The organism is Rhizobium aethiopicum, assembly GCF_014197535.1.
Taxonomy (GTDB): Bacteria; Pseudomonadota; Alphaproteobacteria; order Rhizobiales; family Rhizobiaceae; genus Rhizobium; species Rhizobium aethiopicum_A.
The window spans coordinates 111,272-151,931 of sequence record NZ_JACIFV010000014.1 but is presented as its reverse complement, the minus strand read 5'-3'; the positions used below and the strand labels follow the sequence as shown (position 1 = coordinate 151,931).

Sequence of the window (40,660 nt, the reverse complement as noted above, 5' to 3'; positions counted from 1 at the left end):
TCCACAAATGGCATCGGAAGCCCTCCCTCCGACACACTATGACTTGTCGACCATCAACCCGGTTCATTCTGTCAGGCATCAGCCCGGGCTGTACCGGGGTACAGCCCGGACACGCAGACCCAGTCGCCGGCGAACTCCCCGCCCATCGCCTTACCAATCCGTAAGTTGCCGCCGGGCCGCCCACTCGGCTAGATCTGGCCACTCCAGGCATGCCGGGAGCGGCCGATGCGAATCCTGCTGATCGAGGACGATACCAAGACGTCCGATTATATCGCCAAGGGCTTCGCCGAGGCGGGGCACGTCTGTGACGTCATCGCCGACGGCCGCGACGGGCTGTTTCAGGCGCAGCGCGAGGCCTATGACGTCATCGTCGTCGATCGCATGCTGCCGGGCCTCGACGGCCTGGCGATCGTGCGTTCACTCAGGGCTGCCAAGGTCGGCACGCCGGCGCTGTTCCTGACCTCGATCGGCGGCGTCGACGACCGGGTCGAGGGGCTGGAGGCCGGCGGCGACGATTATCTCACCAAACCTTTCGCCTTCTCCGAGCTTCTGGCGCGCGTCAATGCGCTCGGCCGGCGCCCGCCGGTGCAGGAGCAGCGCACGGTCTTGAAGGTTGCCGATCTCGAGCTCGATCTGATCCGGCGCGAGGCCCGCCGTGCCGGCCAGGTGATCGAGCTGCAGCCGCGCGAGTTCACCCTGCTCGAGGTGCTGATGCGCGGCGAAGGCCGGGTGATCACCAAGACGATGCTGCTGGAGCGGGTCTGGGATTTCCACTTCGATCCGAAGACCAGCGTCGTCGAGACTCATATCAGCCGCCTCAGGGCCAAGGTCGACAAGCCGTTCCAGGCCCAGCTTCTGCACACGATCCGCAGCACCGGATACAGCCTGCATGCGCCTCGAACAGGATGATTTCAGGCCCATCGGCGTGAAAATCTCAAATCCTGTTCGCAATTCAAAGAGTAAGAGCATGATGTCGTCCGAAAACCGCGCACACTTTTCGGCATCATGCTCTAGCCTGCGCAGGAGCACGCCGTTCCGCCTCGCCGTCACCTTCGGCGTGCTCTTCGTCGTCGCCTTTGTCTTCAGCGGCGCGATCATCTATCACATGCTACGCCTCGGCCTCGGCCGCGATGTCGACCAGTCGCTGAGCGAGATGAATTCACTGATTGTCTCGACCTATCAGCCCGGCGACACCGAAGATCTGATCAACACGCTGAACAATTATGCAAGCTTCCAGTCGACCTCCGACGGGCTCTATTCGCTGACCGAGCTTGCCGGCAATTTCGCAGCCCCTCGCATCCCGAACGGCGTCTATACCGTCACCTCGCGCGATGTCGGGCTGAAGGGGCATGAACGCTACCGGATGCAGGTGTCGACGATCGGCCCCTACAGCCTTGTCGTCGCCGAGAACTTCAACGATGCCGACGAGATGCTGCGGATCGTGCTGGTCAGCTTCGAGTGGGCAGCGGCCATCGTCGTGGCGACGGCGATCGGCGGCGGCGTCTTTCTCGCCGTTCGCGCCCAGGCGCGATTGGATCGGGTCGCCAACACCATGAACGACGTCTCCCACGGCGCGCTCGACGCCCGCATTCCGATCAGCGGCAACGGCGACGACCTCGATACGGTGGCGATCCAGATCAATGCGGCGCTGGAGCGGCTGCAGAGACTGGTCGAGAGCATGCGGCAGGTGAGCGCCGATATCGCCCACGATCTGAAAACGCCGCTCAACCGGCTGCGCCTGACACTGGATGCCGCCGTGGCCGGAAACGAGCAGCAGGCGGATGTTTCGGCTCTGCTTGATGAAGCGCGAAACGAAAGCGACCGGATCAACGCCACCTTCGAGGCGCTGCTGCGCATTTCCCAGATCGAGGCCGGCGCCCGCAAGGAGCGCTTCCAGGCAATTGATATCGACGCCGTGCTGAGCGTCATCTCCGAGGTCTATATCGATGTCGCCGAAGATGCCGGGCAGTCGTTCCGGATTGCCGCGCGTGCGCCCGCCGTCATCTGGGGCGACCGCGATCTCTTGACGCAGATGATCGCCAACCTGGTGGAGAACGCGATCAACCACTGCCCGGCCGGAACCCGCATCACACTGTCGCTCCGCCGCCAGGAAGATCGCGCCATTCTCTCGGTCACCGATACCGGCCCCGGCATTCCCGCTGAGGAAAGGGACAAGGTCTTCCGGCGCCTCTACCGGATCGACAAGAGCCGCACGACGCCGGGCAGCGGCCTCGGCCTCAGCCTCGTCAAGGCGATCGCCGAGCTGCATTCGGCCGAGATTGCGCTGGCGGACAATCGTCCCGGCCTTCGCGTTTCGATCGCCTTCCCACTGATGCCCGAGAAATCCTGAGCCGCCATGCCGCGAGCCTGATGAAGCGGGTGACAAAACGGCGGATTTCGGCCGCAGCGCGAAATGGCAGCACGCTCCACGGCCGGCGACGGCCGAGCCGGTAGGCCGAAAGCCCCGCCTGGATCTGCGAGCAGGGATCGGCCCTTTGGCTCACCGGCAGCGGATCGACGAAGCAGGCGCGCAGACCGTCATCGAACTCCAGGTCGAAGGCGAGATCATAAGGCAGCCGCATCGGCAGAAGCACCCCGGCAATCCAGCCGGCCGCCTTGCGGTTGATCAGATAGGCGCCGGAGCCCTTCTCGCGGGTCAGTGCGATGGCGAGCGAGCGGGCGCCCGTCAGCGGCTCGACCCGGTATTTTCGCCCGGAATTGACCGTCGACAGCCGCAGAATATCCCACTCTGCCTGATGGCGAAGGGCGGCATCGAGCACTTCGGCGAAATCATCGTCGAAGTCGAGATCGTCTTCGAGAATGAGGGCAAATTCGCCATTGCTGCCGAGGAAGCGCCTGGCGCATTGGACATGGCTGAGATAGCAGCCGATCTCGAAAGGGTTTGGCCGACGGCCGTGCCGACTTACATAGGATGCCTCGTCGAAGTCGGGATGCGGCAGGCTCAGCCCAGCCCCGTCGATCGCCGCCACCCGCTCATAGGCAAGGCCGAAGCCTGCCAGCAGCCGTTCCATTCGAAACCGGCGCAACGGCGCGCGGTCGAGATTGATGAGGTAGGTATTCACCTGCAGGCTGACCGGATGAATGGCCGGCATAAGGGCGGCGGGTGCGGCACGCATGTTCATGAGAGCTGGCCTCGACTTGGCAATGACGGCGCCAAGCCTGCGCTGCCAACCTCACCGGGACTTCGCCTGAACCATACATTTTCGTAAGCTGCGCCATCGCAAGCCGAGGGATGCATCCTTACGGATCGGTATTGTCCCGGCAAAGAGCCCGTAAGAATGCCGCGCTACAGCTCGTCTGCTGCACGCAATGGGTCACTTCCCTTCCCGCGATCATGACGACATCAATCACGCCTTCGATGACGACGGCGACCCATTGCGTGCCGCGCCGGATCGTCATCGCCCCCACAGGACGCAGCAGCTGCACTTGGCATGAAAGGCCGGCTCCTTCCATGTTGAAACCGTTGCCGCTGGCCGTCGTTCAAATCGTTCTGACGCGCCTCGCATCCAAAATACACCGTCGGCTCGGGAACAACGGGCTTCGCCGATCGTAAGTATCGTGGGCCGTGCGGAGGTGCTTATAACACAGCCATGCACTTCGATACTCTGTGCGGCCCACTCCGATCAAAGCTAGGGCGCGTCCACGTATGTGGGAGCGCCCGCATTCTTGCCCACTTCTGATTGGAGCGGCAGCCCATAGGCGCCCTGGATAAACTGATTGTCGTTGGCGCTGTACCGTGCAGCCCCCTCATCCGACCCTTCGGGCCACCTTCTCCCCGAGGGGAGAAGAGGGAGCAAGGTGCGCTTGCCGTACCCAGTTGAACCGCCTGTTCGAAGGCACTCCATCTGATAGAGTCGAGGGAGAAACGGCATTCTCCCCTTCTCCCCAGCGGGGAGAAGGTGGCCCGAAGGGTCGGATGAGGGGGCCGCACGGCACGCCGCTGCTATAGCGATCTGGGTGTAATGTTTGGGAGCGCCAACACGCTCGCCTCCTCCCTCACCCCTTCGCCCTGCGCAGCGCAATCAACCCCCGCCGCAGCCACAGCAATTGCTGCGGCGGCATCTGGCGCAGGTGTTCGTAATCCATTACCGCCACGTTATAGACGGTGCTGCGCACCTGCGGCCCGTCCTCGCAGCGCAGAAGGACGGCCTGCAGTTCCATCATGCGGTTGCTGGCCTTGCGGGCGCGGTCGGCGAGGCTTTCGGTCACCTCGCCTTCGTGGCCCTTGACGGCAAAGAGCGACTGGGCCCTCGGGCTCGGGGCCGGAATGCCCGTCGTCTTGTGGTAGCGGGCCATGACCTCGGCATAGTCGTCGCCGGCCTGGCGCTGCTCGTCGGTGATCAGCCCGTCGAGGAACATGCGGCCGAGGGTATAACCGGCATAGGGGCTTCTGACGGTCTCGTCGGCCACCGTCCTGCCGAAGCCGTGGATGCGCCGGCGCGCCGCCATCGCCACGCTGATATTCTCCTTCTCGGTTTCGAAGGGCTTGATCTTGCCGCAAGGGAAACGCTCGACATTGGCCTTGCGCGGCCGGCCGGCGCCCTTGTTTGCCCGCTGTATCTTCACCTTGGTGGCCTTGCCGCCCATGCTGATATCCTTCCTATTGAATGATGCCGTTTCGAAGTGCGGCGGCGACCAGGGCGGTCTCCTTGAACACGCCGAGTTTCGCCTTGGCGTTGGCAATGTGGGTGTTGACGGTGATCGGCGAGATGCCGAGGATGGTGCCGATCTCGGCGGCGGTCTTGCCTTGCGCCATCCAGCCGATGATTTCTCGCTCGCGCGGGGTGACGGCACTCACGACGCCGGCCCGTCGATGGTCGGCACGCGCGGCATCGTCACCTCGGCGCCCGACAGCGTCACCCGCCTGACACGGTCGGGATGGCGGATCGGCGCGGGCGCCTGGCCGGCGACCGTAAGCTGCTTGCGGGCATCCTGCCTCGGCGGGAACCTGTCGCGGTTGCGGTGCGCCATGTTGATGACGGTGTTCTTCTTCGAGCCGAAGAGTTCGGCGATTTGACGCGCCGAAAACCCCTCCTGCCAGAGCTTCTGCGCCTTGACGATCTTGTCTTCCGTCCAGAACAGATCTCTCATCCCACTGCCTCCTGTGCGTCTCGTGCGGCCCTTGCGATGACCGGGTTGTCGGGAAACATCTCAGCCAGCGCCCGTTTGGCGCTGCGGCTGCCGTTTGCCGCCTGTCTCAGCAGCCGCATCTTGTAGGCGGCGACCTTCGGCTGCGGCTGTTCGGGCGGCGATTCGACGCGCGGGCGGCTTTGCGCCGTCATCGCCGCCTGCTGCTGGCGGGCGATTTCGGCGAAGCTCGCCGCGCTCGGGGCGAAGGCGCGGTTATGGTCCCTGACCTTGCCGGACAGGAACAGCTTGGCGGCGCGCCAGAGCGCTTCTGCCGGAATGCCGTCGATGGCGACGAGATAGGCGCGGATCTGCATGTCGGGATCAATGCCGGCGGAGGCCGGAAAGCCCGAAAGCATCCCCGCTATGATCTTTACCGGAGAGGAAATCTCTTGCGGCATCGACCGTTGTCCTTCTGCCCACGCTTGCATTGATCGACCCGGCTTCCCTCGCCTTCTCATTGAAATACCAATCGGATTTGATCGCCCGCCAGCCACGCAGGATCTGCATCTCGGCGGCCTCGACCGGGTTGCCGGTCTTCAGATATTCCTTGAGCTGGATCCTCGCCGCATAGGCCGTCAGCGGCTTCTTCAGCGTGCGGCTGCGATGCTCGATGATCGCCGCCGCCAGCTCCTGCCCCAGCACCGGGCTCAGGATCTCCATGATGTTCTTGTTCATCTCTTCCTTTTCCATGCGATTGCCTTCCTGCTCGAGGCGTGTCTGCGCCCTCAAACCCGCAGCCTCGGCCGCCCGCCGGCGAAATTGACCGGGGCGCCCGGCCTGGCGGCGCGGCCGGCAAAGCGCCTGAGCTGCCGGCCGGCATGGTCGTGCTGGGCGGTGTCGCCCTTCTCGGCGCTGCGAAGCCGGTGGATCTCGCTTTCCACCGAAGGCACCGACACCCCGAGGATGGCTGAGATTTCGATATAGTCCCGGCCGGAGCGGAAGAGCTCGAGGGCGTTCATGTCAGTGCCTCGATGCGCAGGAGCGATGCTCATCGCTTGATCCTCTTTCTCATTTCGATCCGCAGCCGGCCCTCCCCGCCGAGCGGGCGCCGGCCAGATCGTTCATTGTCAAACTTGTGGAAGAGGCTGGCGTCGCCGAGGGAGCGCGACGACGCCAGCTGCCGATAGCCTTCAGGGAGGAGTGAGGCTGTCGGATTTGGTGAGCGGCTCAGAACCGGGAAAGACCGGCGTCTGCCGCATCTCTTCCGGTTCGGTCTGCCGGCCGCAATTTTCGCAATGACGCTCGATCACCTCGGCGATCGACAGCGCCCTGCCGCAGTGCGGGCAGCCGATGTAGTGGGCACAGGCAAGGCCCGAAAGCCGGGGTCTGTTGTTGATGATGGCGGTGCTTGTCATGGCCATAAGGGTACGTAAAATACCTCGCACGTCAAGCGATTTAGGGCATTACATGTACCTTTTTTTAGGGTATAATTTATATCATGTTGAAAGATCAGGAACAATTTGAGCGCGAAGAACGCGCAAAGCGTCTGGTCATGGCCAGGAAGAACGCAGGCTTTGCGGGGCCGAAGGCGATCGTCGATCGTTTCGGCTGGAACGCCAATGTCTACAAGGCGCACGAGTCGGGCCGGAACGGCTTCGGCATCGCCGACGCGAAGAAATATGCCAAGGCGTTCAGGGTCAATCTCAACTGGCTGCAGTTCGGAACCGGCGATGCGCTCGATCCGGAGGAGCGGCCGGTTTCCGTCGCCGACGTGCCGAAGATCTCCTGGGTCAGCGCCGGCCAGCTGACCGAGCAGGCGCCGATCACCGACTTCTCCGAATTCCCGACCGTCGCCGCGCTCGATCTCCCCGACGGCGACTGGATCGCGCTCGAGGTCGAGGGCAATTCGATGAACAAGATCTCGCCGCCAGGCTCGATCATTTTCGTCAACCGCCGCGACAAGCGCCTGGCGCCGAACGCGCTCTATGTCGTCGCCGACGAGACCGGGGCTGCGACCTACAAGCGCTATCGCCCGAACGACAATCCGCCCTTCCAGCCCGCCTCCTACGAGGACGTGCCGCCGCCGGAATTCCACGGCGCCGTCACCATCGTCGGCCGCGTCCGGCGGTCGGTGATCGAGATGTGAGAGTCCACACTCTTCCAAAAACCTCAACCAATTCCGCGATGTAACGCTTACCGCTCCAGCAAAATTCCAACCACTTCGCAAAAAGATTCAAGATGATCCGCCCGTCCTCATGAGCCGGCGGAATCTGGTTCCATTTCGTGACGCTTGCCGTGCTGATCATCGCTTTCTCAGCGGGGGCGATCCTGTTTTGAGGTGAACCTCTCGCGTGGCCGAAACCGGCTCTACCCGGCGCTCCAATCGCCGCGGTCAAACTGCCTGCAACGACCTCGCGGACCGACGCGCCTGCAAACAACGCTTCGAGCGCAGCTGTAAAATCTGAAAGCCGCGCCGCAAAGCAGAGCGGATCATCGCCGCCGCCCGCCCGCCTGTGCTATCCTGATCTCTCTCACTCCCTCTCTTCCATCTCTTTCCAGTTCCTGAAGGCTGGTGAGGGAGGGTTCCGGCCAAAGCTTCCCCCTACCCCATGAGCAAAACCCATGAAGCCGGGAGAGCATTGGCCATGTCCTGAAGGCCGGAGCCGGGATGGGACACGTGCCAGAGGGGCCATTCGCTTCGCCCTCGTCCTGATTTTCTGACAGCGCACTTAAGGACTTTCGCTTCCCGCGCCGCTGGGCTTCGTCAGCTCGGGAGTTGCACCCGGTCGCCCAATCACTTGGCTGAGACATACGCCTACGATTCGTACCCCGTCAACCATTCAGGTATTTTTTATACCTTTTGCGATTGACGATCTAGGGTATGTTATATACCTTTCTCGATAGGCCGACCAGCCGGCACGAGAGGGCAGAGCAATGCAGCATATCCGCAAGATCGAGACCGAGCAGAGCCGGCGGGACACCCGCTGGAATGCGGTGCGCGGGCTCGATGACTGCGATGCCTATATGGCCAACGAGGCCCAGCGCATGGGCGCCCTCGGCTTTGCCTATCTCGGCCGCCCCGAACATTCGGTCCGCGGCCCGTCATGGCTGCGCGGCGCCACCGCCAGCGTCGAGGCGCATTACCGCTACGCCCGCGAGATCATGGGCATCACCGATGGCGATCAGCTTTACGCCTGAGGGAGAAACTAAAATGTCCGCCGATTGCGTCATCAAAGCCTTTTCCGGCTGCACCTGCCGGCCCGGCCAATGCGCCGAGAAGCCCATCATTCCGACGCCCGTCACCTTCGTCTCCTGGCGGATTCAAGCAGTCACCTGCATCGCCTTCGGTTTCCTGGCCGCGATCCTCTCGGCCGCGTGGATGGAGCCGCAACTCAAGAATCGCGATCTCGACAATCAGGAGCAGGTGTCATGGAAGTGAGCGGATGCTTTTCCAAGCGCCGCAGGTCAGGAGCTGAACTTGATGTCGCTCGCCTTTGCCGCGGTAATGAACGCCCGCCGCACCTGCTCGGGCTCGGCAACATCGTTGAAGACATCAAGCACCAGCAGCTCGGCAGCCTTGACCGCCGGCGTCTGCTCCGGCCAATCGTTGAGCAAGGTATTGCCTGCCTGGACGACGTTATAAACGGTCCTGGTCTTGCCATTGATGGTGATCTTCACCGGCTTGAAGCTTCGTCGCCTGCTCATGATGCAGCCCCCTCACGCGGAACACGCGACTCAACGAGCGACGTCGGGACTCGTTCCGGTTGAGTGACTATCTCACATGTTATTGTCGCTGGGCGAATCAACTTGCCGGCAGCCAGACGTGCGAGAGCCAGAAAACGTGGCGACCAGTTTCTAGGTCGACCCCCTAACGCGCGGGAGACAGGAGGGTAGCAAATCTCGCCTGAGGGCCCACCGAATACATATCAGTCTTGAGTTGTAGATAATTTGCCACTTGGAGAATAACTACAATCTTGCGGCTATCCATGTATATATAGCCGCCAGAATAGCATTCACGATCGTATTAATCATTGCAATAAATATTGATTTGTGTAAAGTAATTGTACAGCGCCTAGACGCGCAACGCCAAGGAAACACCCCCTTTCTTAATCCCCGCTTTTCGCGGGGCTTTCTTTATCAAGTTGAATCTCGGAGACGGGTGGACCTTTTCCCGTTTTTATCCTTGGAGCTTGAGTGCTGTTACCGCGGCAGCTCCGCCTTTCCATCGCGCACGGCCCCGCCAAATTGCGGGGTTTTTCCGTTCCGTGCGGCTGCTAGGGGCTGGCCCCCATCTGGCGCTGCGTTCGATTTACGCTGGCCAGGCAAGCATATCTCGCAGAGATCAACGAAGCGACCCACCGGGGGGAGAACAGCGCTTCCGCACATTCGTCTGGGACGACACATTCAGGGCGAATACATACTCGACACTCGTCCATGATGAGAGTGACGAGATCGCCTTGTCCAAAGGCGCGCATCCGCAGCCTGGAAACAGCGCCTTCAGAAAGCCTGTTCAGAACACAAGAGGGAATGCATCAGTCCCGATGCCGGTCCGGACGAGGACGTCAGCGTCAGAAAGATCGGCGCAGCGGATCGGCTCACTTAACGCCACCCTTATAGCTGACTTTATAAATCACCCCGTTTGTGTCCTCCGAGATCAGCAGCGAGCCCTCCGGCGTTATCGCCAGTCCCGCGATCCGCCCGTATTCGGACTGGTGATCGTCGCTCAAGAAGCCCGTGAGGAAATCTTCCTTGCCCGTTGGTTCGCCTTTGTCGAACATGACCCGTACGACCTTGTATCCGGCGGGATCGGAGCGGTTTTGTGGCCGGCGATCGGCCGCTCAGGCGGGCTTCGGCTGATGGAAGCGGCACCAGCCATTAGGGCTGATTTCGCCTGCGACGATCTCACATGCGTTCGGCTCCATGAAATGGGTGCATCCGCCGCAGCGGCGGCCACGATTCGGCGAGTCCTGATATCGTGCCTCGCGCTTGGGCGTTGTTCCCACGCGCGCCGCCGGCGATGACGGACTTGTCATGCAGGACGCCAGCACTCCGGTGCTGGCGGCGACAGCGCCGGCGAGCGAGACTTTCAGAAGTTTTCGGCGAGATAGCTTTTGGTTCGGGGCCGATCCGCGATGTCCCCCGTTACGACGCTGGTTCATGATCTATCCTCCCTAAAGGAGCGCACGGATAGGTACACTTAGATCGACTTCAAATACTCGATGAGATCGTCCTTTTCCTGAGCGCTCAGATCCAACTTCAAATGATCGTTGTAGTGCTCGACGACGTCCTCGAGGGTGGCAAACCGGCCGTCGTGGTAGAAGCCGCCCTTGTGGACCTTGTCCATGTTCCACAGGGCCCGCAACGGCGCTGTCCTGTAGCGACCATCCGGGGATCGCTTCGCCTGGAAATCGTCTATGCCGATCTCGTCCGCCGTATGAAGGTTCCAACCGGGCTCTGTGAAGAGCGGCGGCACATGGCAAGCGGCGCACTTGGACTTGTCGTTGAAGAGGGCCTTTCCCTTCTCCGCCGCCGCACTGTCGAATGTGCCATCTGGCGGCTGCGGGGTGGGCAGGGATAGCTGATAGAAATGCAGCGCCGGAAGTTTGGCGGTGATCCGGTCTTCCCCGTCCTGCTTGTGACCCTGCTTTGTCCTGGCTGCAACCGGATACTTCTCGGCGTCGTCCAGCCGCGGATCGTAGAACACGCCTTTTCCGTGCATCTCGAGATTGCCGACATAGGCGTTCCAGTAGCTGACGTTCCCCCAGGCCCCGGTCCAGGTATGGTTATTCACGCCCGCCAATCCGAATGCGGGGGGATTGAGCGTTGCGGCCGTCTTGCCGTCCGGGCGGAATGCCTTTCCGTCCAGGTTGAGCTCGGCGTCGAACTTGCCAGGCCCCCAGGCGGCCACCGCCTTCCTCACGTCGGCTTCGGAGATTTGCAGCATCTCGGTGAATGCCGTGAGGTCAGGCGCCAACCCGACGATCGCACCGATGTTCAGGTCGCGGTTGGGCCAGCCATCCAGCCTACGGCCGATGCCGGGAGCGTAGGCGTCGTCGACTGTCGAATGGCACACCGCGCACTGGATGCCAACCGACGTCAGCGTCTTGCCGTCGTCGCCGAAAAATCCGGTTACCCCGACAACGGCATTGGCCTTCAGCAGCAGAAGCGTGCTCGCCGGATCGTCAAGATCGACCTTGGCCTTATTGAGCGCTGCGGCGACGTCCTTAGGGACGGCGTTGAGATCGACCTTCAGACCGAGCTCCAGAGCCTCTTTGGGGCTGAGTCCCGGCCCCTTGCCACCCAGCTTCTCACCCGCGATGGCCTCGTGAAGCTTGAGTTTGCCTCCCCAGAAGTCCTCACTGCCGAACGTGTCGAAGCGGAATGTCTCGCGGCCCTCCTCCAGGAATCGTCTGGCTTGGGCGGCTGCCGCCGCATCAAAATCCTTGCCGCCGACAGAGGCTTTTTTGGCCGTCTGGGCGGCCGCCGGGATCATCGTTGAACAGAGGAGAAGAAGGAAAAAAGCTGCTGTACCATGAGAGCGTAGAGACATAAAAATCCCTCCACGCAGCCGACGTTGTCGGCTTGCGCACCTGGTTTTACGGCAATGAAACAACTCCCATCCACAATATTACAACATGCTAAATTAGCAATGGAAATCCTTTGTTCTTGCCCAGTCTGAGGCTCACAGCCGATTGACTTTCTTGGTATGATTTTCATCGCCCTTGGATTTGCGGGGATTCACCTCGGCCAGCATTGAACGTGATGTGATGGGTCAAGGGCCTTCGCGGCCGATAGGGTCTGAGCGTTCGCAGTGCCGCCCGAAGTGCCGCCGAAGGACATCGCGCCGGAATGGGGCTCTGCCCCGATGAACCAGACGCACCAGATGAGCATGAGACGCCCAGTGAATTGCACCTCAATGCGCAACGGGGTGATGGTTAATACCACCTGTTATTGAGCTTACGGTTCACTGTTGCTTCCATCGTCGTTTTCTCCTATTTTGGCGGCGAATGACCGCCCCCAATTTCACCTTTCTTACAGTCACAGCCGCAACCGTTGTAACGGCTGTGTGGGGCATTGGCGGCTGGTACTTCTTCAAAAGAGACCAAGCCGAAGGCCGCGCGCCACATGATGAGAGCTTTCAGCATATATGTTGGGTGGCAACCATCCCCATGTCGCTCTTGGCTTATTTCCTCTTCCTCGGAGGTGATCTTGAAGCTCAGACTGGCATGGACCTATTCGCCACCGTGGTTCTCGGTGAAGTGCTTGGTTTCGGCATAATCGCGATGTTCCACGAGGCTGTCTGGGGGCATCGGTTCAACCGCCTTGAACGCCCTTTGGGGGTGACGATGGCTGTAGGCGTGTTTTTATATTGCATCGCCGTAACATTTCATCCTTAGTTCGGCGCTTCCTCAGCGTTAGCAGCTCCCCTTTGGCCGGATCGTGATTTCCAGGGCCTCTTAAACAGTCGGTGTGGTGACCTCGGTCAACTTGTTCGCAGCCTGCCGCAGAGCGGTCGGAGACCCGGCGAAGAGCTTCGCGTTGGTCTGTGCGATTTTCTGCTCATCCTTCAACGCCTGGACAAGCTTCTGCGTCTCCCCCTTCCCGAGAAGGGTTTCGAGGCGCGCGACATTAAAATCGACATCGACGAACGCCTCACCCTTGGCGGCAGCATTTCGAACACTGCCGATGGCTTGGCCGGCGGCAAGGTTCCGCCTCGCCTTCTCCGGTTCCTGCGATATTGGCACAAGGCCAATACCGCGATCGACACTGCAGGAAGACAGGTAACGCTCCGCTATGTCATGACATATGCCGGGAAGAAGATCATCAAGCCGCATAAAGCCTTCATGACGATTCGGGATGCCGCCAGCTTCAGTGACGATGTGACGCCGCACGTCCTGCGGCATACGCGCGCTACGTGGCTTGCGCAAGCGGGTATATCGAGCAGCGGCAGCATCTCTGGGTATGACGTCGGAAGAATTTGAGCGGACTTATTTGCACGCAAGTCCAGACTTCCAACAGGCGGCAACGAACGCATTCTAATCCGTACGCTGCGCAATGGGGCCGCAATCGGTCCGATAGATGAAAATGAAGCTTTGTAGACTTTCGGGAAAGTGGTAAATTACGTGAGTTAAATCAGTAATTTACAACTGGTCGGAGTGGAGTGATTCGAACACTCGACCCCCACGTCCCGAACGTGGTGCGCTACCAGACTGCGCTACACTCCGTGACCAGCGGCGCTTCTATAGAACAGCCTATCTGGTTGCACAAGCACCAAATTTCAAAAAACCGAGGGAATTTTTGACGGGTTGATGACAGCGGCCGGAATGGGCCGCTGCAGCAAAAAGACACACTCGGAGCAAATCGCACGGAAGTGCAAAAGGGGCAATTTTCTTTTGCCGGGTTCCGCGCTAAAGGGCTCGGCGGGACAGGCGAAACCGCCGCGACGGCGGCTTCGCAGCCATTGCGCTAGAGATCAGGGACGACACGATGAAACTCCGCACCATTACCGCGGCCGGGCTTACAATTGCGCTTGCCGGATGCACGACCATACCTTCCGCCGGCAATCCGATCGAGGCCCGCTGGGTCGGCAAATCGGCCGGCATCTTCTTTGCCGCCTATGGACCGCCGATCAGTGACAGCGAGCAAGGCGCCACCACCGTCTATACCTGGCGCGGCGGCTACAAGACCGTGCGCATTCCGGCAAAATACGCCGAAGGCGCCGACGGCAAGCGCGGCAAGCAGATCGCCGCCGCCCGCACCGCCTATCTGCGCTGCCAGGCCGAAATCACCACCAATTCCGACTACACGATCCGCGACATCCGCACCGTCGCCGACATTCCCGGCGTCAACGGCCCGTCCTATTGCGCCGAATTCCTGGCGCCCGAACAGAAGTAACGGACGGTTCGTCCGGCATATGGAGACAGGCGGCCAGGGTGCCGCCTGTTTTCGTTTGGGGCTATGCGCAGCCCGAACAACGGGACACTGTATGAGCCTAAGACCCCTCCCCAACCCCTCCCCACAAGGGGGAGGGGCTAAGGCGCGGCTTCGGCGGCGACTACGGAGAGGTCTTGCTGGCCGTTACTGTTCTGCGGAATGCTACGGTACGGCTTATCTGAAGTGGTGCGGCATCCTAGCCCCTCCCCCTTGTGGGGAGGGGTTGGGGAGGGGTTTTGGCTTGGTCGCAACCGGACGGACGCAAGCGAAGCGCCGGCCGCTAAGTTCACCCCTCCGCCGGCCCGTAAAGGCCGAGCTCATCGAGAAGCGCCCGCTGCCGGTCGGCGTTTTCGACCAAAAGGGCGGTGTAACGCTCGACGATCCGCGCGCGGTGAGCCGGGTCGGAGACGGCGGACAGCGCGCCTGATATGGCGGCGATCTTTTCCGAGGTCCGGCGCAGTTCCTCCAGCAGCTCGGCCTTGCCGCCGGCCTCGGCGACCACCTGCTTCGTCACCTTGCCGATGCCGGCCGGCGTGCGGCTGCCGGCGGAGACGTAACCCTCCGGCAGGTCACCCTTGAGATTGACGACCGACTTGAAGCGGATGACGTCGAAGATCTGGTCGACCGCCTGCTTGGCGCCGGTCACCCGCGAGGGGTGGTCGGTATCGGCGGCGGCATGCGGCAAGAGCTCGAGCTTGCCCTTGTGGCGCTCATCAAGCGGCAGGTAGGGCAGCATCGGGCCGCTGAGCGTGCCGGTCGCCGCATCCCTGAACAGGTCGGCGTCGATTGCCGCATGCCCGATCTTGCCCGACGACAGCGCCGCATCGAGCGCATCGGTATCGACGACCTCGCCGCGATCGTAATTGACCAGCACGGCGCCGTCCTTCATGGCGGAAAGCACCTTGGCATCGACGGTGCCGGCATTGGAATAGACGCCGGTCGACGCATCCAGGCGGCCGAGGCCGATATGGACAGAGAGCACGTCGGCGCCGCTAGCTGCTTCGACCGGGCTTGCGGCATAGTCGAAGCCTTCCGCCTCGATCCAGCGCTTGTGATGCTCGCGGGCATAGATCGCCACCTTCATGCCGAAAGCCTTGGCGAGCTTGGCGACTTCACGGCCGATATTGCCGTAGCCGAGCACGGCGAGCTTGCGGCCCTCGAGCTTTGCCGTCGGAAAATCCTTCAGCTGGCGGCCGGTGTCGAAATCGCCGCTGGCGACCATCCGGTGCAACCGGTCGACCGGCAGGTCGGGAACGACCTTCAGGATCGCCTTGAGAGCCATCTGGGCGGTCGCGCGGCTGTTGATGCCGGGTGTGTTCATCAGGGGCGCAGTGCCGCCCTCGCCGTTGCCGCCGCCCCAGGAGGCCGAGCCCATATTGCCGGTGCCGGCGCCGATGCGTACGCCGCCGAGCGGGAAGACCGCAGCCTTCGGGATGAACGTCGCCGCCGCAATCAGCGCGTCGTACTGACCCTTGTCGGTCTGTGGCAGGATCTCCGCCTCGGTGCTGAGGTTCGGCTGGTAGAAGAAATGGATCCGGCCTTTTTCGAGGCCGGCGCGATCACCGAGCGGACCGAGATGGAAGACGCCGCCCCTCTCCTCGATATAGGCCTTGACCTCGCTGTAATCAGGCTCACCGTCGGCGCCGAAACGCAAGCCGACAAGATCGGCAATCAGCACCGTATAGGCGCGGTTCGGATCGTCCTTGCGCACGGCGCCATCGGCCTTGACAGGCGCCTCGAAGGTCACACCGTTCTTTGCCAGCTCCTCTTCGAGAACGACGATCTTGGCCCTGAGATAGGCGTATTGCAGATTTTCCAGCAGTGCCACGACATCATCGGGCTCGCGGATGCCGCCGACCCAGGCGCGGTAATCGCCTGGCGTGCCCGGAAAGGCATTGACGTAGCGGGCCGCGTCGAGGCCGGGCTCATATTCGCCGTTCGGATGGGTGATGCCCTCATAACCGAGCAGCTGCTTGGAGCGGGCGATGATGCGGGCATGGATCGCGGCATCGGTGATATCGGCGTCCTCGACCTTCAGCAGCGTCACCGCCGCACCACGCCGTTCGGCATCGGTGACGGTCAAAGACAGCAGCGGATGCGACTTGACCCATTCGTCGATCACGGCGCGGTTGGCGGCGGAGCGGCGGTTGAGCTCGACGACGGAGCCGACCCGGGCTTCGGACTGCAGCAGGCCGAAGGTGGTCTCGGCGAAGGCGAGCGCGCTGTAGGTGTTGATGACGCCGCCGAGCATGCGGTCTTCGGCGGCATCGTAGAACGGGCCGGCATCGACGGAGCGCTTGGCCGAAAATGGCTGGCGCGGATCGATCGGCGGCGCGATCTTCAGCTGCCGCGGGATCGCCCAGGCGGGATCCTGCAGATTCTTCTCGATCAGCGCCAGCGCATGCGGGGTGAAGGAGGCGACGAAATAGCCGGATATGCCGCCGATCGCCTTCTGGAACGGCATGAACAGGCAGCATTTCGCCATCACGGCGCTGACCAGTTCCGGCTCCCAGGGCATGGCGCCGAGCATCGAGGTGGCGTCGAACACCGCATGGCGGTTGGCCGGATCGCCGTCGAGCCAGTTCAACAATTCGTGGATTTCGCCGCTGGTATAGGCGTTCGCCCCGGTCGTTTCGTGGCCGACGCCGACGAAGATCGAAACGCCGAGCGCCGTCAGTTCGGCCGCCGTCGGGATCACGCCCTCGGAGGCGGCGAAATGGATGCGGCTCTCGCAGCCCTTTTCGGCAAAGCGCTGCATCTCGATCAACTGCGTCGCCCAGGACTGGCGGAAGAAGCCGGCGGTCTTGGACGGATCGCTCTCCGGCCGAGGGGTATCGACATAGACGCGCTGGGAAGCGTCGTTGGCATTCATCAGATGCTGGATGCAGACGGTGAAGCCGCTATGGCCGCCGCCGAGCCCGACCGCCATGCGGTTGGTTTTGGGAAAGCCGAAATAGCGGTGGATCGCCCGCATCATATCGGTCAGGATCTTGTCGGCCGGATAGCCGCGATGCATGCTGCGGGAAATCTCGGCGGTGGTGAAGCCGCCGATATCGTTGCCCCGGTCGTCGAACTTGCGATAGGTCTTTTCGATCCAGGCGTCGAAGGCGATGCGCCGCAGGCGGCTATCGGCTTCGTCGGTCGTCGCGTCGGTGATCGGCCCGACGCCGAAGAACGGGTTGGACGCCAGTTTCGGCGCACCCGACGCGGTCTGTCGAAGGGCGATCAATCGCTGTTCCTGCATCTGCGCGATATCTGTCATTGCCTGCCTGTCTGTTTCCGGAGCTGAAGTTGCCGTTAATGGTGAAGCGACTGTTCCGGCAAGACAACCTCATATGCGCCGAACGACAGGCGAAACGCGTCATTGCTATGGCTGCGGGGATGTTCGCGCGTTTGGCAGGCGGGACGCTCCCATGCCCGCCCCTTCATCCGGCTGTGAAAGACCCCTCCCCAACCCCTCCCCACAAGGGGGAGGGACTAACCCGGAGTGCCCGCCTCGTTCCACTCGAAACGTCGCAAATATCGAAAATGGGTGCGGCAGGTTAAGTCCCTCCCCCTTGTGGGGAGGGGTTGGGGAGGGGTCTTGGTCGGGTTCGAAGCTTTTGCCCGTCGACATCGCAGCCACAGTCGCTCACCCTCTCAAAACAGACTTGCCGCACGCAACCATTCGGCGTATGTCTTTGCCCGTCGCGAAAAGCGACTGCCTCCCTTGATCCGCTCAGTGGCGGAGTAAATAGGTGGACGAATGGGTCGTCCAGGCGGTCGAGTACACGCCGGCCATGCGCTTCAGCCATGGTTCGGCCAGCACCTCCCTGAAACCAGCGCCTGACCAGATCAGGCCTCATCGTGAGCCATCGGCCCGCTCTGTGGGCGCGTGCGCTCGCGTCGACCCGGAACGCACCCATGACCAGATCCCTTGTCGTCATCTTCACCGCCATTGTCCTCGATGCCATCGGCATCGGCCTCATCTTTCCGATCCTGCCGTCGCTGCTGCAGGACATCACCCATAGCGACGACGTCGCCCCCTATATCGGCACGTTGACCGCCCTTTATGCGGTGATGCAATTCATCTTCGCGCCAGTGCTCGGGGCGCTGAGCGATCGGCTCGGCCGGCGGCCAGTGCTGCTGATTTCGCTGGCGGGTGCCGCCATCAACTACCTGTTTCTCGCCTTGGCGCCTAACCTGCTGCTGCTCTTCCTGGGCCGGGCGATTGCCGGGCTGACCAGCGCCAACGTCTCGGTGGCCACAGCCTATATCACCGACATCTCGCCGGAGGAGAAACGCGCCCGCCGCTTCGGCCTGTTCAACGCCATGTTCGGCCTCGGCTTCATCATCGGCCCGGTGCTCGGCGGCGTGCTCGGCGATTACTGGCTGCGGCTGCCCTTCATCGCGGCGGCCGCACTCAACGGCGCCAACCTGCTGCTCGCCTTCTTCGTCCTGCCGGAATCGCGGCCGGGCAGCCGCGAGACGATCGACCTTGAAGCGCTCAATCCGCTGAAGCCGCTGCGCGCCGTGCTCGAGATCAAAAGCCTGCTGCCCGTCATCTTCCTCTTCTTCCTCTTCAGCGCCACCGGCGAGGCCTACGGCACCTGCTGGGCGCTGTGGGGCAGCGACGCCTTTCACTGGAACGGGCTTGCGATCGGCCTGTCGCTCGGCGCCTTCGGCATATGCCAGACGCTGGCCCAGGCCTTCCTGCCGGGACCGGCCGTCAGGCTGCTCGGCGAGCGCGGGGCGATCCTGACCGGTATTGCCGGCGTCTCGATCGCCCTTACCGTCATGGCCTTTGCCGACCGGAGCTGGATGATCTTTGCGATCATGCCGGTCTTCACGCTCGGCGGCATTGGCGTGCCGGCGCTGCAGTCGCTGGCAACCCGGCAGGTCGACGAAAACAGCCAGGGCCAGTTCCAGGGCGTGCTGGCCTCGGCCGTCAGCCTCGCCTCGATTGTCGCGCCGCTTGGCTTCTCCAGCATCTATTTCCTCGTCCGAGGGGAATGGCCGGGCGCCATCTGGCTCTCGGTCGTCGCCGTCTACGCGCTCACCCTGCCGCTTGTTTTGGGTCTCGGGCAGAAGAAGCCGGCGCCGGCAGGCTGACGCATCTGGGGAAAGCGGCGGTCGAGACGGTTGCTGGCGTGATACCGACCGGCCGCATGCTTTGGCATGAACGCATCGCTATCTGGCAGTTCCGCCCCTGGCAACGCCTGCTGCAGCCATGCGAATTTCTCCCGCCAACAACAGCTATGGAAACACGATGCGCCGCGATACCGAACTGCTGGATGCGATCCAGACCTATTTCGATGCCCTCTATGCCTGCGATCTCGCCTTGTTCGACCAGGTCTTTCACCCCGCCTGCACCCTGTTTGACGCAGATGAGGGAAGGATCACGGTCGATCCGATCGCCGATTACCGCCAGGTGATCGCCAAGCGGGTGTCTCCGGCGAGCCGGGCGCAGGATCGCGAGGACGAAATCATCCTGATCGACTGGCTGTCGCCGAAGGCGGCCACGGTGAAGGTCCGGTTGCGCATCCATGCCAATGTCTTCATCGACCACCTCTGCTTCGCAAGGGGCGCCGAGGGCTGGCGGATCGTCGCCAAGGTCTGGCATCTCGAAAGCGTCAAAGCCTGAACCTCAGGCCAGCGCCGCGGTGCCGCTGTCGAAGAGGGAATGGTCGTTCGCCGTCACCACCCGCTGCGACGGCTGCATCGCCGTGCACGCCAAGAAGGTCGTCGAACTCGGCGCGTCCGAGGGCGAAATCGCCGAGGCGCTCGCGTGGCGATCGCTCTCAACGCCGGCGCCGCGCTCACCTATACCGCCCGCGTGTTCGACGCGGTCGCGGCGCTGCCGGGGCGGCGAGGGCAGCCCCTCATCCGCCTGCCGGCACCTTCTCCCCGTAAACGGGGCGAAGGGACAAGCCGCGACCTTTCGGTCTCTCACCGAAGTCTCGTAGGGCACGTCCCCTCTCCCCGTCAGAACGGGGAGAGGGTTAGGGTGAGGGGCAGCTATTGGCACCTCGCAGGCGCGATAGAGCTCCGTCAAAAGCCGCATCTGCTTCGCGATCACGGCCCGCTCTTCCATGTCAGTCCGAACACACGCAGCCAGTTGTCGAAAGCGAATTTCGACAGGCTCTCTCTGTCGAACCCGCATTTGCGCATCGCGTCGAACAGATGCGGCAGGCCGCTCGCATCCTTGATCCCGCGAGGCATCACCGCGCCGTCGAAATCCGATCCGAGGGCGACCCGGTCTTCGCCGACGCGGTCGATCAGATACTCGATATGGCGAACGATGTGGTCGAGCGGGGTATCGTCGTTCAGATGACCGTCGGCGCGAATGTCGTTGACCGAGAGGTTGAAGCCGATCACGCCGTCTGTATCGCGGATGGCGTCGAGCTGCCGATCGGTGAGATTGCGGGTCGAGGGGCAGATGGTGTGGGCGCAGGCATGGGTGACGACGAGCGGGGCGTCGCTCAAGGCCGCCACGTCCCAGAAACCGCGTTCGTTCAGATGCGCCAGATCGATCATGATGCCGAGCCGATTGCAGGTCCTCACCAGGTCCTTGCCGATCCCGGTCAGTCCGGGGCCGGTATCCGGCGACTTGGGATAGGCGAAGGGAACACCGAAGCCGAAGATGTTCGGGCGGCTCCAGACCGGCCCGAGCGCGCGCAGGCCCGCCGCATAGAGCCGGTGGAGATAGTCGAACTCGCTATCCAGCGCTTCGGCCCCTTCCATGTGAAGCACGACGGCAAAGGCGCCCTCGGCTCTGGCGGCGGCGATCTCATCGACATCGACCGCCAGGCGCATCCGACCGTCGGAGCGGCGGATCAATCTCTCCAGCGCCAGACGCTGGGCCTCGATTTGCCGGCGGGCACAAAGCGGATCGAGGCTCTCGGCATAGATGACCTCGTAGCCGTTCTCAGTGATGATCAGGTCATTTTCCGGCGGATGCTCCGGAGCCGCATGCAGCGCGAACAAGCCGCCGGCCAGGCCGCCCTCGCGGGCTCTGGGCAGATCGAGATGCCCGGTTTCAGACCGCATCAGAAAGTCGCGCCCGGAGGAGGTGTATTCCGCGATGAATTGAACCGCGTCATTGTGCCCGTCGAAGATTTCGGTGTCGGCCATGTCGGTTTGCTCCTGGAATTTCCACCGGCGCCCGTCTCAAGACCCCTCCCCAACCCCTCCCCACAAGGGGGAGGGGCTTAACTTGCCGCACCCGCATTCCAAATCTTTGGCGTTTCGGAAGGAGCGAGACGGTGCCCCAGGTTAGCCCCTCCCCCCTTGTGGGGAGGGGTTGGGGAGGGGTCTACCCACGCGCAAAAGTTCTCCGGTTGCGCCTGCCAAAACCCCGCGCTACGCCGCCTCTTCGTTCTCAGCCGCCCCCTCCGCCAGCTTCCGCGCGGCGACGAAATCGACCTTGCCCGAGCCCAGCACCGGCACCTTGCCGATGGTGATCTCGGCCGGGACCATCATGTCCATCGCGCCCTTGGATTTGGCGAAGGCGAGGAATTCGGTGCGGGTGGCGGTTTCGGCTTCGGTCAGCAGCACCAGGCGCTCGCCCTTCTTCGGGTCGGGGAGCGACGAGACGACCGAGAGCGCGCCGGGCCAGAGTTCGGCGGCGAGCGCCTCGATTGCCGCCAGCGACACCATTTCGCCGCCGATCTTGGCGAAGCGTTTGGCCCGGCCGCGGATCTTGACGAAGCCGTCCTCGTCGATGGTGACGATGTCGCCGGTGTCGTGCCAGCCATCGGCGAGCGGCTCGAGCACACCGGGCTTTTCGGCGCGGAGGTAGCCGGCCATGACATTGGCGCCGCGCACATGCAGGCGGCCGCCCTCGTCGATGCCGGGCACCGGCTCGAGCTTCCATTCCATGCCCGGCAGGATTTTGCCGACCGTGCCGGAGCGGTTGTACATCGGCGTGTTGATGGAGATAACAGGCGCCGTCTCGGTGACGCCGTAGCCTTCGAGAATGCGCAGGCCGAATTTCTCCATATAGGTGTGGCGGGTGGCCGCCTTCACCGGCTCGGCGCCGGCGAAGATGTAGCGGATCGAGCGGAAATCGTACGGGTGCGCCGTCCTGGCATAACCGTTGAGGAAGGTATCGGTGCCGAAGATGATCGTGGCGTTGGAGACATAGATCAGCTCCGGCACGATGCGGTAATGCAGCGGCGACGGATAGAAATAGACCGGCACGCCCGAGATCAGCGGCAGCACCGTGCCGGCCGTCAGCCCGAAGGAATGGAAGACCGGCAGGATGTTGAACACCTTGTCGCCGCTGTGGAAATCGATGCGGGCGGCGGCCTGGGCGGCGTTCGACAGGATGTTGCGGTGGGTCAGCACCACTCCCTTCGGCGTGCCTTCCGAACCCGAGGTGAAGAGGATGACGGCCGGATCGTCGGCCCGGCGCTTCACCAGCGGCCGCGCCTTGCGCAGAAGCCCGACGAGCTTGTCCTTGAATGAGATTTCGGCTCTGAGCTCATCGAGCCAGACGATGGTCAGCTGCTTTTCCAGCTCCTCGATGACAGGGCCGAGCTTGGCCTGGGTGACGAAGGCGCGCGAGGTCAGCACGTGTTTCACCTCGGCCGCCTTGCAGGCGGAGAGGATATTGGCGGCACCGGCGGTGAAGTTCAGCATGGCCGGCACCTTGCCGGCGCTCATGACGCCGAGAAGGGTGGCGGCGGCGCCATTGGCATTCGGCAGCATGACGCCGAGGTTCTGTTCCGGGAAACGGGCGCGGAACTTGGCGCCGAGCACGGTCGCCCCGGTCAAGAGCTTGCCATAGGTCAGCCGGCCGGTGACCGGATCTTCGACGGCAAGCTTGCCCATGCCGAATTCGTGGCCGGCCCGGATGACGCGCTCGAGCACGGTCGAGGAAGTATCGGCGGTGCGGAACAACAGGTTCGACATCACCTGGTAAAGTGCTGCACCCGCCGCCGTGCGGCGTTTGCGGCCTTTCAGCTCCGGCGGCACCTCCAGCTTCACCGGCTCGAGAATGGTGACCTTGACCTTGGGGAACAGCCGGCGGCGGATCTTGCCGTCGTCGAGATAGGAAAAATAGGTCTTCTCCAGCCCGTCGATCTTGACCGGCACCACCATCGAGCCGGTCTTGTCGGCGACCATGGCGGCGCCGTCATAGACCTTCATCAGCGTGCCGGTCACCGTCAGGCGGCCTTCGGGGAAGATGCCGATCGGGTTGCCTTCCTGCGCCACCTTGATCAGCGAGCGCGTCGCCATCGGCTTGGTCGGGTCGAGCGGCAGGAATTTGCACATTTTCAGGAAGGGGCGCACCCACCAGGCCTGGGCGATCTTGTAATCAACGGCGAAAACCGGCTCCTCCTCGGTGATGGCGAGCGCGAGCGCGCCGTCGAGCAGGCTGACATGGTTGAGCGCAATGATCGGCGCCGGGCCGGCCTTCTTAATATTCTCCAGCCCCTCGACCTCGAGGCGCATGAAGGCGCGGAACAGGATGGAGATGAAATCGCGGAAGGCATTGGTCGGCAGGGTCTTCAGCATCAGCCAGGCGACGGCGAAATTGACGACGCCGAGGCCGATCAGGATCTCAGGAATGGAGGCGCCGAGCGCCTGGATGACGGCGACGAGGCCGAGGCCGACGGTGATGAACAGCGCCGCGAGCACGTTGGCGGCACCGATGACGCGGGCGCGGCGATCCTCATGCGCCCAGCTCTGCAGGCCGGCGAAAGTGGGCACGGCGATGAAGGCGCCGGAGATCGCCATGCCGGCGAGATCGATGGCGACGCGGATGGTGTTCTGCCCGGCGAAGAAATCGAGGATGGTCGTCGCGTGCGACGTCGAAGTGAGGCCCCAGAGGTTCCAGGCGAGATCGAGGCTGAAGAGGCCGAGCAGCGCCGTACCGACGGGTGCCGGCAAGAGCACGATGCGGCCAGACGACATCCAGGCGGCAATGCCGGAACCGACGGCGACGGCAATGGCGAACACCGTGAGATACGCGGGTACGACGAGCTCGGAGCCGCCGAGCAGCTCGGTTACCATGGTCGGCAGGATGGAGAGGGTGAAGGCGCCGACCAGCCAGAACCAGCAGTTCATCAGCGCCGAACGCCACAGCCGCTTGTCCTCACGGATTTCCATGACCAGCGTGTAGCTGGAGCGGATGACGTTGCGGTCGATCTGAAGATCCGGCGCCTTGGAGCCGGTCGGCGGGATCATCCGGGCCGAAAGCCAGCAGAGCAGCGACAGGCCCATCATCATCGAGCCGAAGAGCAGCACATTGTCGCCGCTGGAGAAGGCGAGCGCTGCGATGATCGTGCCGCCGAGAATGGCGATGAAGGTGCCGCCCTCGATCCAGGCATTGGCCTTCGGCAGGTCGCGGCGTTCGAGATGATCGGGCAGGATGCCGTATTTGATCGGCCCGAACAGCGCCGAGACGATGCCGAAGCCGAAGAGCGCGGCCATCAGCACTGAGATGGTGGAGAAGCCGAGGCCCACCACCGCAAGTGCGGCAACAGCGATCTCCGAGCGCTTCAGCAGTTCGGCCACTTTGGCCTTGTCGTGCTTGTCGGCGATTTCGCCGCCGAGTGCCGAGAGCAGCAGGAAGGGCACGATGAGGATGACGCCGGCAAGCGTCACCAGCGCCGCGCCCTCGCTTGCCGACATCTTGAAGAGGATGAGGAAGACCAGCGTATTCTTGAGGAAATTGTCGTTGAAGGCGGTCAGGAACTGCGTCCAGAACAGCGGCGCGAATTTCCTCGAAGTCATCAGATTCTGTTGCACGGCGAGACCCTCTTTCGATCGGCAGAGCAGGCCACAGAGTTGTTACGCAAAAGTTGAATGCGATAACAACTCTGCGATGTGGTTAAGGAAGATCAATCTTCATCGCTACGATTGAATTTGACCAGCAGCTTTTCGGTGCGGGCATCCTCGACCTTGCGGATCAGCTTCTCGGATTCGGCATTGTCGCGCAGCGTCTTGGTGATGTTCACCGTCGTCTGCACCAGCATCAATATGCCCATGGCGAGATAGCCCTTCCCCCAGAGATCGAGCGGCATCATGTAGAGGCCGAGCGCCAGCATGAAGGCGGCGGCGCCGAAGGAGATGTAGGAGAAGCTGACCCAGCTGGCGGAATGTTTCTGGAAACTGTCGTTCATGGTTCTCAAGTCCCTTGGTTCGATGATTGAATGGCTGGATGGAATGAGATCAGGCGGCCGGCGTGATGCGGCTCTTCAGCCGGGCGAGCACGTCATCGGCCGATGAGGTGAGCGGCGCGCCGCAGCCGGCATTGGCAAGCTTTTCGATGATGCCGGCCGGCCGCGTGGCGCTTTCCATCTCCTTCAGCGCCGCCGCCGTCAGCTCGTTCTGGCTCTGGCGCAGGCGAAGCCGCGCCAGCGTCTCCTCGGCATCGTCGAGGGTCGCAAGGCCGGGGCCGGCGACTGCGACATCGAGCTTCTGCGCCTCCTGCGTCGCACGGGCCAGCCGCTCGCCGCGCTGCAGCGCCTGCAGCCGCGCCTCGGCATCCCTGACGATGCCCTTCAGCTTGGCGATCGATGTGGTGAATTGGCTTTGCGCCTGTTCCGACGCATCGCGCTCGGCCTCGAGAAAGGCGATCGCCTCGGCGGCTTCCCGCGCCAGCCCCTCATTGCCCTTGGTGAGCGCCGCGGTGGCGCGGGTCTCGAGATCGGCGATGCGGGAAAGGATCGTCTGATGCTGCGCCTTCTCCTGCTCGTTCTGGGCGATGGCGACGGCGACGCTGCGCCGCGCCGTCTGGATCGATTGCGCGGCATCGCGGATCTGCTGGGCCAGCAGCGGCACGGCGTGACGATCGGCGAAAGCCTGCTCGGCATCATGCGCCCTGCCCCGCAGCAATGTGGAAATCAATTTGAACATTTCTGTCCTCCGGTTTATGAACGTTGTTCACGAGATGAGTTATGGCAGAATCATGAACGACGTTCAAGATAAATTTTGAACGTCGTTCAAAAATTCGAAGGGAAGTGGTTAATGGCCGGCAGACGAGAAGAAAAACGCGAGGACCTGAAGGCCCGGCTGATCGAGGCGGCGCGCGAACGCATCGCCCGCGACGGGCTGGCCAACCTGCGCGCCCGCGACATCACCCAGGACGCCGGCTGCGCGCTCGGCGGCCTCTACACCGTCTTCACCGACCTCGCCGAGCTCGTCATCCATGTGAATTCCGCGACGCTGAAGGCGCTGGAGGCCAGGCTGACGCTCGACGAGGCCAAAAGCAAAAGCCCGACCGATCGCCTGCGCAACCTCGCCCAGGGCTACCTCGCCTTCGCGGTGGAGCACCGCAATCTCTGGAAGGCGCTGTTCGACCACTTCCCCCCCGCCACCAGCCCGACGCCGCAATGGCACCTCGACGAACACCTCTTCCTGATGGACGTGATCGCCGAACCGCTCGCCGAACTGCAGCCCGACATGCCGGCCGAGGACCGCGCCATCCGCGCCCGCACGTTGTTCGGCGCGGTGCATGGGGTGGTCAGCATCAGTTTGGAAGGCCGATTTGTGGGCCTGCCACTGGAGCGGCTGGCAAGAGAGGTGGACGAGCTGGTGCAGACGATCGCGGCAGGCGCGGAGCGGCGGCGGCAGGGGATGTGAGGTGGTGTTGGGTGGAGTGAGCGGCGGGAGCGCAGCGGCGGTGGCTGAAGTTTAGAGGCGGACAGCGCGGGCTGACGTCGCCGTTTTCCGCCGAGGCCCCTCCTCCATCATCGATGATGCCGACGGGAGATAGCGTCGGCACACTGATATCACAGAGAAAAAAGCCCCTCATCCGCCTGCCGGCACTGACCGGGGTCGAGCCACGGTCTCGAACCGTCCTTGGGCCCCGCTCGCGGGGCAAAGACCCCGCCCCAAACCCCTCCCCACAAGGGGGAGGGGCTTAACCTGCCGCTCCGCATCTCCAAAACTCCAGATCGGCAAACGACGAGATGATCTCGGGCAAAGCGGTGATGCTGGGCAGCCCCTCCCCCTTGTGGGGAGGGGTCTTGATCGGTCCGAACCGGCTACAAATCCACCAAACCCCAGGAACCCACCCCCCAACTCCCGCATTGAGCCCCCAACCGGAACCTGCTTCACTCCCCCCACGCCGCCCCGCGAAAGGAACCCCCATGAGCCGCATCTTCATCACCGGTTCCACCGATGGCCTCGGCCTCGCCGCCGCCCGCACCCTCATCCGCGAAGGCCACGAGGTCGTCCTCCACGCCCGCTCCCGCGAGCGCGCCGCGGCCATCGCCGAGACCTCAGCCGCCGCCCTCGGCCTCGTCATCGGCGATCTCGCCAGCGCCGAGGAAACCTGCTCCATCGCCGAACAGGTCAACGCCATCGGCCGCATGGACGCCGTCATCCACAATGCCGGCATCTACCTCGAGCGCAGCCGCGGCGAAACGCCGGAAGGCCACGCCAAGACGCTGGCGGTCAACACGCTCGCCCCCTATCTCCTCACCGCCTGGATCACGCGGCCCCACCGGCTGATCTATCTCACCAGCGGCATGCACCGCAGCGGCAGCAGCGCGCTTGACGATATCGACTGGAACAAGCGGCCATGGAGCGCCAGTCAGGCCTATTCCGAAAGCAAGCTCTACATCGCCACCCTCGCCGCCGCCATCGCCCGCCACTGGCCTGACGTGCTCAGCAACGCCGTCGACCCCGGCTGGGTGCCAACAAAGATGGGCGGCGCCGGCGCGCCGGATGATCTGGAGATGGGGCATCTGACGCAGACATGGCTTGCGACGAGCGAGGACGACGCCGCGACGGTGAGCGGCGGGTATTGGTATCACCGCCAGCAGCGGGAGGCGACGGCGGAGGTGAATGATGTTGGATTTCAGGAGGCGCTGGTGGAGAGGCTGGTTGAACTCACAGGTATTCGTCTCTTTGGATGGCATGACTGAGGCGCAGGAGTGCTACCGGCTTGAGCAGCCGATCCAAAACGAGAGGCGGTTCGAGCAGTCAGGGTGGATTATGCCAAAGTAGCGATCAAGTTTTCGTGCAGCTTCGGCCACCCAAGCTTGTTCAGTTCCCCCTGCGGGACACTGCCATGTACCTCCAAAGCCCTCTGTAGCTGCTCGCTTAGCCAAAGCTGCCCTTCGCGCGAGAGCTCGACTGCCGCCAATTGCCGATAAGCTTTGTACGGGTTCGTGTTACCTTCGCCGCGAGCTTGATTTCGCTGTGTCGAGGTGAATGCATCCGGACCGAGAGCGTTCATCAATGCATTGAGCGAGACTCCATTAGCCATCGTTCCCGCAACGAATTCCGCATGATGGACACGTATATATCGTGACCACGTGTTCTTCCATGGCCGTTGCGCGATTTCATCTGCCGAGGCATCGTCACGTCCAGGCACGTGTCGCATCCCCGTGGCGCGGCCAAATATCCTGATGTCTGGCTTTGGATCATAGGTCAGCCGGCCTATGAACATCACCGCGCCTTCCTTGACTGCTTGGGGTCTCTTGGTGGCCGGATATGCAAGCGCCCAATGACAAAGAGCACTGTCGATTTCATCTCGCGTCGAAAAGGACAGAGGAACCCTATTGCTGCCCTCGCCGAGAAATTTCACGAACGCTTGCTCAGCCTGGGGAATTGGAGCTGGAATTGTCGGTGCGCCGGAGTAAAGAACCCCTGTAGCATCGGTGCCATAATCCGCTAACGTCTCGAGGCGAAAGCGCGGTCCTCCGCTGGCGAGGTGCATCGTGACCGTTTGCTCCCATTCATCCAGCTGCCTTGCCGTTAAATCTGTTCCGGCGCGCGACCAGAGTGCATCGAAATAACGAGTAGATGCGGAGATTATTTCTGCGTCGTCGGAAACGAGACCGAACTCATGATTTCTGGTCAGCGCGGCCTCCGTCAAGTTGGCGGATGTCACGATTGTGCGCCGAGAACCGAAGACATACACCTTGGCGTGAAGATTCCGAATCCCGCGCACCCTCGCACCAGCGATCAGCAAGCTTCTAATCGCTGCGATGTCGCTTACTCCTTCCGCAAAGTCTGCAAGATTGAAGCGTGTTATTACCCGCACCGACTGAGGGGTGTGCGACAAGACGCGCCTGATGGCCTTCTGCTTGAGGAACGGAGATATGACACTGAGATTGCGAGCTTCGAGCTGGAGTGCCGCATTTAGCTCTTCCGCCCATCCCGCATCAACCAGACGCGAAGTCATTGCGGACCACCGCGCCTGTTCTTCTGAGATATCCATTGCCCCTCCCATTTCTTAGGTATGCGTTCGCCTCATCCTAGAACCCACGCAGGAAAGCTAACAAGCGCATAAATCCTCACTGGTCATATCACGCCCTTATGATTTCGATGTAGGGCAGCATGACCATTCGATGGCAACGGAGGTGTATGATGCCGGGTCTCTGGATGCGCTTGGCGGAGAAGCTTGCGGGATCGACGGCGAGCCAATGGGCGTCAGCGGCCATGCAACTGTGAATATGCCAGCCATCAGACCGACCTCGGCGCTTGCGCCTTATAATCTCCCGGGTAATGTCTCCCGCACTGATTTGATGAAGGAATAAGCATGCTCACAGGTGAAATTCGCACGAAGGTCGATCTGGTCTGGAATGCCTTCTGGGCCGGCGGCATCGCCAATCCGCTCGAGGTAATCGAGCAGATCACCTATCTGCTCTTCATGCGCGGCCTGGACGAAGCGCAAACCCGAGCGGAAAATGAGGCTAACCTTCTGAACCGACCGCTGAGGCGCGTGATCTTCCCGGAAGGTGTCTATCGCACCGTGCGTAACGAGGACACCGGCGAAGTCAAAGAAGAGATCACCTACGCCATGCTGCGGTGGTCGCGCTTCAAGAATGATGATCCAGCACGGATGTTCTTCATCGTCTCTGAGAATGTCTTCCCATTCCTGCGCGAGATGGCAGAAAAAGGCACCTCCCATTCGGAACACATGAAGGGCGCGCGCTTCACCATTCCGACACCCGGCCTGCTCGCCAAGGTGGTCGACATGCTGGCGGAAATTCCGTTGGAGGATCGCGACACCAAGGGTGATCTCTACGAATACATGCTCGGCAAGATCGCCTCGGCCGGCCAGAACGGGCAGTTCCGCACGCCGCGCCACATCATCAAGCTGATGGTTGAGCTGATGCAGCCGACGCCGCAGGATGTGATCTGCGACCCGGCGAGCGGCACCTGCGGCTTTCTGGTGGCGGCCGGCGAATATCTGCGCGAGCACCACAAGGGACTGTTCCGCGACGCCGCGCTCAACCGGCATTTCCACGAAGGCATGTTCCACGGCTACGATTTCGACCAGACCATGCTGCGCATCGGCTCGATGAACATGCAGTTGCACGGGGTCGAGGGCGCCGATATCCGCTACCGGGATTCGCTTTCCTCCAGCCATGGCGACGATGCCGATAAATATTCGCTTGTTCTCGCCAACCCGCCCTTTGCCGGCTCACTGGATTACGAGACGACTGCCAGCGACCTGCTCGCCATCGTCAAGACCAAGAAGACCGAGCTTCTGTTCATGGCGTTGTTTCTGAAGCTTCTGAAGCCCGGCGGTCGGGCGGCGGTTATCGTGCCGGATGGCGTGCTGTTCGGCTCGTCCACGGCGCACAAGGCGGTGCGGAAAATGCTGGTGGACGACCAAAAGCTCGATGCAATCATCAAACTGCCATCAGGCGTATTCAGGCCCTACGCCGGCGTCTCCACAGCGATCGTCTTCTTCACCAAGACCAATTCCGGCGGCACAGATCAGGTCTGGTTCTACGATCTGCAGGCCGACGGCATGAGCCTGGACGACAAGCGTCAAATGCTGATGCCAGAGGAGAAATTCGGCGCGGCGCCAAAGGAAAAGCTCACCGAGGACGAGCACGCGAAGAACAACCTGCCGGATGTCGTCGCTCGCTGGGCCGAGCGAAATGGCCGCGAGCGCGAAAACCCGCGCACCGGGCAGAGCTTTACGGTGAGCCGCCAGGATATCGTCGGCTTCGACTATGACCTGTCGCTCAATCGCTACAAGGAAGTGGTGCACGAGGCGGCTGAACATCGTCCACCGAAGGAGATCATTGCGGAACTGCTGGAGTTGGAGGACGAAATTGCCGCAGGCTTGAAAGAGCTGGAGGAGATGCTGTGAATCTTCAAGCACTTGGCGAAGCCGTAGATATTGTAGCCGGCCAGCATATCGAAGCAAATCTCTATAACTCGGAATTTAACGGTTCGGCCTATTTGACGGGTCCTGCCGATTTCGGTGAAATTCGTCCACTTGTGACAAAATGGACGATTGCGCCGAAGGTATTTGCGAAGACCACGGATGTTTTGGTTACGGTAAAGGGCGCTGGCGTTGGCAAATCCAATTTAGGCTGTGATGCCGCAATTGGACGTCAACTCATGGCCTTACGACCGAAGCAAGGAAGGATTCTTCAATCCTATCTTTTCAATTTCATTCGCCACACGGAACAAAGAATTGCTGGGCTCGCGGATGGAGCCACCGTGCCGGGCATAGGGAAAGCTGATCTCGCAAATTTACAAATCCCCCTTCCGCCCCTCGATGAGCAGAAGCGGATTGCGGCGATTCTGGATAAGGCCGATCAGCTGCGCCAGAAACGTCGCCAGGCGATCGCGCTGCTCGATAGCCTGAGACAATCGATCTTTCTGGAGATGTTCGGAGATCCTGTGAGCAACCCAATGGGGCTCCCAGCAAAGCCACTAGGTTCCATAGTATCAAAGGTTGGTAGTGGAGCAACGCCCAAAGGCGGTGACGCCAGTTATAAGCCTTTTGGCATACCCCTAATACGCAGTATGAACGTTCGTGATGGAGCGTTCAAAACTGATGGCCTTGCATTTATAGATGACAATCAGGCAAAAAAACTAAACAACGTAATCGTTGAAGATGGCGATGTTCTTCTAAATATCACGGGCGCTTCGATCGCACGAGTGTGCCGTGCGCCAAAGCTGAAGGTGGCGGCTCGCGTCAATCAGCATGTGGCTATCATTCGGCCGAAGGCCGCGTTGGACAGTTATTATTTGGAAGCGCTTTTGCTGGCGCCTTCATTTAAAAGAAAACTTCTCTTGATTGGCGAAGGCGGCGCTACTCGTCAAGCGATCACCAAGAGCCAAATCGAAGACTTAATAGTTCCTGCTCCAGCAATTGAAACACAAATGGAATTTCGCAATAAAATAGAGAACATTGAGTGTCAGATGCGGTTTTCAAAGATACAAAGTAGCTCGCTAGATATGGCCTTCTCCTCTCTCCAGCATCGTGCCTTCTCCGGTCAGCTTTGAGGCTTCATGTCCAACTTCGCCTTCCTCGCCGCCGAGTTTCCCGAGATCTTCGACAGCGCGAAGCGGGCGGAGGCTCTGGCGGAGGGCGATCCGCGGGCGGGCGCGTTTTATGCGCGGCGTGCGGTGGAACTCGCCGTGCAATGGGCCTACAAGCATGATCCCTCGCTCAAAATTCCCTATCAAAGCAATATCTCGGCGCTGATCCACGAGCCGAGCTTCCAGAAGCTCGCCGGCCAGGCGGTGTTTTCCAAGGCTCGCATCATCATCAAGATCGGCAATCAGGCCGTTCATGAAAGCCGCGAAACCAAGCCTGCCGAGGCTGCCAATGCCGTGCGCGACCTGTTCCATCTCTGCTTCTGGCTGGCCCGCACCTATGCGCGCAAGGACCATCCCGCCGACGATCTCGCCTTCGACACCGCGCATCTGAGCCGCAAGCAAGACGTGGTGAAGCGCGCCTTCGCCGAGCTTACCCGCATGAAGGGCGAGATGGAGGCGAAGGATGCCGCCTTCGAGGCCATGCTGCGTGACAAGGCCGATCTCGATGCCGAGCTGAAACGGCTGCGCGCCGAAGTGGCTGCCGCCCGCCGCGACAACGAGGCGAAGCCCGATCATCACGATTATTCGGAAGCCGAGACTCGCGACCTCTATATCGACCTGTTGCTCAAGGAAGCCGGTTGGAGGCTGGATAGCCCTCGCGACCGCGAGTTTCCCGTGGGCGGCATGCCGAACAGCGAGGGCAAGGGCTTCGTCGATTACGTTCTGTGGGGCGACGACGGCAAGCCGTTGGCGCTGATCGAGGCCAAGCGCACCAAGCGCGATCCGCGCGCCGGCCAGCAGCAGGCGAAACTCTATGCCGATTGCCTGGAAAGGCAGTTCGGCCAGCGGCCTGTCATCTTCACCTCGAACGGCTACGAACACTGGATCTGGGACGACACCGCCTATCCGCAGCGTGCCGTCTCCGGCTTCTACAAGAAAGACGAGCTGGCGCTGATGATCCAGCGTCGCCTGAGCCGCAAGCCGATCGCGGGTCTGGCTGTCAACAAGCAGATTGCCGGCCGCTATTACCAGACCCGCGCCATCTCGCGTGTGGCCGAGGCTTTCGAGGCCCACAAGCAGCGCAAGAGCCTGCTGGTCATGGCAACCGGATCCGGCAAGACACGCACGGTGATCGCACTGGTCGATCTTCTGATGCGCGCCGGCTGGGTGAAACGCGTGCTCTTCCTCGCCGACCGGGTGGCGCTGGTGAACCAAGCCGTGCGCGAATTCAAGCGGCAGCTGCCGGAGACTTCGCCCGTCAATCTGGTGACGGAGAAGAATGCCGAGGGTCGTGTTTTTCTCTCCACCTATCCGACGATGATGAACCTGATCGACGAACGGCAAGCGGGGCAAGCGCGTTTCGGCCCCGGCCATTTCGATCTCGTCATCATCGACGAGGCACATCGCTCGGTCTATCAGCGCTATGGAGCGATCTTCGACTATTTCGACAGCCTGCTCGTCGGTCTCACCGCAACGCCAAAGGATGAGATCGACCATAACACCTATGGCCTGTTCGACCTTGAGGACGGCGTTCCCACAGATGCCTATTCGCTCGACAAGGCGGTGGAGGACGAATATCTCGTGCCGCCGCATTCGGTCTCCGTGCCGCTGAAATTCCAGCGCGAGGGCATCCGCTACGACGATCTTTCCGAAACCGAGAAAGAGCAGTGGGACATGCTGGAATGGGACGAGGAGGATGGCGATCCACCCGACAGCGTCGATAGCCACGCTGTCAATAAATGGCTGTTCAATGCCGACACCGTCGACAAGGTGCTGGCGCATGTGATGACGGAAGGCCTGAAGGTCGCCGGCGGCGACAGGCTCGGCAAGACGATCATCTTCGCCAAGAACCAGGATCATGCAGAGTTCATCGAGGAGCGGTTCAATCGCGCCTATCCGCATCTTGCCGGCCACTTCGCCCGCGTAATCACCTTCAAGACGGAATATGCCCAGAGCCTGATCGACGACTTTTCGAAGAAGGACGGCAATCCGCATGTCGCCATCTCCGTCGACATGCTCGACACCGGCATCGACGTGCCTGAAGTGGTCAACCTGGTGCTGTTCAAGCTGATCCGATCGAAGACCAAGTTCTGGCAGATCATTGGGCGCGGCACGCGTCTTTGCCCGGATCTCTTCGGCCCCGGCGAAGACAAGGAATTCTTCCGTGTTTTCGACTATTGCCAGAACCTCGAATTCTTCCGCCAGAACCCGCAGCCGGACGACGGCCGTAACGGCAAGAGCCTGAACGAGCGCCTGTTTGCCGCCCGTTTCGACATCGTCCGTGCGCTCGACGAGAAGCACAGGCTCGATGCCCCTGGCGTGGCCGAACCCCGACAGGAGGGCTACGATGCTGGCGGCGGTAAGCCGCTCGACGAGGTGACAATCCGCAACGAGACGCTCGACGCGCTGCGGACCTACGTGGCCGGCATGAACCTCGACAACTTCATCGTGCGCGGAAAACGGCGCGCTGTCGAAAAATACAAAGCCGCCGACGCCTGGAACGAGCTCACCGACGCCGTGCGCGAGGAACTGCTTGACGAGGTCGCGCCGCTTCCGAGCGAAGTGAAGGGCGAGCCGGAGGAGGCGAAACGCTTCGACTTGCTGATCTTTGGGCTGGAGCTGGCACTGCTCAAGGGCTCAAAGAGCTTCGACCGGCTGAAGAAGCAGTTGATCGAGATTGCCTCGGCGCTCGATGAACAGACGGCCATCCCGATCATTGCCGCCCAGCATCCGCTGATCCTCGACATCCTCTCCGATCCCTGGTGGGAAGGGATCACCGTGCCGCAGCTCGAACTGGTGCGGCTGAGGCTTCGCGGCCTCGTCCAGCACATCGAGAAGGGCAAGCGCAAGATCGTCTACACCAATTTTGAGGACGAGTTGGGCCTCGGTGCCAATATCGATCTGCCGGAGATCGGCGAAGTCGATTTTGCCCGCTTCAAGCGCAAAGCCCGGCACTTCCTGCGCGAGCACGAAGACCACATCGCCATCGCCAAGCTGCGCCACGGCAGGCCACTGACGCCGACCGACGTCGAGGAACTGCAGGCCATGCTGCTTTCCGCCGGCATCGGCGACACCAAGCACCTGGAGAAGGCAACGGAAGTGGCGCACGGTTTCGGCGCCTTCGTTCGTTCGCTGGTCGGCCTAGATCGAGCGGCGGTCGCCGAGGCCTTCTCCGACTTCATCTCCGACAGTGGAGCAACAGCCGACCAGATCGAATTCATCGAAATGGTCATCGAGCACCTGACCGAAAGGGGTGTCATGGACCCCGCCCTTCTCTATGAGAGCCCGTTCATCGACGTCGCGCCGGAAGGACCGCAACAGGTCTTCGATTTCGAGAAGACGAAGAAGCTGGTCGAGGTGATCAGAGGATTGAACGAGAGCGCGGCAGGGTGAATGGACTGGCTGGGGCGCCTGGCTTCGAACCAGGGGATGGCGGTACCAAAAACCGTTGACCTACCGCTTGGCTACGCCGAGACGCAGCAACTGCCTGCAGGCCAGGTCAGCGGCGGGCCATCTCGTTTTCCACCCACTCTGCATATTCCTTCAACTGCTCGAACAGAGATTCTGCGTCGGATAGCAGCATGAAACGCCCGCCGTATTGGGCCAAGTCTTTGTTCCCCAGAATGCGAGTGAGCCTGGTTTCCTGAGATTTCGGCAGTCGGTTTCCCAAGGCATCCCGCAAAGTCTTGATGACCGCCGCGTGATCGTTTTGGTTGATCTTGTTAGCGAAGGTTGCCGTCAGTGCGTCCGTATAGGCGATGGCTGCGTTGACCACAGTCGCCGCAATCGGGTTTCCGAGTGTTCCGGCCTGCGCACTGCTGATTTGCAGTTTGGCGGACTCCAGAAATCCTCTGGCGATGATCAGGCGATTTGCACCGTGACGAGGGTCGGACGGTTTCGAAGGGCCGCTTCTGGTCAAGGTATCTCCTTCACATCCGTATCGATTCCGGACGAGGCCCAAGCACTACCAGTCCTTCGTTGAGAAACGCTTTCCATAGGGGATCGTCGCTTTGGCGCAATCGTTTCAGGTCAGTGATGGACAGGGTGTTGACTGACGGCGAAAACGACAGCTCGTTTCCCTTGGCGGCCAGAAAATCGACGCTGCCGTTTTGTATCGTTTCGATGTCTGGCGTATCAGCTATCAGCGCCACGTCCAGATCGCTTGAGGTGTTGTCTTCCCGCCTTGCGACGCTACCAAATATCCATGCCGCCACAACCTTGTCGCCAAAGAGGGATGCGCATTCTTTCACCGCGGCAAGGATATCGGCAAAGCGTCGTTCCTCTGTCTCGAACAGGGCTTGCACCGGGGCAAAAAACGGGGAGTCTCGATTGAGGCTGAAAAGACGGGCATATCCGCTTCCAACTTCGGTCACGATCCGAAGACTCGCGAGGGTTGCCAAAGCGGCGAGTATGGGCGGGCGGGATATGCTGGTTCTGCTGATGAGATGGCCAACGCTCAACTGCCCGCCGTGAAGCGACAACTCCCGCATCACCCGCACATTCGCTTCGTTCCCGAAAACAGTTGAAAGCGGGAATCGGAGAGCGCTTTCTGGTTTTGGTCGCGCCATAGAAGCCTCATATAGATATCTTCATGATCATAGTGATATCGATACAATCGTAAAGATATAAATACACTTCTATAGTTATCTTTATGACGCTGACATAGAAGACGGCGAGCCGCTTCGTTGAGGCCGCAAATCAGGAAGAAGACAAAAAACAAACAATGGCTGGGGCGCCTGGATTCGAACCAGGGGATGGCGGTACCAAAAACCGCTGCCTTACCGCTTGGCTACGCCCCACCAGAGCTTGAGCGGCGAACCGCTTGCTGGAAATCGACGCCTGATTAGCAAAGCTCTTTGCCTGTCACAATGACTAAGTTGCGCCTGCGGCAGATTTCTGCGCGCGAAGCGGCGGGCGGCGTGCTAGCATAAGGCGATATTATCAACCTGAGATCATCGTTCCGCATGGAAAGCCCCGCATTCGACCTTGCTTTCGAGCCGGCCTATGGGCGGGCCGTGCCGGTTGCTCCTGATATCTTGCGCATCACGGCGGAAAATCCCGGGCCTTTCACCTTTTTCGGCACCAACAGCTATCTCGTCGGCGCCTCCTCGCTTGGCGTCATCGATCCCGGGCCGGAGGACGAGGCGCATTATCTAGCGCTGATGGCGGCGATCGGCGGGCGGGAGGTGACGCATATCTTCGTCAGCCATACCCATCGCGATCACTCGCCGCTTGCCCGCCGGCTGCAGGCGGCAACGGGGGCGGTGACGGTGGGGCAAGGGCCGCACGGGCCGGCGCGGCGGCTGCGGGAGGGCGAGGTCAATCCCTTTGCCGAAAGCTCGGATATGGAGTTCGTGCCGGATATCGCGCTCGGCGACGGGCAGACGATATCGGGCGACGGCTGGGCGCTGACAGCGGTGCTGACGCCGGGGCATACGGCCAATCATGCCGCCTTCGCGCTCGAGGGGTGCGACATCCTGTTCTCCGGTGATCATGTCATGGCCTGGTCGACCTCGATCGTGGCACCCCCGGATGGGGCGATGGCGGATTACATGGCCTCGCTCGACAGGCTGATAGCGCGCGAGGACGGCCTGCTGCTGCCCGGCCATGGCGGGCCGGTCAACGAGCCGAAGACTTTCCTGCCGGCGCTGAAAGCGCATCGCCTCAGGCGAGAGCAGGCGGTGCTGGCGCGGGTCGCGGCCGGCGATCGGGAGATTGCGGAGATGGTGAAGGCGATCTATCGCGATACCGATCCGAAGCTGCATGGGGCGGCCGCCCTTTCCCTCCTCGCCCATATCGAGGATCTGGTGGAGCGCGGCGCGATTGTCGCGGATGGGCCGCCTTCGCTTGCCGCCAGCTACCGGCCGGCGTAAAGGAGAGGCGTAGGGGAGATGAGCATGGGCCGCGCCGATTACAGCTATCGCACCGATCCCGCCGTACCCACCTTTGCCGATGACCGGCCGCTGATCGTCTTCGATGGCGAATGCGTCTTCTGCTCCGGCTGGGTGAAATTCGTGCTGAAGCACGACAGGCGGCGGCGATACCGGTTCCTCGCGGCGCAGTCGCCGCTCGGCGAAGCGCTTTACCGGCATTACGGCCTCGATACGCGCGACTACGAAACCAATATCCTCATTGAAGGCGGCCGCGCCTTCTTCAAATCCGACGGCACGATCCGCATGGTGGCGAGCCTCGGCTTTCCCTATTCGCTGGCGAAGCTCTTCCGGCTCCTGCCGCGGCGCGCCGCCGACGCGCTTTATGAATTCATCGCCCGCAACCGGCTGAAGATCGCCGGCCGCCAGAGCTGCATGGTGCCGACGCCGGAGCAGCGCGGCCGCTTCATCGCATGAGCGGCGGCACCTTTTCCCTGCTGATCATCGGCGGCTACGGCAGCTTCGGCGGCCGGCTCGCCCGGCTGCTCGCCGAGGAGCCACGGCTCAGGCTGCTGATCGCCGGGCGCTCGCTCGAAAAGGCCGATGATTTCGTCTTCGATCTGCGATCGCCGAAAGGCGGCGCCGGGCGGCTGGGCAGCAACGATCTCGGCGCCTGGCTGCAGGCGGTGGTATTCGATCGTGACGGCGATCTCCGGGAGCAGCTGGCGCGGCTGAGGCCCGATCTCGTGGTCGATGCCTCCGGGCCGTTCCAGAGCTTCACCGGCGATGGCTACAAGCTGGTGCGGGCCTGCATCGACCTCGGCATCGATTATGCCGATCTCGCCGACAGCACCGGTTTCGTTGCCGGCATCAGCGGGCTTGATGCTGAGGCGAAGGCAAAGGGCATCTTCGTGCTCTCGGGACTGAGCAGCCTGCCTGCCCTCTCCTTCGCGGCGCTGGAGGCGATGGCGCCGCATTTCTCCCGCGTCGAAAGTGTCGCGGCCGGCATTGCCCCGTCGGCGCATGTCAAGATCGGCCTCAATGTCGTCAGGGCGATCGCGAGTTATGCCGGCAAGCCAGTGGCGGTGTTGCGCGAGGGGCAGCCCACCGAGGGGCGCGGGCTGATCGACGAGATGCGGGTGACGATTGCGCCGCCCGGTGTGGCGCCGCTCGCCGGCCGGGCTTTCCTGCTGGTCGATGCACCCGACCTGGCGCTGCTGCCTGATCGTTTTGCCGGGCTGCAATCCACCTTCACCGGCGTCGGCACCGAGCCGCAGGTGCTGCAGCGGCTGCTTTCCGCCGCCGCCCGGCTGGTGAAAATCGGGCTCTTGCCCTCGCTTAAGCCGTTCGCACGTCTGCTGCAGGCGGCCAGCCATCGCTTCGCCCTCGGCGCCCATCGCGGCGGCATGTTCGTGCGCTTGGGCGGCCTCGATCATGACGGGCGGCGGCTGACGGCCGACTGGTCGCTGATTGCCGAAGGTGATGACGGGCCGTTCATTCCGGTCCTCGGCGTCGAGGCGCTGGTGCGCCGGCTGCTCGAAGGCCGGCGGCCGGAAAGCGGCGCCCGGCCGGCGGCGGGGGAATTGTCGCTTGCGGATTTCGAAGCGGCCTTCAGCCAGTTCTCCATCGCCTCAGGCATCCGGCTGGATTACCAGGAAGAGGCCCAGCCGCTCTACCGGCGCATCCTCGGCGACGCCTGGGAGAAGCTGCCGCCGGCGCTGGCGGCGATCCATGCGGGCGGCACCCGGCTTGCCTCCGGCCGGGCGCGGATCGAGCGCGGCAGCGGGTTCCTCGCCCGGCTGATTGCCGGCCTCATCGGCTTTCCCGCCGCCGGCGAGGATGTGCCGGTCGCGGTACGTTTCGTCGCGGAGGGCGACCGGGAGATCTGGACGCGGTCTTTCGGGGGTAAAACATTCCGTAGCTGGCAGGCCGCCGGCACCGGCCGCGAACGCCACCTGCTCGCCGAAGTGTTCGGGCCGTTCCGGGTGCTGCTGGCGCTGGTGCCGGAGGGGCAGAAGCTCAGGCTCGTGGTGCGCGGCTGGCGCTTTTGCGGCATTCCACTGCCGCTGTTCCTGGCGCCGGGTGGGGACACTTACGAGGAGGAGCGCGACGGGCGCTTCCATTTCCATGTCGAAATCGGCGGGCGGCTGACCGGGCTGGTGGTGCGGTATTCGGGGTGGCTGGTGCTGGAGTGAGGGGTGGCGGCAAGCGCGCTGCTGTCCGGTTCGTGCTGGGACAGCCCCTCACCCTAACCCTCTCCCCGCATGCGGGGAGAGGGGACGTGCCCCGCGTGAGGTAGGTGGGGAACAAGAAGGTTGCGGCATGTCCCCTTCGCCCCGTATTTACGGGGAGAAGGTGGCGGCAGCCGGATGAGGGGCAAGCGGCGTTCTCGGTGCGTGGGAGGCGGTTTCGCAGGCGGTCGATCAACGGCCGGCGAAACGCTGTCTGGCGGCCTCGGTGACGGGCGTATAGAGGGCGACGCGGGTCCCCTCGGGATCGGCAAACTGCACTGTCCGATTGCCCCATGG

41 protein-coding genes and 2 tRNA genes (1 of these 43 only partly in view) are annotated in these 40,660 nt (G+C 62.2%); 18 read left to right on the top strand and 25 right to left on the bottom strand.

Annotated features, from left to right (window positions below):
- Window positions 1-225 precede the first annotated feature (225 nt).
- Both GGD53_RS19400 and GGD53_RS19395 read left to right on the top strand, forming a co-directional pair.
- Window positions 226-909 (top strand): winged helix-turn-helix domain-containing protein, encoded by a 684-nt coding sequence (locus tag GGD53_RS19400; RefSeq protein WP_184458473.1) that lies wholly within the window; start codon window positions 226-228, stop codon window positions 907-909.
- Between the two features lie 58 nt (window positions 910-967).
- On the top strand, window positions 968-2,350 hold the full coding sequence (locus tag GGD53_RS19395; RefSeq protein ID WP_184458471.1) for a sensor histidine kinase: 1,383 nt from the start codon (window positions 968-970) through the stop codon (window positions 2,348-2,350).
- Here GGD53_RS19395 and GGD53_RS19390 read toward each other — a convergent pair.
- From GGD53_RS19390 to GGD53_RS19350, 9 genes are all read right to left on the bottom strand, one after another.
- Window positions 2,247-3,143, bottom strand: coding sequence for a glycosyltransferase family 25 protein (locus GGD53_RS19390; protein ID WP_184458469.1), 897 nt, complete (start codon window positions 3,141-3,143; stop codon window positions 2,247-2,249). The two genes, GGD53_RS19395 and GGD53_RS19390, sit on opposite strands and share 104 nt — an antisense overlap.
- Before the next feature lie 118 nt (window positions 3,144-3,261).
- Window positions 3,262-3,474, bottom strand: a complete 213-nt coding sequence (locus tag GGD53_RS19385) for a hypothetical protein (RefSeq protein WP_184458489.1) — start codon at window positions 3,472-3,474, stop codon at window positions 3,262-3,264.
- Window positions 3,475-4,017: 543 nt separating this feature from the next.
- Window positions 4,018-4,608, bottom strand: coding sequence for a hypothetical protein (locus GGD53_RS19380; protein ID WP_184458467.1), 591 nt, complete (start codon window positions 4,606-4,608; stop codon window positions 4,018-4,020).
- 13 nt (window positions 4,609-4,621) lie between these two features.
- Window positions 4,622-4,819, bottom strand: a complete 198-nt coding sequence (locus tag GGD53_RS19375; protein ID WP_184458465.1) for a response regulator transcription factor — start codon at window positions 4,817-4,819, stop codon at window positions 4,622-4,624.
- Window positions 4,816-5,112: a GcrA family cell cycle regulator gene (locus GGD53_RS19370; protein WP_184458463.1), complete on the bottom strand. Its 297-nt coding sequence runs from the start codon at window positions 5,110-5,112 to the stop codon at window positions 4,816-4,818. The genes GGD53_RS19375 and GGD53_RS19370 overlap by 4 nt, the downstream gene beginning before the upstream one ends.
- Window positions 5,109-5,507 (bottom strand): hypothetical protein, encoded by a 399-nt coding sequence (locus GGD53_RS19365; RefSeq protein ID WP_184458461.1) that lies wholly within the window; start codon window positions 5,505-5,507, stop codon window positions 5,109-5,111. The genes GGD53_RS19370 and GGD53_RS19365 overlap by 4 nt, the downstream gene beginning before the upstream one ends.
- Window positions 5,473-5,841: a hypothetical protein gene (locus GGD53_RS19360; protein WP_184458459.1), complete on the bottom strand. Its 369-nt coding sequence runs from the start codon at window positions 5,839-5,841 to the stop codon at window positions 5,473-5,475. The genes GGD53_RS19365 and GGD53_RS19360 overlap by 35 nt, the downstream gene beginning before the upstream one ends.
- A 35-nt stretch (window positions 5,842-5,876) precedes the next feature.
- Window positions 5,877-6,143 (bottom strand): sigma-70 family RNA polymerase sigma factor, encoded by a 267-nt coding sequence (locus GGD53_RS19355; RefSeq protein WP_184458457.1) that lies wholly within the window; start codon window positions 6,141-6,143, stop codon window positions 5,877-5,879.
- Window positions 6,144-6,281: 138 nt separating this feature from the next.
- Window positions 6,282-6,506 carry a hypothetical protein gene (locus tag GGD53_RS19350; protein ID WP_184458487.1) on the bottom strand — a complete coding sequence of 75 codons (225 nt, stop codon included), beginning with the start codon at window positions 6,504-6,506 and terminating at the stop codon, window positions 6,282-6,284.
- 83 nt (window positions 6,507-6,589) lie between these two features.
- Here GGD53_RS19350 and GGD53_RS19345 point away from each other — a divergent pair, with 83 nt between their 5' ends.
- The 3 genes from GGD53_RS19345 (at window position 6,590) to GGD53_RS19335 (ending at window position 8,530) form a co-directional block, all read left to right on the top strand.
- A complete protein-coding gene (locus tag GGD53_RS19345; protein WP_085777282.1) occupies window positions 6,590-7,237 on the top strand; it encodes a S24 family peptidase in 648 nt (215 codons plus the stop codon).
- Window positions 7,238-8,025: 788 nt separating this feature from the next.
- Window positions 8,026-8,289 carry a hypothetical protein gene (locus GGD53_RS19340; protein WP_184458454.1) on the top strand — a complete coding sequence of 88 codons (264 nt, stop codon included), beginning with the start codon at window positions 8,026-8,028 and terminating at the stop codon, window positions 8,287-8,289.
- A gap of 13 nt (window positions 8,290-8,302) precedes the next feature.
- A complete protein-coding gene (locus tag GGD53_RS19335; RefSeq protein WP_184458452.1) occupies window positions 8,303-8,530 on the top strand; it encodes a hypothetical protein in 228 nt (75 codons plus the stop codon).
- A 26-nt stretch (window positions 8,531-8,556) separates the two neighbouring features.
- Here GGD53_RS19335 and GGD53_RS19330 read toward each other — a convergent pair whose 3' ends face one another.
- From GGD53_RS19330 to GGD53_RS19315, 4 genes are all read right to left on the bottom strand, one after another.
- Entirely contained in the window at window positions 8,557-8,796 is a 240-nt protein-coding gene (locus GGD53_RS19330; protein WP_184458450.1) for a DUF982 domain-containing protein, read from the bottom strand.
- An 890-nt stretch (window positions 8,797-9,686) separates the two neighbouring features.
- On the bottom strand, window positions 9,687-9,869 hold the full coding sequence (locus GGD53_RS19325) for a hypothetical protein (RefSeq protein WP_184458448.1): 183 nt from the start codon (window positions 9,867-9,869) through the stop codon (window positions 9,687-9,689).
- A 60-nt stretch (window positions 9,870-9,929) separates the two neighbouring features.
- A complete protein-coding gene (locus GGD53_RS19320; RefSeq protein ID WP_184458446.1) occupies window positions 9,930-10,250 on the bottom strand; it encodes a twin-arginine translocation signal domain-containing protein in 321 nt (106 codons plus the stop codon).
- A 38-nt stretch (window positions 10,251-10,288) separates the two neighbouring features.
- Window positions 10,289-11,641, bottom strand: coding sequence for a hypothetical protein (locus GGD53_RS19315; RefSeq protein WP_184458444.1), 1,353 nt, complete (start codon window positions 11,639-11,641; stop codon window positions 10,289-10,291).
- Between the two features lie 457 nt (window positions 11,642-12,098).
- Between GGD53_RS19315 and GGD53_RS19310 the strand changes: the two genes are divergently transcribed.
- Window positions 12,099-12,488: a hypothetical protein gene (locus tag GGD53_RS19310; RefSeq protein ID WP_184458442.1), complete on the top strand. Its 390-nt coding sequence runs from the start codon at window positions 12,099-12,101 to the stop codon at window positions 12,486-12,488.
- Between the two features lie 60 nt (window positions 12,489-12,548).
- Here GGD53_RS19310 and GGD53_RS19305 read toward each other — a convergent pair whose 3' ends face one another.
- Together GGD53_RS19305 and GGD53_RS19300 are read right to left on the bottom strand one after the other, a co-directional pair.
- Window positions 12,549-12,995 carry a hypothetical protein gene (locus GGD53_RS19305; protein ID WP_184458440.1) on the bottom strand — a complete coding sequence of 149 codons (447 nt, stop codon included), beginning with the start codon at window positions 12,993-12,995 and terminating at the stop codon, window positions 12,549-12,551.
- 244 nt (window positions 12,996-13,239) lie between these two features.
- A tRNA-Pro gene (locus tag GGD53_RS19300) sits at window positions 13,240-13,316 on the bottom strand.
- Between the two features lie 262 nt (window positions 13,317-13,578).
- Here GGD53_RS19300 and GGD53_RS19295 point away from each other — a divergent pair.
- Complete coding sequence (locus tag GGD53_RS19295) at window positions 13,579-13,986, top strand: hypothetical protein (RefSeq protein WP_184458438.1); 408 nt, start codon at window positions 13,579-13,581, stop codon at window positions 13,984-13,986.
- Window positions 13,987-14,311: 325 nt separating this feature from the next.
- Here the strand turns inward: GGD53_RS19295 and GGD53_RS19290 are convergent, their stop codons facing one another.
- Entirely contained in the window at window positions 14,312-17,287 is a 2,976-nt protein-coding gene (locus tag GGD53_RS19290) for an NAD(P)-dependent oxidoreductase (protein ID WP_184458436.1), read from the bottom strand.
- Window positions 17,288-17,889: 602 nt separating this feature from the next.
- Between GGD53_RS19290 and GGD53_RS19285 the strand changes: the two genes are divergently transcribed.
- The 3 genes from GGD53_RS19285 to GGD53_RS32290 all read left to right on the top strand — a co-directional run bounded on the left by GGD53_RS19285 (window position 17,890) and on the right by GGD53_RS32290 (window position 19,970).
- Window positions 17,890-19,116, top strand: a complete 1,227-nt coding sequence (locus GGD53_RS19285; protein ID WP_281413922.1) for a TCR/Tet family MFS transporter — start codon at window positions 17,890-17,892, stop codon at window positions 19,114-19,116.
- Between the two features lie 157 nt (window positions 19,117-19,273).
- On the top strand, window positions 19,274-19,648 hold the full coding sequence (locus GGD53_RS19280; protein ID WP_184458432.1) for a nuclear transport factor 2 family protein: 375 nt from the start codon (window positions 19,274-19,276) through the stop codon (window positions 19,646-19,648).
- Window positions 19,551-19,970 (top strand): carboxymuconolactone decarboxylase family protein, encoded by a 420-nt coding sequence (locus GGD53_RS32290; RefSeq protein ID WP_348647439.1) that lies wholly within the window; start codon window positions 19,551-19,553, stop codon window positions 19,968-19,970. Before GGD53_RS19280 ends, GGD53_RS32290 begins: the two co-directional genes overlap by 98 nt.
- A 109-nt stretch (window positions 19,971-20,079) precedes the next feature.
- On the opposite strand, the gene GGD53_RS19270 is transcribed toward GGD53_RS32290, so the two are convergent.
- The 4 genes from GGD53_RS19270 to GGD53_RS19255 all read right to left on the bottom strand — a co-directional run bounded on the left by GGD53_RS19270 (window position 20,080) and on the right by GGD53_RS19255 (window position 25,872).
- Entirely contained in the window at window positions 20,080-21,138 is a 1,059-nt protein-coding gene (locus tag GGD53_RS19270; RefSeq protein ID WP_184458430.1) for a dipeptidase, read from the bottom strand.
- 228 nt (window positions 21,139-21,366) lie between these two features.
- Window positions 21,367-24,762, bottom strand: a complete 3,396-nt coding sequence (locus tag GGD53_RS19265; protein ID WP_184458428.1) for an acyl-[ACP]--phospholipid O-acyltransferase — start codon at window positions 24,760-24,762, stop codon at window positions 21,367-21,369.
- Window positions 24,763-24,854: 92 nt separating this feature from the next.
- The gene (locus GGD53_RS19260) at window positions 24,855-25,136 is read right to left on the bottom strand and encodes a YiaA/YiaB family inner membrane protein (protein ID WP_011424367.1); all 282 of its coding nucleotides are present in this window, start codon (window positions 25,134-25,136) and stop codon (window positions 24,855-24,857) included.
- Window positions 25,137-25,185: 49 nt separating this feature from the next.
- A complete protein-coding gene (locus GGD53_RS19255) occupies window positions 25,186-25,872 on the bottom strand; it encodes a PspA/IM30 family protein (protein ID WP_184458425.1) in 687 nt (228 codons plus the stop codon).
- Between the two features lie 111 nt (window positions 25,873-25,983).
- Here GGD53_RS19255 and GGD53_RS19250 point away from each other — a divergent pair, with 111 nt between their 5' ends.
- On the top strand, window positions 25,984-26,598 hold the full coding sequence (locus GGD53_RS19250; RefSeq protein WP_184458423.1) for a TetR/AcrR family transcriptional regulator: 615 nt from the start codon (window positions 25,984-25,986) through the stop codon (window positions 26,596-26,598).
- Between the two features lie 509 nt (window positions 26,599-27,107).
- The gene (locus tag GGD53_RS19245) at window positions 27,108-27,887 is read left to right on the top strand and encodes an SDR family NAD(P)-dependent oxidoreductase (RefSeq protein ID WP_184458421.1); all 780 of its coding nucleotides are present in this window, start codon (window positions 27,108-27,110) and stop codon (window positions 27,885-27,887) included.
- A gap of 68 nt (window positions 27,888-27,955) precedes the next feature.
- On the opposite strand, the gene GGD53_RS19240 is transcribed toward GGD53_RS19245, so the two are convergent.
- Window positions 27,956-29,188, bottom strand: a complete 1,233-nt coding sequence (locus GGD53_RS19240) for a phospholipase D family protein (protein ID WP_184458419.1) — start codon at window positions 29,186-29,188, stop codon at window positions 27,956-27,958.
- A 321-nt stretch (window positions 29,189-29,509) separates the two neighbouring features.
- On the opposite strand from GGD53_RS19240, the gene GGD53_RS19235 reads away from it, so the two are divergent.
- Genes GGD53_RS19235 through GGD53_RS19225 form a run of 3 tightly spaced genes read left to right on the top strand, consistent with a single transcriptional unit; the run spans window position 29,510 to window position 35,655 of the window.
- Entirely contained in the window at window positions 29,510-31,078 is a 1,569-nt protein-coding gene (locus tag GGD53_RS19235; protein ID WP_184458417.1) for a type I restriction-modification system subunit M, read from the top strand.
- On the top strand, window positions 31,075-32,226 hold the full coding sequence (locus tag GGD53_RS19230) for a restriction endonuclease subunit S (RefSeq protein WP_184458415.1): 1,152 nt from the start codon (window positions 31,075-31,077) through the stop codon (window positions 32,224-32,226). The genes GGD53_RS19235 and GGD53_RS19230 overlap by 4 nt, the downstream gene beginning before the upstream one ends.
- Window positions 32,227-32,232: 6 nt before the next feature.
- The gene (locus GGD53_RS19225) at window positions 32,233-35,655 is read left to right on the top strand and encodes a DEAD/DEAH box helicase family protein (protein ID WP_184458413.1); all 3,423 of its coding nucleotides are present in this window, start codon (window positions 32,233-32,235) and stop codon (window positions 35,653-35,655) included.
- A 106-nt stretch (window positions 35,656-35,761) separates the two neighbouring features.
- On the opposite strand, the gene GGD53_RS19220 is transcribed toward GGD53_RS19225, so the two are convergent.
- From GGD53_RS19220 to GGD53_RS19210, 3 genes are all read right to left on the bottom strand, one after another.
- A complete protein-coding gene (locus GGD53_RS19220) occupies window positions 35,762-36,181 on the bottom strand; it encodes a hypothetical protein (RefSeq protein ID WP_246717833.1) in 420 nt (139 codons plus the stop codon).
- A 10-nt stretch (window positions 36,182-36,191) separates the two neighbouring features.
- On the bottom strand, window positions 36,192-36,830 hold the full coding sequence (locus tag GGD53_RS31470) for a nucleotidyltransferase domain-containing protein (RefSeq protein ID WP_210303269.1): 639 nt from the start codon (window positions 36,828-36,830) through the stop codon (window positions 36,192-36,194).
- 156 nt (window positions 36,831-36,986) lie between these two features.
- A tRNA-Gln gene (locus GGD53_RS19210) sits at window positions 36,987-37,061 on the bottom strand.
- 165 nt (window positions 37,062-37,226) lie between these two features.
- On the opposite strand from GGD53_RS19210, the gene GGD53_RS19205 reads away from it, so the two are divergent.
- The 3 genes from GGD53_RS19205 to GGD53_RS19195 are packed head-to-tail and all read left to right on the top strand — an operon-like array spanning window position 37,227 to window position 40,327.
- Window positions 37,227-38,135, top strand: coding sequence for an MBL fold metallo-hydrolase (locus GGD53_RS19205; protein WP_184458411.1), 909 nt, complete (start codon window positions 37,227-37,229; stop codon window positions 38,133-38,135).
- A gap of 24 nt (window positions 38,136-38,159) precedes the next feature.
- Window positions 38,160-38,609: a thiol-disulfide oxidoreductase DCC family protein gene (locus tag GGD53_RS19200; RefSeq protein WP_184458409.1), complete on the top strand. Its 450-nt coding sequence runs from the start codon at window positions 38,160-38,162 to the stop codon at window positions 38,607-38,609.
- Window positions 38,606-40,327, top strand: a complete 1,722-nt coding sequence (locus tag GGD53_RS19195; RefSeq protein WP_184458407.1) for an SDR family oxidoreductase — start codon at window positions 38,606-38,608, stop codon at window positions 40,325-40,327. The genes GGD53_RS19200 and GGD53_RS19195 overlap by 4 nt, the downstream gene beginning before the upstream one ends.
- Window positions 40,328-40,555: 228 nt before the next feature.
- Here the strand turns inward: GGD53_RS19195 and GGD53_RS19190 are convergent, their stop codons facing one another.
- Window positions 40,556-40,660: the final stretch of a VOC family protein gene (locus tag GGD53_RS19190; RefSeq protein WP_184458405.1), read on the bottom strand. Its footprint extends 294 nt past the window's final position; 105 of the gene's 399 nt are visible here — the last part of the coding sequence; its start codon lies beyond the right edge, outside the window; the stop codon is at window positions 40,556-40,558.

What these genes read in the sequence shown, in the direction of transcription:
- GGD53_RS19370 (WP_184458463.1), bottom strand. Translation starts at nt 5,112, where the DNA reads ATGAGAGATCTGTTCTGGACGGAAGACAAGATCGTCAAGGCGCAGAAG.
- GGD53_RS19225 (WP_184458413.1), top strand. Translation starts at nt 32,233, where the DNA reads ATGTCCAACTTCGCCTTCCTCGCCGCCGAGTTTCCCGAGATCTTCGAC.
- GGD53_RS19195 (WP_184458407.1), top strand. Translation starts at nt 38,606, where the DNA reads ATGAGCGGCGGCACCTTTTCCCTGCTGATCATCGGCGGCTACGGCAGC.
- GGD53_RS19255 (WP_184458425.1), bottom strand. Translation starts at nt 25,872, where the DNA reads ATGTTCAAATTGATTTCCACATTGCTGCGGGGCAGGGCGCATGATGCC.
- GGD53_RS19240 (WP_184458419.1), bottom strand. Translation starts at nt 29,188, where the DNA reads ATGGATATCTCAGAAGAACAGGCGCGGTGGTCCGCAATGACTTCGCGT.
- GGD53_RS19280 (WP_184458432.1), top strand. Translation starts at nt 19,274, where the DNA reads ATGCGCCGCGATACCGAACTGCTGGATGCGATCCAGACCTATTTCGAT.
- GGD53_RS19310 (WP_184458442.1), top strand. Translation starts at nt 12,099, where the DNA reads ATGACCGCCCCCAATTTCACCTTTCTTACAGTCACAGCCGCAACCGTT.
- GGD53_RS19235 (WP_184458417.1), top strand. Translation starts at nt 29,510, where the DNA reads ATGCTCACAGGTGAAATTCGCACGAAGGTCGATCTGGTCTGGAATGCC.
- GGD53_RS19200 (WP_184458409.1), top strand. Translation starts at nt 38,160, where the DNA reads ATGGGCCGCGCCGATTACAGCTATCGCACCGATCCCGCCGTACCCACC.
- GGD53_RS19250 (WP_184458423.1), top strand. Translation starts at nt 25,984, where the DNA reads ATGGCCGGCAGACGAGAAGAAAAACGCGAGGACCTGAAGGCCCGGCTG.
- GGD53_RS19355 (WP_184458457.1), bottom strand. Translation starts at nt 6,143, where the DNA reads ATGAGCATCGCTCCTGCGCATCGAGGCACTGACATGAACGCCCTCGAG.
- GGD53_RS19305 (WP_184458440.1), bottom strand. Translation starts at nt 12,995, where the DNA reads ATGCCGCAGGACGTGCGGCGTCACATCGTCACTGAAGCTGGCGGCATC.
- GGD53_RS19270 (WP_184458430.1), bottom strand. Translation starts at nt 21,138, where the DNA reads ATGGCCGACACCGAAATCTTCGACGGGCACAATGACGCGGTTCAATTC.
- GGD53_RS19390 (WP_184458469.1), bottom strand. Translation starts at nt 3,143, where the DNA reads ATGAACATGCGTGCCGCACCCGCCGCCCTTATGCCGGCCATTCATCCG.
- GGD53_RS19315 (WP_184458444.1), bottom strand. Translation starts at nt 11,641, where the DNA reads ATGTCTCTACGCTCTCATGGTACAGCAGCTTTTTTCCTTCTTCTCCTC.
- GGD53_RS19290 (WP_184458436.1), bottom strand. Translation starts at nt 17,287, where the DNA reads ATGACAGATATCGCGCAGATGCAGGAACAGCGATTGATCGCCCTTCGA.
- GGD53_RS19350 (WP_184458487.1), bottom strand. Translation starts at nt 6,506, where the DNA reads ATGACAAGCACCGCCATCATCAACAACAGACCCCGGCTTTCGGGCCTT.
- GGD53_RS19380 (WP_184458467.1), bottom strand. Translation starts at nt 4,608, where the DNA reads ATGGGCGGCAAGGCCACCAAGGTGAAGATACAGCGGGCAAACAAGGGC.
- GGD53_RS19395 (WP_184458471.1), top strand. Translation starts at nt 968, where the DNA reads ATGATGTCGTCCGAAAACCGCGCACACTTTTCGGCATCATGCTCTAGC.
- GGD53_RS19340 (WP_184458454.1), top strand. Translation starts at nt 8,026, where the DNA reads ATGCAGCATATCCGCAAGATCGAGACCGAGCAGAGCCGGCGGGACACC.
- GGD53_RS19365 (WP_184458461.1), bottom strand. Translation starts at nt 5,507, where the DNA reads ATGCTTTCGGGCTTTCCGGCCTCCGCCGGCATTGATCCCGACATGCAG.
- GGD53_RS19360 (WP_184458459.1), bottom strand. Translation starts at nt 5,841, where the DNA reads ATGGAAAAGGAAGAGATGAACAAGAACATCATGGAGATCCTGAGCCCG.
- GGD53_RS32290 (WP_348647439.1), top strand. Translation starts at nt 19,551, where the DNA reads ATGCCAATGTCTTCATCGACCACCTCTGCTTCGCAAGGGGCGCCGAGG.
- GGD53_RS19295 (WP_184458438.1), top strand. Translation starts at nt 13,579, where the DNA reads ATGAAACTCCGCACCATTACCGCGGCCGGGCTTACAATTGCGCTTGCC.
- GGD53_RS19245 (WP_184458421.1), top strand. Translation starts at nt 27,108, where the DNA reads ATGAGCCGCATCTTCATCACCGGTTCCACCGATGGCCTCGGCCTCGCC.
- GGD53_RS19385 (WP_184458489.1), bottom strand. Translation starts at nt 3,474, where the DNA reads ATGGAAGGAGCCGGCCTTTCATGCCAAGTGCAGCTGCTGCGTCCTGTG.
- GGD53_RS19320 (WP_184458446.1), bottom strand. Translation starts at nt 10,250, where the DNA reads ATGAACCAGCGTCGTAACGGGGGACATCGCGGATCGGCCCCGAACCAA.
- GGD53_RS19335 (WP_184458452.1), top strand. Translation starts at nt 8,303, where the DNA reads ATGTCCGCCGATTGCGTCATCAAAGCCTTTTCCGGCTGCACCTGCCGG.
- GGD53_RS19345 (WP_085777282.1), top strand. Translation starts at nt 6,590, where the DNA reads ATGTTGAAAGATCAGGAACAATTTGAGCGCGAAGAACGCGCAAAGCGT.
- GGD53_RS19400 (WP_184458473.1), top strand. Translation starts at nt 226, where the DNA reads ATGCGAATCCTGCTGATCGAGGACGATACCAAGACGTCCGATTATATC.
- GGD53_RS31470 (WP_210303269.1), bottom strand. Translation starts at nt 36,830, where the DNA reads ATGGCGCGACCAAAACCAGAAAGCGCTCTCCGATTCCCGCTTTCAACT.
- GGD53_RS19330 (WP_184458450.1), bottom strand. Translation starts at nt 8,796, where the DNA reads ATGAGCAGGCGACGAAGCTTCAAGCCGGTGAAGATCACCATCAATGGC.
- GGD53_RS19205 (WP_184458411.1), top strand. Translation starts at nt 37,227, where the DNA reads ATGGAAAGCCCCGCATTCGACCTTGCTTTCGAGCCGGCCTATGGGCGG.
- GGD53_RS19325 (WP_184458448.1), bottom strand. Translation starts at nt 9,869, where the DNA reads ATGTTCGACAAAGGCGAACCAACGGGCAAGGAAGATTTCCTCACGGGC.
- GGD53_RS19260 (WP_011424367.1), bottom strand. Translation starts at nt 25,136, where the DNA reads ATGAACGACAGTTTCCAGAAACATTCCGCCAGCTGGGTCAGCTTCTCC.